The sequence below is a fragment of the Cellvibrio sp. GW822-FHT04B05 genome (genome assembly GCF_058800985.1).
On the sequence record NZ_JBXAMU010000005.1, the window covers coordinates 57672 to 115342 of the forward strand.

55 protein-coding genes and 1 tRNA gene (1 of these 56 only partly in view) are annotated in these 57671 nt (G+C 47.1%); 32 read left to right on the forward strand and 24 right to left on the reverse strand.

All coding sequences use genetic code 11. The features are described 5' to 3' along the window. Positions 1-273: 273 nt before the first annotated feature. Complete coding sequence (locus tag AC1RJL_RS16045; protein ID WP_492915833.1) at positions 274-618, reverse strand: HopJ type III effector protein; 345 nt, start codon at positions 616-618, stop codon at positions 274-276. A 140-nt stretch (positions 619-758) separates the two neighbouring features. On the opposite strand from AC1RJL_RS16045, the gene AC1RJL_RS16050 reads away from it, so the two are divergent. The 8 genes from AC1RJL_RS16050 (at position 759) to AC1RJL_RS16085 (ending at position 9413) form a co-directional block, all read left to right on the forward strand. Then, positions 759-2456 (forward strand): NAD-dependent malic enzyme, encoded by a 1698-nt coding sequence (locus AC1RJL_RS16050; protein WP_492915835.1) that lies wholly within the window; start codon positions 759-761, stop codon positions 2454-2456. Positions 2457-2542: 86 nt separating this feature from the next. After that, positions 2543-2821 carry a hypothetical protein gene (locus tag AC1RJL_RS16055; RefSeq protein WP_492915837.1) on the forward strand — a complete coding sequence of 93 codons (279 nt, stop codon included), beginning with the start codon at positions 2543-2545 and terminating at the stop codon, positions 2819-2821. Positions 2822-3018: 197 nt separating this feature from the next. After that, the gene (locus tag AC1RJL_RS16060) at positions 3019-3381 is read left to right on the forward strand and encodes an MmcQ/YjbR family DNA-binding protein (RefSeq protein ID WP_492915839.1); all 363 of its coding nucleotides are present in this window, start codon (positions 3019-3021) and stop codon (positions 3379-3381) included. A gap of 57 nt (positions 3382-3438) precedes the next feature. Beyond that, positions 3439-4050 (forward strand): helix-turn-helix domain-containing protein, encoded by a 612-nt coding sequence (locus tag AC1RJL_RS16065; protein ID WP_492915841.1) that lies wholly within the window; start codon positions 3439-3441, stop codon positions 4048-4050. Positions 4051-4172: 122 nt separating this feature from the next. Then, entirely contained in the window at positions 4173-6323 is a 2151-nt protein-coding gene (fadB, locus tag AC1RJL_RS16070) for a fatty acid oxidation complex subunit alpha FadB (RefSeq protein WP_492916594.1), read from the forward strand. A gap of 12 nt (positions 6324-6335) precedes the next feature. Then, positions 6336-7514, forward strand: coding sequence for an acetyl-CoA C-acyltransferase FadA (gene fadA, locus AC1RJL_RS16075; protein WP_492915843.1), 1179 nt, complete (start codon positions 6336-6338; stop codon positions 7512-7514). Between the two features lie 152 nt (positions 7515-7666). Further along, entirely contained in the window at positions 7667-9073 is a 1407-nt protein-coding gene (locus tag AC1RJL_RS16080) for a hypothetical protein (RefSeq protein ID WP_492915845.1), read from the forward strand. A gap of 73 nt (positions 9074-9146) precedes the next feature. Next, on the forward strand, positions 9147-9413 hold the full coding sequence (locus AC1RJL_RS16085) for a hypothetical protein (protein ID WP_435784195.1): 267 nt from the start codon (positions 9147-9149) through the stop codon (positions 9411-9413). A 138-nt stretch (positions 9414-9551) separates the two neighbouring features. Here AC1RJL_RS16085 and AC1RJL_RS16090 read toward each other — a convergent pair whose 3' ends face one another. Together AC1RJL_RS16090 and lexA are read right to left on the reverse strand one after the other, a co-directional pair. After that, positions 9552-9962, reverse strand: a complete 411-nt coding sequence (locus AC1RJL_RS16090; protein WP_492915847.1) for a cell division inhibitor SulA — start codon at positions 9960-9962, stop codon at positions 9552-9554. Next, positions 9955-10557, reverse strand: a complete 603-nt coding sequence (gene lexA / locus AC1RJL_RS16095) for a transcriptional repressor LexA (protein WP_492915849.1) — start codon at positions 10555-10557, stop codon at positions 9955-9957. Before lexA ends, AC1RJL_RS16090 begins: the two co-directional genes overlap by 8 nt. 425 nt (positions 10558-10982) lie before the next feature. Between lexA and fliS (AC1RJL_RS16100) the strand changes: the two genes are divergently transcribed. From fliS (AC1RJL_RS16100) to AC1RJL_RS16115, 4 genes are all read left to right on the forward strand, one after another. Beyond that, on the forward strand, positions 10983-11369 hold the full coding sequence (fliS, locus tag AC1RJL_RS16100; RefSeq protein WP_492915851.1) for a flagellar export chaperone FliS: 387 nt from the start codon (positions 10983-10985) through the stop codon (positions 11367-11369). Positions 11370-11380: 11 nt separating this feature from the next. Continuing rightward, positions 11381-11659, forward strand: a complete 279-nt coding sequence (locus AC1RJL_RS16105) for a hypothetical protein (RefSeq protein WP_492915853.1) — start codon at positions 11381-11383, stop codon at positions 11657-11659. A gap of 161 nt (positions 11660-11820) precedes the next feature. Beyond that, positions 11821-12228, forward strand: coding sequence for a flagellar export chaperone FliS (gene fliS / locus AC1RJL_RS16110; RefSeq protein WP_492915855.1), 408 nt, complete (start codon positions 11821-11823; stop codon positions 12226-12228). 251 nt (positions 12229-12479) lie between these two features. Further along, on the forward strand, positions 12480-13940 hold the full coding sequence (locus tag AC1RJL_RS16115; protein WP_492915857.1) for a sigma-54-dependent transcriptional regulator: 1461 nt from the start codon (positions 12480-12482) through the stop codon (positions 13938-13940). Positions 13941-14085: 145 nt separating this feature from the next. Here the strand turns inward: AC1RJL_RS16115 and bioA are convergent, their stop codons facing one another. From bioA to AC1RJL_RS16130, 3 genes are all read right to left on the reverse strand, one after another. Beyond that, positions 14086-15390 (reverse strand): adenosylmethionine--8-amino-7-oxononanoate transaminase, encoded by a 1305-nt coding sequence (bioA, locus tag AC1RJL_RS16120; RefSeq protein WP_492915859.1) that lies wholly within the window; start codon positions 15388-15390, stop codon positions 14086-14088. 103 nt (positions 15391-15493) lie between these two features. Further along, the gene (locus AC1RJL_RS16125) at positions 15494-17065 is read right to left on the reverse strand and encodes a methyl-accepting chemotaxis protein (protein ID WP_492915861.1); all 1572 of its coding nucleotides are present in this window, start codon (positions 17063-17065) and stop codon (positions 15494-15496) included. A 152-nt stretch (positions 17066-17217) separates the two neighbouring features. Next, complete coding sequence (locus AC1RJL_RS16130; protein ID WP_492915863.1) at positions 17218-18042, reverse strand: flagellar brake protein; 825 nt, start codon at positions 18040-18042, stop codon at positions 17218-17220. 286 nt (positions 18043-18328) lie between these two features. On the opposite strand from AC1RJL_RS16130, the gene ttcA reads away from it, so the two are divergent. Next, a complete protein-coding gene (gene ttcA / locus AC1RJL_RS16135; RefSeq protein WP_492915865.1) occupies positions 18329-19234 on the forward strand; it encodes a tRNA 2-thiocytidine(32) synthetase TtcA in 906 nt (301 codons plus the stop codon). Between the two features lie 66 nt (positions 19235-19300). Here ttcA and AC1RJL_RS16140 read toward each other — a convergent pair whose 3' ends face one another. Continuing rightward, positions 19301-19861 carry a hypothetical protein gene (locus AC1RJL_RS16140; RefSeq protein WP_492915867.1) on the reverse strand — a complete coding sequence of 187 codons (561 nt, stop codon included), beginning with the start codon at positions 19859-19861 and terminating at the stop codon, positions 19301-19303. A 196-nt stretch (positions 19862-20057) separates the two neighbouring features. Between AC1RJL_RS16140 and ald the strand changes: the two genes are divergently transcribed. Both ald and AC1RJL_RS16150 read left to right on the forward strand, forming a co-directional pair. Further along, a complete protein-coding gene (ald, locus tag AC1RJL_RS16145) occupies positions 20058-21176 on the forward strand; it encodes an alanine dehydrogenase (RefSeq protein WP_492915869.1) in 1119 nt (372 codons plus the stop codon). Positions 21177-21327: 151 nt separating this feature from the next. Continuing rightward, entirely contained in the window at positions 21328-23775 is a 2448-nt protein-coding gene (locus AC1RJL_RS16150; RefSeq protein WP_492915871.1) for a putative bifunctional diguanylate cyclase/phosphodiesterase, read from the forward strand. A gap of 36 nt (positions 23776-23811) precedes the next feature. Here the strand turns inward: AC1RJL_RS16150 and AC1RJL_RS16155 are convergent, their stop codons facing one another. Continuing rightward, a complete protein-coding gene (locus AC1RJL_RS16155; protein ID WP_492915873.1) occupies positions 23812-24522 on the reverse strand; it encodes a 16S rRNA (uracil(1498)-N(3))-methyltransferase in 711 nt (236 codons plus the stop codon). A 458-nt stretch (positions 24523-24980) separates the two neighbouring features. Between AC1RJL_RS16155 and AC1RJL_RS16160 the strand changes: the two genes are divergently transcribed. Both AC1RJL_RS16160 and AC1RJL_RS16165 read left to right on the forward strand, forming a co-directional pair. Next, positions 24981-25445, forward strand: coding sequence for a VOC family protein (locus AC1RJL_RS16160; RefSeq protein WP_492915875.1), 465 nt, complete (start codon positions 24981-24983; stop codon positions 25443-25445). Positions 25446-25506: 61 nt separating this feature from the next. Continuing rightward, a complete protein-coding gene (locus AC1RJL_RS16165) occupies positions 25507-25965 on the forward strand; it encodes a host attachment protein (protein WP_492915877.1) in 459 nt (152 codons plus the stop codon). A gap of 202 nt (positions 25966-26167) precedes the next feature. On the opposite strand, the gene AC1RJL_RS16170 is transcribed toward AC1RJL_RS16165, so the two are convergent. Further along, entirely contained in the window at positions 26168-26812 is a 645-nt protein-coding gene (locus AC1RJL_RS16170) for a PEP-CTERM sorting domain-containing protein (protein ID WP_492915879.1), read from the reverse strand. A gap of 178 nt (positions 26813-26990) precedes the next feature. Here AC1RJL_RS16170 and AC1RJL_RS16175 point away from each other — a divergent pair, with 178 nt between their 5' ends. The 5 genes from AC1RJL_RS16175 (at position 26991) to AC1RJL_RS16195 (ending at position 34379) form a co-directional block, all read left to right on the forward strand. After that, positions 26991-27542, forward strand: coding sequence for an NUDIX domain-containing protein (locus tag AC1RJL_RS16175; RefSeq protein WP_492915881.1), 552 nt, complete (start codon positions 26991-26993; stop codon positions 27540-27542). Positions 27543-27603: 61 nt separating this feature from the next. Beyond that, complete coding sequence (locus AC1RJL_RS16180) at positions 27604-27888, forward strand: hypothetical protein (RefSeq protein ID WP_492915883.1); 285 nt, start codon at positions 27604-27606, stop codon at positions 27886-27888. 389 nt (positions 27889-28277) lie between these two features. Beyond that, positions 28278-28997: a hypothetical protein gene (locus tag AC1RJL_RS16185; RefSeq protein WP_492915885.1), complete on the forward strand. Its 720-nt coding sequence runs from the start codon at positions 28278-28280 to the stop codon at positions 28995-28997. Between the two features lie 23 nt (positions 28998-29020). Next, positions 29021-33934: an RHS repeat domain-containing protein gene (locus AC1RJL_RS16190; RefSeq protein ID WP_492915887.1), complete on the forward strand. Its 4914-nt coding sequence runs from the start codon at positions 29021-29023 to the stop codon at positions 33932-33934. A 13-nt stretch (positions 33935-33947) separates the two neighbouring features. Beyond that, complete coding sequence (locus AC1RJL_RS16195) at positions 33948-34379, forward strand: hypothetical protein (protein WP_492915889.1); 432 nt, start codon at positions 33948-33950, stop codon at positions 34377-34379. Between the two features lie 85 nt (positions 34380-34464). On the opposite strand, the gene AC1RJL_RS16200 is transcribed toward AC1RJL_RS16195, so the two are convergent. Further along, positions 34465-34647, reverse strand: coding sequence for a SymE family type I addiction module toxin (locus AC1RJL_RS16200; RefSeq protein WP_492916596.1), 183 nt, complete (start codon positions 34645-34647; stop codon positions 34465-34467). Positions 34648-34836: 189 nt separating this feature from the next. On the opposite strand from AC1RJL_RS16200, the gene AC1RJL_RS16205 reads away from it, so the two are divergent. Both AC1RJL_RS16205 and AC1RJL_RS16210 read left to right on the forward strand, forming a co-directional pair. After that, positions 34837-35361 (forward strand): hypothetical protein, encoded by a 525-nt coding sequence (locus tag AC1RJL_RS16205; protein ID WP_492915891.1) that lies wholly within the window; start codon positions 34837-34839, stop codon positions 35359-35361. 92 nt (positions 35362-35453) lie between these two features. Beyond that, complete coding sequence (locus AC1RJL_RS16210; protein ID WP_492915893.1) at positions 35454-35843, forward strand: hypothetical protein; 390 nt, start codon at positions 35454-35456, stop codon at positions 35841-35843. A 98-nt stretch (positions 35844-35941) separates the two neighbouring features. Here the strand turns inward: AC1RJL_RS16210 and AC1RJL_RS16215 are convergent, their stop codons facing one another. From AC1RJL_RS16215 to flgA, 14 genes are all read right to left on the reverse strand, one after another. Continuing rightward, positions 35942-36052: a SymE family type I addiction module toxin gene (locus AC1RJL_RS16215; RefSeq protein ID WP_492915895.1), complete on the reverse strand. Its 111-nt coding sequence runs from the start codon at positions 36050-36052 to the stop codon at positions 35942-35944. 297 nt (positions 36053-36349) lie between these two features. After that, positions 36350-37042, reverse strand: coding sequence for a hypothetical protein (locus AC1RJL_RS16220; protein ID WP_492915896.1), 693 nt, complete (start codon positions 37040-37042; stop codon positions 36350-36352). A 99-nt stretch (positions 37043-37141) separates the two neighbouring features. Further along, positions 37142-38554, reverse strand: coding sequence for an alkaline phosphatase (locus AC1RJL_RS16225; protein WP_492915898.1), 1413 nt, complete (start codon positions 38552-38554; stop codon positions 37142-37144). A gap of 25 nt (positions 38555-38579) precedes the next feature. Further along, positions 38580-40157, reverse strand: coding sequence for an alkaline phosphatase (locus AC1RJL_RS16230; protein ID WP_492915900.1), 1578 nt, complete (start codon positions 40155-40157; stop codon positions 38580-38582). A 481-nt stretch (positions 40158-40638) separates the two neighbouring features. Further along, positions 40639-40714, reverse strand: a tRNA-Arg gene (locus tag AC1RJL_RS16235). Positions 40715-40984: 270 nt separating this feature from the next. Then, on the reverse strand, positions 40985-41149 hold the full coding sequence (locus AC1RJL_RS16240; protein WP_492915901.1) for a hypothetical protein: 165 nt from the start codon (positions 41147-41149) through the stop codon (positions 40985-40987). 34 nt (positions 41150-41183) lie between these two features. Beyond that, positions 41184-41843, reverse strand: coding sequence for a cytochrome b/b6 domain-containing protein (locus tag AC1RJL_RS16245; protein ID WP_492915903.1), 660 nt, complete (start codon positions 41841-41843; stop codon positions 41184-41186). Between the two features lie 6 nt (positions 41844-41849). After that, complete coding sequence (locus AC1RJL_RS16250) at positions 41850-42317, reverse strand: c-type cytochrome (RefSeq protein WP_492915905.1); 468 nt, start codon at positions 42315-42317, stop codon at positions 41850-41852. Then, the gene (locus tag AC1RJL_RS16255; protein ID WP_492915907.1) at positions 42314-43651 is read right to left on the reverse strand and encodes an ankyrin repeat domain-containing protein; all 1338 of its coding nucleotides are present in this window, start codon (positions 43649-43651) and stop codon (positions 42314-42316) included. Before AC1RJL_RS16255 ends, AC1RJL_RS16250 begins: the two co-directional genes overlap by 4 nt. 22 nt (positions 43652-43673) lie before the next feature. Further along, positions 43674-45029 carry a DUF1552 domain-containing protein gene (locus tag AC1RJL_RS16260; protein WP_492915909.1) on the reverse strand — a complete coding sequence of 452 codons (1356 nt, stop codon included), beginning with the start codon at positions 45027-45029 and terminating at the stop codon, positions 43674-43676. Further along, positions 45001-47352, reverse strand: a complete 2352-nt coding sequence (locus AC1RJL_RS16265; RefSeq protein ID WP_492915911.1) for a DUF1592 domain-containing protein — start codon at positions 47350-47352, stop codon at positions 45001-45003. The genes AC1RJL_RS16260 and AC1RJL_RS16265 overlap by 29 nt, the downstream gene beginning before the upstream one ends. A gap of 408 nt (positions 47353-47760) precedes the next feature. Beyond that, entirely contained in the window at positions 47761-48237 is a 477-nt protein-coding gene (locus tag AC1RJL_RS16270; protein ID WP_492915912.1) for a flagella synthesis protein FlgN, read from the reverse strand. Positions 48238-48328: 91 nt separating this feature from the next. Continuing rightward, positions 48329-48649 (reverse strand): flagellar biosynthesis anti-sigma factor FlgM, encoded by a 321-nt coding sequence (gene flgM, locus AC1RJL_RS16275; RefSeq protein ID WP_492915914.1) that lies wholly within the window; start codon positions 48647-48649, stop codon positions 48329-48331. Positions 48650-48871: 222 nt separating this feature from the next. Continuing rightward, complete coding sequence (gene flgA / locus AC1RJL_RS16280; RefSeq protein WP_492915916.1) at positions 48872-49669, reverse strand: flagellar basal body P-ring formation chaperone FlgA; 798 nt, start codon at positions 49667-49669, stop codon at positions 48872-48874. Positions 49670-49873: 204 nt separating this feature from the next. Here flgA and AC1RJL_RS16285 point away from each other — a divergent pair, with 204 nt between their 5' ends. From AC1RJL_RS16285 to flgG, 8 genes are all read left to right on the forward strand, one after another. Further along, on the forward strand, positions 49874-50830 hold the full coding sequence (locus tag AC1RJL_RS16285; protein ID WP_492915918.1) for a chemotaxis protein CheV: 957 nt from the start codon (positions 49874-49876) through the stop codon (positions 50828-50830). A gap of 54 nt (positions 50831-50884) precedes the next feature. Beyond that, positions 50885-51760 carry a CheR family methyltransferase gene (locus AC1RJL_RS16290; RefSeq protein WP_492915920.1) on the forward strand — a complete coding sequence of 292 codons (876 nt, stop codon included), beginning with the start codon at positions 50885-50887 and terminating at the stop codon, positions 51758-51760. A 320-nt stretch (positions 51761-52080) separates the two neighbouring features. Next, on the forward strand, positions 52081-52482 hold the full coding sequence (flgB, locus tag AC1RJL_RS16295; protein ID WP_492915922.1) for a flagellar basal body rod protein FlgB: 402 nt from the start codon (positions 52081-52083) through the stop codon (positions 52480-52482). A gap of 57 nt (positions 52483-52539) precedes the next feature. Continuing rightward, entirely contained in the window at positions 52540-52989 is a 450-nt protein-coding gene (gene flgC / locus AC1RJL_RS16300) for a flagellar basal body rod protein FlgC (RefSeq protein ID WP_492915924.1), read from the forward strand. A gap of 19 nt (positions 52990-53008) precedes the next feature. Then, the gene (locus AC1RJL_RS16305) at positions 53009-53713 is read left to right on the forward strand and encodes a flagellar hook assembly protein FlgD (RefSeq protein ID WP_492915926.1); all 705 of its coding nucleotides are present in this window, start codon (positions 53009-53011) and stop codon (positions 53711-53713) included. A 90-nt stretch (positions 53714-53803) separates the two neighbouring features. Next, the gene (locus AC1RJL_RS16310) at positions 53804-56230 is read left to right on the forward strand and encodes a flagellar hook-basal body complex protein (RefSeq protein WP_492915928.1); all 2427 of its coding nucleotides are present in this window, start codon (positions 53804-53806) and stop codon (positions 56228-56230) included. A 284-nt stretch (positions 56231-56514) separates the two neighbouring features. Then, entirely contained in the window at positions 56515-57258 is a 744-nt protein-coding gene (flgF, locus tag AC1RJL_RS16315; protein WP_492915930.1) for a flagellar basal-body rod protein FlgF, read from the forward strand. A gap of 58 nt (positions 57259-57316) precedes the next feature. Further along, positions 57317-57671, forward strand: partial view of a flagellar basal-body rod protein FlgG gene (gene flgG / locus AC1RJL_RS16320; RefSeq protein WP_492915932.1) — the beginning only. Its footprint extends 431 nt past the window's final position; the window shows 355 of its 786 coding nt (coding positions 1-355); its start codon is at positions 57317-57319; the stop codon falls past the right edge of the window.

Genomic DNA, 57671 nt, shown 5'->3' on the forward strand with positions numbered 1-57671 from the left:
TGTCCACTAACTTTCGCATCCGCACAGGCACCACAGGCATTGCTGTAAGTTTTTTGTTCAGTAGACAGACAGGGAGTTGTTACGCAGCGAACACCTGTGTCTCTTGTCGCACATACCGGGCGATAATCCATAGTGCATACAGTTGGACGCTGCTCGGGGCAATGAGTAAACTCAGGTTTGGCCTTGTTCTCCGCTGGCGTAGCAGCGCAAGCTGTAAGAGTCACTGTGAGTACAATTAATCTGAGTCGCGCTGACATATTCAGCTCCATAAAATTATTTTTTGCGTAAGGCATCGTTTTCAAATGCGATACCGCTCCAACCGAATTGGATAAAATTGCGAATATTTTGATGGTCTTGCGCATCGGGATGCTGAAGCACATCCACGCGATAATAATCACCAAAACAGGCTAGAGTTTGCGTTTCATTTAACCCCTGTAATTTAGCGAATGAAAATAATTTACAGGAGCCGGAATTTTGTCCTGCTTCATTTTTTAATGCGCCATTTTGAAAGGCACTTGGTGTGAATTCATAATGGGCATCAATAACGGCAATGGTGTCGCCAAATTGGATTGAGTCAGGAGTGCTGCTCAGTTTTGTGATAAATGCTTCAATGGTCATAATTAATTACTCTCACGTAAAAATTATTACGTATTTTACTCGTTCAAAGCACAAAATAATAATTGTTCTTCCTTTACTGGTTGTTCTTGTTCAATTGCGCTATGGTTGCGTTATATCTTTAGCCACTGTTAGTGATTGCCATGGCGAAAAAACGTCCTATTTATATCCCATTTGCTGGTCCAGCTTTGCTTGAAGCGCCTCTGTTAAATAAAGGAAGTGCGTTTACGTTGCGAGAACGCCAACAGTTCAATCTTGAAGGCCTTTTACCCTACAACATTGAGACAATTGAAGAGCAGGAGGCCCGCGTTTATCAACAGCTTTGCTCTTTTGAAACGCCTATCGATAAGCATATTTATTTGCGCAATATTCAGGATACCAATGAAACGGCTTATTTTCGTTTGATTACTGATCATTTAGCGGAAATTATGCCCTTGATTTATACCCCGACTGTGGGGTTGGCCTGTCAGCAATTCTCGAAAATTTATCGCCGTAAACGTGGCTTATTTATTTCCTATCCTGATCGTGACCGGATTGAGGATATGCTGCAAAACGCTACCAAGCAAAATGTCAAAGTGATCGTAGTCACCGACGGCGAGCGTATTTTAGGCTTGGGTGACCAGGGAATCGGCGGTATGGGTATCCCTATCGGCAAGCTTGCTCTCTATACGGCCTGTGGCGGTATTAGTCCTGCCTATACACTGCCGGTCACGTTGGATGTGGGGACCAATAATCAAGCACTGTTGGACGACCCTATGTATATGGGGTGGCGTCATCCACGTATTACCGGTGAAGAGTACTATCAATTTGTCGATGAGTTTATCCAGGCAATTAAAGTTCGCTGGCCAAACGTATTACTTCAATTTGAAGATTTTGCGCAAGATCATGCGACACCTTTATTAAATCGTTATCGCGACCAGCTCTGTTGCTTTAACGATGATATCCAGGGCACCGCTGCTGTTGCCGTCGGTACATTAATGGCTGCCTGCAAAGCTAAAGGAGAGCTTTTAAGAGATCAGCGTATTGTATTTGCTGGAGCCGGATCTGCCGGTTGTGGCATAGCAGATCAGATTGTGAAACAAATGAAGGCCGAAGGTGCGAGTGACGCCGAAGCGCGCGGGCGTATTTTTTTAGTGAGCCGCGATGGCTTGCTGCAGAAAGGATTATCGGGATTGTTCGACTTCCATCTTCCTTTCTGCACACCTGATAGTGTAGTGGACAGCTGGGTTTTGACCCATGAGCGTGGTGATGGGCCGATCAATTTGTTGGATGTAGTCACTAATGCCAAACCGACCGTATTGATTGGTGTTTCCGGTCAAGCGGGATTATTTACGAAAACAGTGGTCGAAACCATGCAATCGCACTGCGAACGACCATTGATATTGCCACTGTCAAACCCAACCTCCCAAGCAGAAGCCCAGCCTGTTGATCTTCTCCGCTGGACTTCGGGAAAAGCGATGGTTGCTACTGGCAGTCCATTTGAGCCTGTGGATATGGGCGATCAAGTGTTTGAGATTGCCCAATGTAATAACAGTTATATTTTCCCCGGGGTCGGTTTGGGGGTAATTACGGCGAAGGCAACACGCATCACCGATAATATGATGATGGCCGCAAGCAAAGCACTTGCTGATGCATCGCCCCTTGCCCGAACTGGACAGGGTTCGCTTCTGCCGCCATTGGACAATATTCGCGAGGTGAGTAAGGTAATCGCCAAAATAGTTATTCTGCAAGCAATTGAGGATGGCGTGGCGCTTCCTATACCGCTGGAATTAATTGACGAAAAGATTGAGAAGAATTTTTGGCAACCGGAATACCGAGAATATCGCCGCACGTCGTTTTAGTGATGTGATCCAGGTTGCTCCAATTGCTATTATTTTGTGCAATTTACCCTAACTATTTGTATATGCTAGGCTTCGAGGAGGGAAGTTTGTACTCTGGCAAAATTGTGAAATCAGAGTTAGTACAAATAGTTCGCGAAGAGGGTCGAAATTCGCTGAATAAAAGAGTGACAACTGGTCAGATTGACCATAAAATCGCCGCCCAATTAAAATTTGATGACTTTGACGCCATTGTTGCTATCGTTTCTTTAAAACCTGATGCAGAATACGCAAAGGTGAAGGAACGAGCCCTATTGGTTGGAGGTATTTTTAGCATTGACTGCTTTAGTTTTACCTGTAATCAAGATGGTTTTGGCATTGGAGGGTGAAAGTTTGTCCTATACTAATGTTGTATTTGATGCCAGGATCAGGGCAGTTTGTACGAGACGCGTAGAGGCGGTGTTTCAACTGCTCCTACAGTACAGAAGCAAACAGTACAGAAGCAAAAATTTTGCAAAGTATGCTCAACCTTAACCCAATTTATAGCTTTTTAATCGACCTGAGTTGTTCGATAAAGGACTAAAACATGGATTTTCTTTCTGCACAGAAATACCTTTTAACCAAGCACCAAGCCAAAGAGATGTTTCCCTCTGGCCCCGATATGGCAGTTTACAAAGTTTGCCATAAAATGTTTGCAACCCTGACTGCGGAAGGTGGTGTTCCACGTGTCAGTCTGAAATGCGATCCTGATCTTGCTTTGCAGTTGCGTGAGCAATATCCTGCTGTGCGTCCTGGTTTCCAAATGAACAAGAAGCATTGGAATACCATTATTTTGGATAGTTCTGTTCCTACTGAGCAGATCCAGCGGATGATTGACCACTCCTACCAATTGATTGTGGACAATTTACCGACCGCCGAGCGCGACCAATTAATCGCTTCCAAAAAATAATCCCCTGTTATTGGCACTGGGCATGAGCCCAGTGTTTTTCTCGTTTAGGTACCAAGCATGTCGAATGACTCACCTGGTATAAACTTTCTGTCGACTGCTGGCAAATTCGTAGTTTCCGATGTATCTACTTCTTCACTGGATGCAAGTGAACGACTCAAACTGCTGCGAGAGGCTTTTGGTTTGTCCCAGCGTGAACTTGCCAAGCGGGCGGGGGTAACTAACAGCAGTATCTCGATGATAGAGCAAGGGCAGGTTAGCCCTAGCATCCAATCACTCTCACGTATTCTTGCAGCGTTTCCCATTAGTCTTGCAGACTTTTTTGGCTTTGATCCTTCGGCGGCCTCGCATATATATCGTTCCGGTAATCTGCAACTGATTGCTAATGAAACCGGGTTAAAAATGCAATCTTTTGGCCCTCTTGTTTCACAACTTGATGCTCGAATCGAGAGTCTTCCTCCCAGACAAGGGCTAGGGTTCGGTTTGTCGGCTTCAGATATATGCGGTTTGATACTGGAGGGCGAGGCTCAGCTGGTGCTGCTCAGCGGTATTGAGGATTTACGCGTGGGTGATGGTTTTTATATCCCGACAAAGCAACCTTACCAATTATCCAATGTCTCTGAAACGGAATGCAGATTATTTCGTTGTTCGCTTTTTGTGCATAAGGTGTAATTCGCGCAAAATTTTGTGCGTTATAACCCGGCTGCCTGCACTCCTGTAAGGCAAGTCTGCGCTGGCCTGCTACACTCAAATCCAGATTTTCCCTCCTCGTTCCTTATTAGAAAGAGAGATTAATTATGTTTCAAGGACAAGCCCTAAAGGTTTCTTTGCTGCCTGATGGCATCGCTGAATTAACCTTTGATCTGCAAGGCGAATCGGTGAACAAATTCAGTTTGCTCGTCGTTTCTGAACTCCAGCAAGTACTCGATCTACTCGAAAAAGCAAAAGATGTTCGGGGATTGTTGGTCAAAAGCGCTAAAGATGTCTTTATTGTGGGCGCCGATATTATGGAGTTTGGTGCCGTATTCGCTGCTGGCCCTGAACAGATCACGGGCCATTTAGCCACCAATAATCGCAACTTTTGCCGTCTCGAAGATTTACCCTTTCCTACGGTCGTAGCGATTAACGGATTTGCGCTGGGCGGTGGTTTGGAATTTTGTTTGTCCTGCGATTACCGGATTGCCAGTACTGCGGCCAAAGTTGGCTTGCCAGAAACTAAATTAGGCATTATTCCAGGGTGGGGAGGCACTGTTCGCCTGCCCCGTGTTGCCGGACTTGATACTGCGGTTGAATGGATCGCGGCCGGCAAAGAAAATGATGCAGAAACTGCATTAACTGCCAGAGTAGTTGATGCTGTTGTTGAGCCTGCAAAATTAATTGATGCTGCACTGAATTGTTTACAGCAATGCATCAGTGGCAAGTTTGATTATCAAGCGCGCCGTACGCAGAAAAAATCGCCACTCAAATTAAATTTCATTGAGTCTATGATGGCTTTCGAAACATCAAAAGCATTTGTGGGTGCACAAGCCGGGCGCAATTATCCTGCTCCGGTAACAGCAATTAAATCCATGCAAAAGGCTGCCGACAAAGGCCGCGATGAAGCATTGCAAATCGAAGCGGAAGGGTTTGCAAAAATGGCGCAAACTCCTGTTGCCCAATCCTTGGTTGGTATTTTTATCAACGAGCAAATTCTGGGTAAAAAAGCCAAAGGGTGGGAGAAAAAAGCCGACAAGAAAATCGCGCGTGCTGCAGTATTGGGTGCAGGAATTATGGGCGGTGGTATTGCTTATCAATCGGCGTTGAAAGGTGTGCCGATTAAAATGAAAGACATTGCCCAGCAGGGAATTGATCTTGGTTTATCGGAGGCGAATAAATTATTAAGCAAACGTGTTGAGCGTAAAAAATTAACCGCAACCGAAATGGGCAATGTATTAAACCGTATTGAGCCCGCATTAACTTACGATGGTTTTGAGCAGGTAGATATCGTTGTCGAAGCCGTAGTTGAAAATCCTAAAGTGAAAAAAGCTGTATTAGCAGAGGCAGAAACAAAAGTCAGTAGCGATACGGTACTCGCATCAAATACGTCGACTATTTCCATTACCTATCTTGCCGAAGGTTTGGCGCGCCCGGAAAATTTCTGCGGCATGCACTTTTTTAATCCGGTACACATGATGCCGTTGGTGGAGGTGATTCGTGGAGAAAAGACCTCAGACAACGCTGTCGCTCGCACGGTAGCTTATGCAAATGCGATGGGTAAAAAGCCTATTGTCGTAAGAGATTGTCCCGGGTTTTTAGTGAACCGTGTGTTATTCCCTTATCTGGCTGGTTTTGCGTTACTGGTGCGTGATGGTGTTGATTTCCAGCGTATCGACAAATTAATGGAGACGTGGGGCTGGCCAATGGGGCCTGCTTATTTGTTGGATGTGGTTGGCATTGACACAGCAGTCCACGCAGAAAAAGTGATGGCCAATGGTTTCCCTGATCGTATGCAGCGCGATTTCACATCTTGCACTGATGCATTATTTGCCGCTGGTCGTCTCGGTCAGAAAAATGAAAAAGGTTTTTACAATTACGAGTTGGATAAAAAGGGTAAGCAGGTAAAAGTTGCCGCTGCTGAAGCGGCTGATATTCTCGCGCCTACTGTCCAGGGCTCAATTGAAATCAGCGATGAAGATATTATTGCACGCATGATGATACCCATGGCGACTGAGCTTACTCGCTGCCTTGATGAAGGCATTGTGGAAACTGCTGCGGAAGCTGATATGGCATTGGTTTATGGGACAGGTTTTCCTCCGTTCCGTGGTGGTGTATTCCGTTGGATTGATTTTATCGGCGCACAAACCTTTTGCGATATGGCCGCGAAATTCACTGCCCTCGGCGCGCTTTACCAAGTGCCGGAAAGCCTCAAAGCCAAAGTGGCTAACAACCAAAAATTTTACGGCTAAGGAGTCATAAGAATGAGCTTACAACCACGCGACGCCGTTATAGTTGATTACGCCCGCAGCGCCATGGGGCGCTCTAAAAATGGTTGCTTCCGCCATGTGCGTGCTGATGATATTTCAGCTGCGATTATCAAAGGCCTGTTGGCGCGCAATCCAAAACTTGATCCGAATACCATTGATGATTTGCTCTGGGGTTGTGTAATGCAGCGTGAAGAGCAGGCGTTTAATGTAGCGCGCAATATTTTATTGTTAGCGGGTTTGCCTCATACAATTCCCGCCCAAACTATCAATCGCCTATGTGGCTCCTCAATGTCGGCCTTACATACAGCAACGGTGAATATTCGTGCCGGGCAAGGTGATGTTTATCTGATTGGCGGTGTTGAGCATATGGGGCATTTGCCGATGTATGAATCAATTAATATCAACCCGTTGTTGGGTTTATCTGTCGCTAAGGCGGCGGGTAATATGGGCATGACTGCTGAGTACCTTGCACTCCTCCATGGAATCAATCGCCAGCAGATGGATGAGTTCGGTGCTCGTTCTCATCAGCTCGCTGCAAAGGCTCGTGAATCAGGTAAGTTTGCGCGCGAGATCATTGCGGTTGATGGACATAACAGTGACGGTTTTTTGATCTCTGTTGATCAGGATGAAACCATTCGCCCGGAAACGACGGTTGAAGCGCTGGCCAAATTGCCGCCGGTGTTTGATCCTAAAAATGGCCAGGTAACCGCAGGTACTTCATCGCAGCTAAGTGATGGTGCATCGGTAATGTTGGTGATGTCTGCCGAGCGCGCAAAATCCTTGGGACTAAAACCTATCGCCAAAGTAGTTTCTCTTGGCTTGGCGGGCGTTGATCCTTCGATTATGGGGTATGGCCCGGTGCCTTCTACGGAAAAGGCGTTGAAGGCGGCCAACCTGGCTATTGATGATATTGATGCGGTGGAGCTCAATGAAGCCTTTGCTGCGCAGGCGTTGCCGGTATTGAAAGACCTTAAGCTGTTGGATGTTATGAACGATAAAGTGAATGTTCATGGCGGCGCTATCGCTCTTGGACATCCATTTGGTTGTTCTGGGACGCGTATTACCGGCTCACTGTTGACGGTGATGCAAGACCGCGATTTGAGCTTGGGTGTGTCCACTATGTGTATTGGCCTGGGGCAGGGTATTACAACGATATTGGAGCGTTTGAATTAATCCAGGCTCCAATGCAACTCAATCAATAAAGGGTCAACTTGGGTTGGCCCTTTGTTTTTTTGGGTTACAAAATCATGCAAAAAATCCCGACCAACTTCTCCGGGAGGCTCTGTTAAACTGCGCGTTAATATTGAAAGGCCGGAAAACAAGCATTGATCCATTACTACACTGACAAAACCACTACCGCAGAGCTGCTAATTGAGCAATCAATACAGCATTTACGAGCTGCTACAAATGCTGGTTATCAGGAGCAACAGCTCATTATTCATTTCACCCATACCCAATATTATTTCCCAAGGCAGCCCACATTGGATTTGCTAGGGCTGATCCAGTTACGTCTTGATCATAATTCTGCACCGGTGATTGAAGGTTGTATTGCCATTTGCACACCTGAACTATTGGCGCAGATACAATCACTTACAAATACTGACGGTGCACTTAAAAGATATTCACAGGCTCACTCGCTACCTTGGTTGGTAATGTCAGAACCATGGTTGCTCGCACCTATTTATATTCCGAAGCCGTGGGGGCAAGAGATTTGGTACACGGGAATTGAAAGCCGCGGTCAGGCTGAGGTGGTTGGTGATGCAGGTAATATACCTTTACCTTGGCTATTGGAACTAATGCCTCGCCGACTCGGATTAAAAGATAGTCATCAGCTAATTTTACTTAAGGTGCTTGATCCTCTAGCCGATGAAATTTATGGCGATCTGTACTTCGAGCTACATCAGGAAAAGCAAGAAGTCTATGTTGTAACCCATATCAACCAACAGGCATGGCCCGAAGGGGTTGGTGCTATCCAATTGGGCTTCTCTGGAGCAAAGCGTCAGCTTTTCAACAACGATAAAGAGTTCAGGCAGGCTTACCTGTCAGCGGTTAAAGAATATGAGCAGGTACGGCGTGCGCTGGATAAAAAGCTGGATGACAAAAAAATCGATGCAGGACTTGATCCCAATGAAGCGGTAGGGACTGCTCAATTAATAAGTTGGATTAACGGGTTATCACAATCTATTGAAAATAAAGAACTATTTTGCAAAGAGGGGGTGTTACGTGGAGCAATGGATAGCTTTATTGCGAAATATCCTCTGGTTGTCGGTGATGTTGTGACCGTTCCCAAATTAGTGCCCCACGCATTACAACATGGGGTTAGGGTAGTCGAGTTCCAGACTCCCGTTTATGAGCGGAAAATTCTAAGCTTTGCCCAGAAGGTTTTGACCCAGGAACATTGGGATACTGAGGATGCGCTTGAACTGGTTGATATGGGCTTTTCCATGCTTCAACCATCCGAGACTCTGGATGTAACAGAGCAGATGAGGGTAGAGCGTATAGTCAATTTTGATGACTTTGAAGTTCAGCGCATTCAGTTGGATGGTGACTATCTATTAACCAGTGATGAGTACGCAATTGTGATAGTGGTACAAGGACATCTGGATTTACATGGCGTTGGCACTGCTGGTGGATACCAGGCTGGGCAAGCGTTATTTATACCGCGAACAGAGCAGGGATGGTTAGTCTACGGCTCAGATTCCTGTATCTTTCTTATTGCTTCACCGCATTAATCCCGGAGTGTAGCAAATAGGTTTTAGATTAATTGGGTGTTAGAATACGCGTCCGTTTCACACTGAGGTACCTATGTCATCTTTCTATGAAATTATTGAGCTGTTGAATGGCGACGTTGCGTTGGCGCGTGCTGACGATGAAAGCAATGAGCCTCTGGTGACAATCCGTTTTTCACAAGAATCGCTGGCTTTCCTGGGGGAAGAAAAGTTTCTGGTCGCTAAAGCAATGATTGAGGCAGGAATGGAAGCTGCAGGTGATATTGCGGACCAACAGGCAGAAGCCATGTTGGACGATTTGGTAGAGGAGTTAAGTGATACTGAGAAGTTGATGCTGCACTAATAGGAAAGGGTATACCGCTTCATAACACAATTGATTCTTTGAATCTACAAAAAACCTACAAACGCTTTCTTTGCCTCCCTGCATTATTCCGATCCTCCAAGCAAGCTTGTCCTGCAAAAATCCTGTAACTAAAAACACTCAGCGAACCCGCAACAATAATCCTTGGCAAGAACCGGTCTTGGCTGCCAGTTCAAGTTGAGCTAGTTCTTTATCGGTCAATTTTCCAGGGCTTGATATCACTGTATGGCTATTGCCAGCCGACAATGCTTCCCAGGTAATCCACAGCAATGTTTGCGGATTTTGGCAGTGAATTACCCGAATATAACGCGTATTAACGCCGTAGGATTCAAGTAGCTCACGGCTGATATTGTGTGGTGCTATCCAGGTAATCCAGCGATCGCTACATGCATTGCTGAGGAAGGCAATCATAGGCAAAAGCAATGCGACTTGTTCGGGTGAATCACTGGTTAGTACCAGCTCGGTTACGCCGCTCGCAGGTTGCTGGCGGGCTGTACTGGTTGGCGGTATTACACGGGCAAGATTAGTCACGACGAATCACTCCTACACTAAGACCTTCAATACTGAATTCCTGATCACGCATATCAACCTGAATCACATCGAACTCGGGATTTTCCGGCCAGAGTTCAACTTGTGGTTTGTTGCTGACTCGCTTGAAGCGTTTTACGGTTACTTCTTCGCCTATACGTGCAACAACAATTTGTCCGTTTCTAACCTGGTCAGTTTTATGAACTGCCAGTAAGTCACCATCAAGAATGCCCGCATCTTTCATGCTCATACCGTGTACACGCAGGAAAAAATCGGCACTGGGAGAGAAAAAGCTTTGGGGAATGTTGCAGTAGTCTTCAATATGCTCTTGCGCGAGTATCGGATTGCCAGCGGCAACGCGACCGATAATAGGAATACCTGATTGCACATCGGGCAGTTTTATTCCGCGAGAAGCACCCGGAATAATTTCGATGGCCCCTTTACGTGCAAGTGCTTTGATATGTTCTTCGGCGGCATTGGCTGACTTAAAGCCGAGAATGCGGGCGATCTCAGCACGCGTCGGCGGATAACCGGTTTCTTCCGCATACTGGCGAATAAGTTGTAGTACCTGTTCCTGGCGCGGCGTTAAGTCAGACATGATGCACTCCTGAATCTGTTTATTTGTACAGTGGTTGTGATTATATACAGTAATTCGGGTTGTGCAATAGTTTTTCAATCTGGTGGTTATTTCACCCTGCCATAGTAGATGCCCTGCAATACCGCATTGGATTGAGTCCGAATCCATAAGGTCAATCCGTCATGCATTCCAGTCCCTCATTTTGCAAACGCAAATATCTGCTGTTGTCCGGCAAGAGGCGATGATTCTGTAACTTGCAGTTTTTAATCCATGAGCAATATAAAACCCTATGCCTGTTGAGGTGTCGGTTATAAGGATAGTTTTTTGCATTATTGCCGGATTCTGGTTAAAGGTTTTTGGGTTTATGCCGTTAGCTTATACGGTCACTGATTATTCAGTATGAGCCGTCAACAGCAATGCAAAATTCAAACAATTTGTGGTGATTTATGAATGCTTATTCTGCCGTACAAAATTATTCCAGCGTAAAAGTTCACTCTGGTGTTGAAACTGCGTCACCTCATCGTTTAATTCAAATGTTGTTTGAAGGTGCATTGGAGCGTATTGCCCAAGCTAAAGGCGCCATGGCGCAAAACCAAATCGCCCGCAAAGGGGAATTGATTAGCAAAGCGGTCGCTATTGTCGGCGGATTGCAAGGCAGTTTGAATGACAATGAAGGTGGCGCGCTCGCAGCCAATCTTGATGGGCTTTATGACTACATCATTCGTCGTTTGACTCAAGCCAACTACGAGAATAATCCAGACTATCTTGACGAATGCGGGCGCTTGCTAGGCGAGATAAAAACCGCTTGGGATGCAATCGGCAATCAGGTGTAGAGAGGGTTATCATGGCAATTTATCTGGTACCAGCACCCGACTATCGTGGCGAGGCTGGTGTAATGGCAATGCGCAATTTGCAGCGTGAGTTGAGCAAGGCGCTGCATGTGGAAGACTGGGAACGCGTCCGCCACCTTGATCGTATTTGCGTGCTGTTAATCGATAAGGTAATCACTGCAAATCGCGATGATAAGTCCACCCTGGTCTGCGCCTTGAGTGAATTAAAAGGTGTGTATGCGGGCTTGATCGCACAATGCCAGCGTGAGGTAACCTTTCTTCAGGCGACCTGATATTGAGTGTTTATGGCTTATTTGGCAGGGGACTTGTGAAAAAAAGTGTTAACGGATACTACTTCATAAGGTTTCTAAAACAACTCTCTTATAGCAAAACTCGCAAAAACGACTTAGCCCTGCTAGCCTTAGTAAACATAACTGCTAGCAGGGGATAGTCCGTGTCTAACTACAATCCACAAGAAGCGCTGAAACAATATCGCCAGTTGGGTATTGAGTCAGAAGTCAGCCATGCTTCACCGCATCGTTTAATTCAATTATTGTTTGAAGGTGCATTAGGTCGCTTGGCGGCAGCTCAAGGTGCTATTGAGCGCGGCGATGCTGCGGCTAAAGGTGAATTGTTGGGCAAGGCCATCAGTATTGTCGGTGGTCTACGCAGTTCGTTGGATATGGGAGCTGGCGAATTGTCAGAGCGTCTTGATCAGCTCTATGAATATATCAACCTGCTACTGCTTGATGCATCCAGACACAGCGATCCAGAAAAAGTAAATGAAGCAATTCAATTGCTGAAGACGGTTAAGTCGGGATGGGATGAGATAGCCCCGCAAGTATCTTCAGAGCAGTCGTAAAATATTGTCAAATTCCCGAAAAATATTGTGAGCGCGATTTTTATTCTGAATGTAAAGTTAAGACATTCTTTTGGCGATTAATTATTCGAGTTGATTAATTAATGCTAAAGCGCCAAAAACATTTCGCCATAAATTTGACTAAGAACCCAGCCTCGTCTATTACTTACTCCAATAAGTCATCTCACCGCCTTGAAAGAATATTTCTTATGCGTTTTCAAGGTTTTGGCATGGAATGAAAAAGGTCTTGGGGTATGTGGCGCAACAATAAAGTTCTTGTTATTGACGATAATCAGTCACGCAGACACGATTTAAAAATCCTGCTGGATTTTCTCAGTGAAACAACGCTTACGTCAGCCAGCGAAACCTGGCAGGCGACTGTCGCTGAAGAAAATAATGGTGAAGATTATGTCGCTATTTTTATCGGTGATTATCGTGACAGTGGCCAATCACTCACGCATCTGCTGAAAGAAATCCGTTCCTGGAATGACGAGTTGGCAATTGTACTGATCGGCGATGAAAACCAGAGCGCGGATGAAAGTTTGGATGACCTCTACCGCTACATGGTTATTGCAACACTCTCTTTGCCTCCTACCTACAACAAGCTTGTTGATACGCTCCACCGCGCGCAGTTGTACCGTGAAGCGCAATCCACCAGCAAGCGCCAGCCACAGCGTCGCCCCGTGCATTTGTTCCGCAGCCTTGTCGGCACCAGCCGGGAAATCCAAAACGTGCGCGAGATGATGGCGCAGGTGGCTGATAAAGATGTATCAGTCCTGATTACCGGAGAGTCGGGTACTGGTAAAGAAGTGGTTGCGCGTAATCTGCATTACAATTCGCCGCGTCGTGACAAACCATTTGTCCCGGTTAATTGCGGGGCAATCCCGGCGGAATTATTGGAAAGCGAGTTATTCGGCCATGAGAAAGGTGCTTTTACCGGCGCAATTAATTCACGCGCCGGGCGTTTTGAACTCGCGGAAGGCGGTACGTTATTTTTGGACGAAATCGGCGATATGCCACTGAATATGCAGGTCAAAATTCTGCGTGTGCTGCAGGAACGTTGCTTTGAGCGTGTGGGCAGTAATAAGACGCAGCCTGTTGATGTACGCATCATTGCGGCAACCCATCGCAATCTCGAACAAATGATTCTTGAAAATACATTCCGCGAAGATTTGTTTTATCGCCTGAATGTATTTCCGATTGAATTGCCATCGTTAAAAGAACGCTCGGAAGACATTCCTTTGCTGATGAATGAATTGGTCTCGCGTATGGAAAGCGAGCAGCGCGGTTCTATTCGTTTTAATTCAGCGGCTATTATGTCACTCTGCCAACATGAGTGGAGCGGTAATGTGCGCGAGCTTGCCAATCTTGTAGAGCGCATGGCGATTATGCATCCCTTCGGGGTGATTGGCGTGCAAGATTTGCCATCCAAGTATCGCCACGTTGATGTAACTGATGAAGATTTTGTGCACGCTCCAGCTAAAGCCAATGGCATTGCTGGTTCGGGTAGTACAGGTTACGTGAGCATGAACGACACACCGTTGTTGCCGGAGCAGGGTATCGATTTGCGTGAGTACATTACCAATTTGGAAATGAGCCTTATCCAGCAAGCGCTGAATGATTGCGGTGGTGTCGTCGCGCGTGCAGCAGATAAGCTCTGCGTTCGTCGTACTACACTGGTGGAAAAAATGCGTAAGTACGATATGCAACGCTAGTCTTTAAATTATCCACATAAAAAATCCCCGCGATAAACTGCACCCAAAAGTTGGACATATGTCCGACAGGATAAGGTGCAGTTTATCGCGGGGATTTTTTTATGTAACTGTGTATTACTATTGAACGTAATAGTAATACTGAAAATTATTTTGCAAGCGTAGCGACGACTTTTAACACTGCAGACGTTAATTTGCTCAATTGTTCTTTGGTGATGATAAAGGGTGGCATCAAGTAAATGATGTTGCCAAAGGGACGAACCCATACACCATTTTCTATAAACTGCGGCATCAACTTGCTAACGTTGATAGTGTTTTCCAATTCGACAACACCGATTGCCCCCAGTACACGAACGTCAGTGACAAAAGAAAAATCTTTGCAGGGCGCCAGTTCTTCGCGCATTTGTTGACCGATATTGACAACAGTATTTTGCCAGTCGGAATGAAGCAGCAAATCAATACTGGCATTTGCCACAGCGCAAGCGAGTGGGTTGGCCATATAGGTGGGGCCATGCATAAAAATGCCGTTCTCACCGGTGCAAATACCATTACTTACTTTATCATTGCAAAGTGTTGCCGCGAGCGTTATGTAGCCTGCGGTCAGGGCTTTGCCGATACATAAAATATCCGGGCTTATGCCGGCGTGCTCACAGGCAAACAATTTACCGGTGCGGCCAAAGCCTGTGGCTATCTCATCGACAATTAATAAAATTTCATTTTTATCGCAAAGCTCCCGTACGCGACGCAAATAATCCGGCGAATAAAAACGCATTCCACCTGCACCTTGAACAATAGGTTCAAGAATAACCGCCGCGATTTTCTGGCGATGCTGTTGAATGAGTTGGGCAAACTTGGCGATGTGTGATTCTTGAAATAGCTCATCAAAAGCGCAGGGTGGTGCTTCTGCAAATAAATGGTGGGACAGGGCGTGATGAAACAGATGATGCATACCGGAATGCGGATCGCAGACTGACATAGCACCAAACGTATCGCCATGATAGCCACGCTTCAAGGTTAAAAACATAGTGCGTTGTGCCTGGCCTTGCGAGTGCCAAAATTGAATGGCCATTTTGAGCGCGACTTCTACAGCGACTGAACCGGAATCGGAAAAAAATACCTTGTTCAATCCTTCCGGTGTAATTTTGGCGAGCGTGGTGGCGAGTTTGACTGCGGGTTCATGGGTGATGCCGGCGAACATCACATGGGCCATTTTTCCTACTTGATCAATCACCGCCTGATTTAAAACCGGATGATTGTAGCCGTGCAGTGTACTCCACCAGGAGGACATACCATCAATCAAGATGCGACCGTCAGTTAGATGCAGTTCTACACCTTGCGCGTGACTTACCGGTGTGACCATTCCGGGTTGTGTGAACGAGGTATAGGGATGCCACACATGGGCGCGATCCAGGCGCAATAAATCATGATTGGCAATTTCTTGAGTGTATATCATGGTAATTCCACATCATTCGTACAAATTTAATTACATGCATTGCCCAAGCTTAACGAAATTTACTGCAAAAATCAGAATCAATTTCGCCAGGCAGGCGGGGGTATTAATTAAATCTGACGATCAAATCCAATTGTTTTTGCGAGAGGTTATCCATTTCACTATTCAAGCCATCCGCTACGCGGATTTCGTTTTGGGTTTGGTCCGAAATGTGAGCGATTGACTGGGTGTTGCGTTCAATCTCCAGTGCCATTGAGGATTGTTCTTCAGCGGCTGTCGCAATCTGGTGTGACATTTGGTCAATGGTATTGACCGAGTGGGAAATTGCATCGAGAGCCGAGCGAACATTACTCATTTCGTGCACGCTGCGATCAGCCATATCCAGACAATTTTTCATATTGATACTGGCATCTTGAGTGGCTTTGCCGAGGTTGCCGATAATGTGTTGGATATCGCCAGTAGATTCTTGTGTCCGTTGCGCCAGTGAGCGCACTTCGTCAGCTACAACCGCAAAGCCGCGCCCTTGTTCTCCTGCACGTGCAGCTTCAATTGCGGCGTTGAGCGCGAGTAGGTTGGTTTGCTCGGCAATACCGCGAATTACATCGACTACATTGGCAATTTTGCTGCTGTCCTCACTCAGTTTGTTGAGCACACTGCCGAGGTTACCGACGGTTTGCGATAAATCATCGATAGCGGTACGCGCGCCTTCAATCACCTTGTTGCCCTTATCTACCTCGTCAATAGCGGCTCCGGTAGCAATGGAGGTTTTATTTGCACCGCCTGCTACTTCCTGCACTGCCAACGCCATTTGTTGCATTGCGGTCGCAACACCGGCAGTTTCATGTTGTTGGGCACTCATGCCTTCATAGGTTTTACGCGCGTGATGATGGGCCTCGCCCGCTTTTTGCTGCAGTTCTTTCGCCGATTCGCCGAAGCGGCCCAGTGCCGTGCGCAGCCGTGCTTTTATTGCATGCTGGGCAAATTCAATTTCACCCAGCGCATCGCAACGGCCAGTATAAATGTAAGCGGCAAAGGGATCGTTTATGGTGGAGCGGGCCTCCTGCAAAGCCTGTGAGATACGGCCTTGCTGCAATATTTGGGTAATGCCGCCGACGATAAGCGCGATGACGACTGTTGCTGCGGCTGAAGCTGGCGACAAGGAGGTAAAGACGCTGGTGGCGATGAGCAACAACATCCAGGTTGCTATCGTAGTAATCGCGCTGCTCCCCAACTGGCTCCAATATTTTTCGAAAGCGGAATAGGGAGCCTTACCTTGATTCAAACGTTCATAAACGAGTTCTGCGCGACGTATCACGGTTGCATCAGCTTTAACGCGAACGGATTCGTAACCATAAACCTGGCCGTTTTGGCGCAGCGGGGTGATGTAGGCATCTACCCAGTAATGGTCGCCGTTTTTGCAGCGGTTTTTAACGATTCCCATCCAGGGTTTGCCGGCCCGCAAAGCAGTCCACAGCATGTCAAAAGCGGCTGCGGGCATGTACGGATGACGTAGGATGTTATGCGGTTGATTGAGTAATTCTTCGCGGCTGAAACCTGAAATGCGACGAAAAGTTTCATTGCAGAATTCAATATCGCCGCGCAGATTGGAGGAGGACACAATTTCGTCGTGAGTTGAGAGATGTACTTCTTTTCCAGTGGTGTGACCATTATTACGCATGAGGCAATTCCTGATATAGCGACAAAAACCAGATCCCTTCGCGCAACGTTTTTAGCGTATTGCAAAAAGCTGACGAACAGATCATCTATCTTGGTTTCTCAAGCCTAGTTCAAAATTGGTGAATCTCTAGCTGGCTTATAGCGATTTACACCTCATGCAGCTGCATAGGCATTGGCGGGTTGGGAATTGGCATATTGTGAATGGGTATGGCTGAGTTGCGATTCGCGCAGAAATTGAGCGAGCGCAATGCGGGTTTCCTCATCCAGATCAATAAACTCAACGCTGATTTGGGTATGGCGATAAGGGCTGCGGCCCATACGGAAGGCACAGATACGGGCGCGGCAGCGAATGTGCAGGTCATCGCTGATATCTACTTCGCACAACGGCAGGAGTGCACCGTGGCGAAGGTAGGGAAGCATATTGCCAGCGACCAGCAAGCGCAGGCCACCGGTGGAAATATCTTGCAAGGTGCCGAAGCTTGGCTCTTGTCCAAGCGTGCGAATTTTTACGGACAGCGGGGATTGGTGGCCTATCGCAAAACGCGGCGCATTGCGTCTGGGCATGTAGTAAACAAATTCGGGGAGCAGGATGGCCAAGCCGGAGGCGCCGTAAGTTGAACCCATTGCGACAATCGAGGCGCGGATCACCAATTGCTCACCATTGCGATGGTGACGCAGGGTAATTTCATCGCCTTCATCAAGCACATGTTGTTGCGGAAAGAGGTCATCGAGCCAAAGCAGGCCGCGCTCGATATCAATTGCCAGAATCATGCTTTGGTACACGCGGTTGGCAGCGCCGACTCTAACTTCCAGCAATTGTCGTTGTTTTTGTAGTTCCCAGAGCGGGATGTATTGATCAGGGATACTGCTAGCGAGGGATAAACCGTCTTCACCGCCTACCGACATAATCGGGGCGGATATTGTGGCTGACGCGGGTTTGCGGAAACCTTTTTTGAACAGTTTATCGAGAAACGACATTACTACCTCCTCGCGGCAAATATTCTCCCCTTAAGGCACACTTCAGGGAACTCTATTTGGGTAAGAGCAAGCCCTATGCCAGATGCTTATGACACCGATGTATTCAGGTAGCAAGGAAGGTTTACGGCTCTTTTTCCCTGTTAACCTGTAATACTGCCATTATAGACCGGCAAAGCTTTGCCGCGTTCAGCCGGGCGATTTCAACTTGCGCGCAAAATCCGTACAATGCGCCGCTCGCTGGCCGGGTTGCCGGTGATCCATTTTTTCCGCATGAGTTGTTGAGTCCATGAAAGAGTTACACGAACGCAAAGATCGCCTCGAATTTAACAAGCTGCAAAAGCGCCTGCGCCGCTTGGTAGGCACGGCTATTGTCGATTACAACATGATCGAGAATGGCGATAAGGTGATGGTGTGCCTCTCCGGTGGTAAAGACTCTTACACCATGCTGGATATCTTGATGAGTTTGCAAAAGACGGCGCCCATCTCCTTTGAGCTGGTCGCGGTCAATATGGACCAGAAACAACCGGGGTTTCCCGAGCACATTCTGCCGCAATATCTGGAGCAGTTGGATGTGCCTTACCACATCATCGAGCGCGACACTTACAGCATCGTTAAAGAAGTGATTCCTGAAGGGAAAACGACTTGCGGGCTTTGCTCGCGTTTGCGTCGCGGTACGCTTTATGGCTTTGCGGATGAAATCGGCGCGACCAAGATTGCGCTTGGCCATCACCGCGACGATATTATCGAGACGTTGTTTTTGAATATGTTCTTCGGCGGAAAATTGAAGGCGATGCCGCCTAAACTTCTCGCTGACGACAAGCGCAATATTGTGATTCGCCCGCTCAGCTATTGTGCGGAAGAAGACATAGCCCATTTCGCAGAGTTGAAAGGTTTCCCGATTATTCCGTGTAATCTTTGCGGTTCGCAGGAAAATTTACAACGCCAGGTAGTGAAAGACATGTTGCAACAATGGGAGCGTCAATTCCCCGGTCGCACCGAAACTATTTTTTCGGCGATTCGCAATGTGCAGCCATCGCAGCTGGCGGATTTGAATTTATTCGACTTCGTTAATCTCGCCACTAACAAAGGTACACAAGCCGATGTTGGTGAAACTGATACATGCGGAATAGTGTCGCCAGTCAATCGCAGTGATTCTCCAGTGCAGTATGTTGATGTATTGGATATCCACTAAATGCAATTGCGATAACAAAGAAAAAGGCTGCAATTGCAGCCTTTTTTATCCCAACGCTTCCACGTTTCAGGCAACCAGCTTTTTAGAATCACCCATCACCAGTTTGCGATAGGTTTGAATAAAATCGTCGGCGTTTCTGAATAAGTGAGTGCCATTGTCAAAGTGCGTCGCCCAAAGCTGTGCGAGTGCTGCGCAATCCAATGGTTTACTGATATCTACACCGGCGCGGCGATAAATCATCCATGCCATTCCGGTTGCATACGCCAAATTGGTAGCGAGTTCGCTGTGTGGGTTTTTGAGAAATTGTTGCTGGCTGGCCAAACCGCGCAGGTGCGACGCTAAATCGGGAAATTGCACTAAATATTTATCCCACAACTCCACATGTTTTTCGGCAGTAATGCGATACAACCCCAAGCCTTTTGTTCGCTCACAATAGCAATGTAATCCCATTAACGATTCTTGTGCGGCAGTACCGAGCAATAAGTTTTCGGCAACTTCTGAATATTCTCCGAGTCCATTTAAATAAGGTTTTACAATCAACTCGCGCAAATCACTGGCATAAATACCCATATTTACCTCAATAATTACCCCAAATGTAGCGGCATTGGCGCGCCCCGGTTGTCCCATAAGCAGTTGCCGTAAATTGTCAGCAATAGCTGTAGTCAGGTGGTATATACACTGTTTCTGATCCCGGTTGCGTCAAAAAAACTGTACATAATGTAAACAGCATAAGTCGCGCCAACTTGATAGAACCTGAACAAACGGCCATAAATCCCTTGACTATACTGGTTTTAGCGGAAGCCTATTTGGAGGGAAATAAGCTATGCGTATCGGCATCCCAAAAGAAGTGAAACCAGGCGAAAATCGGGTAGCACTGACACCAGCGGGAGTGATGGAATTACACCAACGTGGCCATACAATCTATGTTATGCGCGGTGCAGGCCGCGCAGTAGGGTTTGCCGATGAGCGCTATCAACAGGCTGGCGCGTTGCTGGTAGATTCCCTCGCGGATGTTTACGCCCGTGCGGATTTGATTGTAAAAGTCAAAGAACCGCAAATCGAAGAATATTCATTGCTCTCGGAGCAACACCTCCTTTTTACTTATTTGCACCTTGCTGCCAACCGCTCATTGACTGATGCTTTGCTGGCGTCGGGAGCGAGTTGTATCGCTTATGAGACCTTGTTGGACTCTTTCGGGCGTTTGCCGTTGCTGGCACCTATGTCGGAAATTGCCGGGCGGATGGCGGTGCAAGCGGGAGCGCATCACCTTGAAATGGCCCAGGGTGGCAAAGGTGTTTTGTTGGGTGGAATCCCCGGCGTTGCCCCGGCTGAGGTGCTGATATTAGGTGGTGGTGTAGTCGGTGCAAATGCAGCTGCTATGGCAGTGGGGTTGGGGGCAAAGGTTCATATTCTGGATAAATCCATCGCGCGTTTGCGGCATCTGGATGATCAATGGCGTGGGCGCGTTATATGTGAATATGCGACGCAAGAGCGGATCGATACCCTGGCGTTGCGTTCGGATTTGATTATCGGCAGCGTGCTGAACGCGGGTGCCAGTGCGCCGCGTTTATTGAGCCGCGAACTCATCGCGCAAATGGAAAAGGGCAGCGTGCTGGTGGATGTCGCTATTGACCAAGGCGGCTGTTTTGCCACTTCAAGGCCCACCAGCCATCAACAACCAATCTATGTCGAGGAGGGTATTGTCCATTACTGCGTCGCTAATATCCCGAGTGCTGTTGCGCGCACTGCGACGCTGGGGCTCACCAATGCCACTTTGGCCTACATCATTCGCTTGGCCAATGAGGGATTGGCAGCCTTGCAGGGGGATGCAGGTTTTCGTGCGGGTTTGAATATTCATCGTGGGCAATTGACTCAAGCTGGCGTTGCCGATTCGTTTTCCATGGCATTCCACGATGCAAAATTACTACTTCCCGACCACTGATTTTCCTATAGGAAATAACGCTATAGATTCAGGCGACAAAGACAATATTGTTCTATACTCAGCCCAGGATAAATGCAGGTTGCATGCTGTGGTGCAATATCTGTCCGCTTTTTTTAATAATTAGATACATTCCCCCGGAAACCCTAGGTCAATGAGAGATAAAGCGCCTTCCTTTTTTAACGGCATCTCTTTTCAGCTCGCCAAAATCGGTATTATCCTGGCGTTTGTCCTGAGCTTTTTATTGAGCTCGGTACAGTTATATCTCGATTTTTTAAATCAGGAAAAAGAACTTAAAACTCTGATCGACCGTGTTATCCAGGTTGCAACACCGCCTGCGGTGCGTTCCGTATCAACACTCGACGATGAACTTTCTTACGAGGTAGTCAACGGATTACTGCGTTACGGTTTCATTTATGAAGTCGTGATTTACGATGATACCGGCAACGTGCTCGCGCAAGGCAGCAGCACGCGACCAGAAGTAAAAACCCGTTGGCTCACCAGCCGGATCACCGAAAACACCCGCGAATACACCGCCAATTTATTGTTGCCCGGTTATAGCGACGGCACCTCGGGCAGTATTCGTTTTTCAGTGGATATGGATTTGGCATTGGAAGGTTTTTATAACCGCTCACAAACAGCGTTGATGACCGGTTTGCTGCGCAATATGTTTTTAGTGTTGCTGCTGTTTGTGGTGTTTTATTACACGCTTACCAAGCCACTGGTGCGCCTCTCTCGTGAAATTAACAACATCAATCCCGATCACCCGGGTGTAAATCGCCTTACCCAATTACCTGCACAACGCAAAGATGAGCTGGCGCAACTGATCGCCAGCTCAAACCAATTGTTGGATGTGGTGGAGTTATCGCTCGCCAAACGCCGCACTGTTGAGTTGGCGTTGCGCAAAAGCGAAGAACATTTGCGGCAGATTATTGATCACCTGCCAGTGATGATCGGTGCGCGGAATATCGCCGGTTATTATTTATTTGCCAACAAGGCACTCGCCAATGAGTTGGGCTACACACCGGAACAGATGCGCAATTTACATGTGCGCCAGCTCTTAAAAAATTCGGTGTTTGATATAGATGCCATGCTGCAAAACGATTACCGCGTAATTCGCGGCAACGAAGAGCTGGATGTTATTGAAGAGCGTTTTGTCACTGCCACCGGCAAGCAATTATTTTTGCAAACCCACATAATGCCGTTGGCGTTCTACGATGAAAAAGTTGCATTAATCGTGTCGGTTGATATTACCGAACGCAAAAACGCGCAAGCCAAAATGGAATTTATGGCGCACCACGATGCACTTACCGGCTTGCCAAATCGCCTGCAATTAGTAGAGCGGCTTGAACATGAATTGCGCCGTGCTGAGCGCCACGGTTATTTCGGCGCGGTTTTATTTATCGATTTGGACCAGTTCAAAACAATCAATGATTCACTCGGTCATCCCGTCGGTGATCGTGTACTGGAAGTGGTTGCTACACGTCTGCAACAATCAGTGCGTGAAGAAGATTTGGTTGCGCGTTTGAGTGGTGATGAGTTTGTCGTAGTGCTCACCGTGCTTGATCAAAATATTGAAACCGCAGCCTTACGGGCAGGGGAAATCAGCGAGAAAATCCGCACTATTATTTCCCAGCCTTATATTTACGACAATATGGAGCTGCGCGTGACCTGCAGCGTAGGCGTCGTGGTTTATCCCGACAAGAATAATTCGGTGCACGAATTATTGCGCTACGCCGATACCGCAATGTATCAGGTGAAAGAAAAAGGCCGCGATTCAATCGAGTTTTTCAACGAAGAAATGGCTGATAAAGTCAGTCGTCAGTTGACGATGGAAGGTGACCTTCATCGCGCCTTGGAAGAGTCACAGTTCGAACTGTTTTATCAACCAAAAATCGATATCCAAACCGGACGTGTTGAGGGAGCGGAAGCGTTATTGCGTTGGAACCATCCGACCAAGGGTATGGTATCGCCGGTTGATTTTATTCCAGTGCTGGAAACGTCCGGCATGATTATCGATGTAGGTCAGTGGGTGTTGGATGCGGCGTGTAAAACGCTCGTGAAATGGGATCAGGATGGTTTGTGGAAGGCGGGTATGAAGATGAGCATTAACATCAGTCCGCGCCAATTCCGTCGTGCGGCGTTTGTGGATGATGTTATTGCGACCCTGGAAAAATATCCGATCCCTGATGCGTCGCTGGATATGGAAATTACCGAGGGCATTGTTATCCAGCGGGTTGATGATGCAATCGATACAATGACAACCTTAAGCGAGCGTGGCATTAGCTTCTCGCTGGATGATTTTGGTACGGGATATTCTTCCATCAGTTATCTCAAACGCTTGCCCGTAAGCACATTGAAAATCGATAAAGGATTTGTGCGCGATATTATCGATGACCGCAATGACCGCGTATTAGTAGAAACCATCATTACGATGGGGCGCTTGCTCGATATGGAACTGGTTGCAGAAGGCGTGGAAGAAGCTGAGCAGCTGGCGATTCTGAAATCTTTCGGGTGCAATTATTATCAGGGTTATCTGTCGAGCCAGGCTGTGCCACTACTTGAGTTTGAAGTTATTTTGAAAAATGAACAAATAAGTTAATAAATAAAATAATTCATTAACTTATTTTTCTGCTGATTAAAATAGACGGCCAAGTAAGTAAGGTACTGCTGTTTCTACCCGCATAATTCGCTCACCCAGATGCACTGCCTCAAACCCGCATTTTCCCAGCAGATCAATTTCGTAGGGAATAAACCCACCTTCAGGTCCAACTGCCAATGTCAGTGAATAATCTATCTGGACAGGACAAGTGACAGGTGTATAAGGGTGGGCAACCAGTGCGCGGCTATCGGCTACGATAGCGGGTAACTCATCTTCAACAAATGGCTTAAAGCGTTTATGCAAATGCACTTCTGGCAAACGGGTGTCGCACCCTTGTTCCAATCCTAAAATCAGTTGATCGCGAATATAATCTGCATTTAAAAAAGGCGTCTGCCAGTAACTTTTTTCTACGCGGTAAGAATTAATTAAATGCAGCTGTTTAACGCCCAATGTGGCAATGGTCTGTAAAATGCGGCGCATCATTTTTGGTCGTGGTAATCCAAGGACTAACGTCAAAGGTAACGCGCTTGGAGGTGTTTGTTGCAGGTCGATATCCAGATAAATGGCATCATCATTAAGTTGGGTAATTATTCCAGTACCCAGATTACCGCCTATTAATCCAACTTTTAATTGATCGCCTAATACGGCACCGTGCACATGCTTAATGTGTTCAAGTTGGCGCGGAGTTTTAATGCAGGCGAGATTGTCTGCGATTAAATCGTGTGGGGATAATAAAATGACGTTCATAGTAAGCGCAGGATAGAAAGTGCAGATGCGTATTAGAGCACGGCCATTACTCTGTGCCTACTGTTTTTCTTGTATTCGCTGGGGTTATAGCAAGCTGACGAGCGGAACGGCGACCGCCAAACCCGAAGCTGCGCGCGTTACCCCGGAGCTGCGCACGTTACATAGTGTAGACGTGCGGAATGCATACGATAAAGCATTTGCGCTCCGCCGGTAGCGTGGCCATTCAGCGCATTGCCGGTAATAGAATCTAAAGTAAATATACTGGGGGCCACCGTTTAAAAAATTGTGGTTATTTTGTTGAGGTTTTTAAATAAGCCAGCGTTTCATCCTCTCCCTTAGTGTCTTTTTAGTTTGTCATCGCACAGATCTATTGCTCAAAAATCTTGATAATCTAATTTTTAGATGACGGAATGGCGCACATAGCGTCTATCTTCAATTTAATTTGTTGAGGTGAGAAAATGACTGTCAATTATATTCCAGAAGGTTATCAGCCCCTTACTCCTTATCTACAAGTTAAAAATGCTAGTGCAGCAATCGAATTCTACAAAGAAGCTTTTGGGGCAAAAGAAATAGGGCGCATCACCATGGGTGAAAATATTATTGGTCATGCAGAAATTGAGTTATTTGATGCCCGAGTATTGCTGGCAGAAGTTAACGAAGAATGGGGTAATAAAAGTCCGCAGGAACTTGGCGGATCTCCGGTAAGTCTGTGTTTGTATGTGAGAGATGTCGATGCGGTTTTTGCGCGGGCACTTGCTGCGGGTGCAACAGTCACCAATGGGATGACGGTAGAGGATCAATTTTATGGCGATCGCTCAGGTAGTCTTACCGATCCTTTTGGGCATCAGTGGACAATATTGACCCATAAAGAAGATATTTCTTTCGAAGAGTTGCAAAAGCGTGCGGAAAATATCTGCAAATAGCCAATTATTAAATCGATGGCCAATTTTTTAAGCAGCAATTATTTTAGTAAGAGAGGTGACTATGAGTACTTTATGGATTGTTACAGCAAATGCTAGCTGCGCACATTTTTTCTCTCAAGAAAACCCTTCTGCTTCTTTGGAAAAAGTAGGGGATCTTGGAAATGATAAGTCGAGTATGCATACATCTGATACCGAGTCAGATAGGCTGGGTCAACATGCAGCATCAAAAAGCGCCCATAGTGTGGGGGCGCCTACGCAACCAAACGGTTACGAACCACATCAAACGCCCTCTGAGCACAATGCAGAATTATTCGCGCGAAATATTTCCCGCTTTTTATTGCATGGATATCAGGATGGTCATTTTCAACGACTGGCATTGATTGCATCACCGGAATTTCTCGGAGTATTGCGCTCGGTGCTTGATCCTCGTTTGGGAGAGGTAGTAATTAATGAAATCAATAAAGATTACACTCGTTGCAGTCCAAATGAATTGTCTGCCCATATGAAGGCTGCTGCATAGTAAAAGAATGGTGTAAAAATTGTGCAGAAGTGGTTTAAATAAAGACTCATAGCTGGGCTATGAGTCTTTTAAATTTTCCATATTTTCCTATCCTGATAAATAAACATAAGATTAATAGTCCATAATCCATTGACCCAAATCTATTTACTAATAATTAGCAACTCATATACCAGGCAACTATTGATACTTTCTATCGGTGTTCTTATCTTGAGCCAGCACCAAAGTCGAAAAAATAGCGAGCCGAGTAGCGGCGCAGCAAAAGCGCTAGTAAACCAAGGGATATAAATGCAATAGACGATGGTTCAGGAACTGAGGTACGGGTAAAAGTGATGTTATCGATAAATGCACCAAGACGCATGTTGTAATGCCCGTAAATGGATACGGATTTAATCCCGACGTCTGAAGTAAATGAAACAAATTCATTGGGTATCGGCGGGCTATAAACGTCATCCATATTGCGCCAGCCAGAAGTAATTATGGTGTGCAGGTAGCCCAGCTCACCGTAAAAATCCAGATAGATGGCATCGCCATAGGCAGAGGTGACGTTCATGCTTAAAAAAGTGGGGAGCTCGCCCAGGAATTCCAATCCACCCCAATTACCCGTCAGCATACTGTTGTTGGGTTTTGCCCCTACAACCCAGGAACCATGGATTAATAAGCCCTTATCGATATATTCGTTGCTTAACGGATTGTCGCACCAGCAGGGAAATTCTTCGTTATAGACGGGATCGAGTTCATCAAAATCGATAACGGTTGCATTAGCTGTACTCGGCAATAATAAAGAAACAACAATTGCGGCCAGAACGCGAATATTTTTAAGCATAATTAACACGGATGCGGTACGCATATCAGTCTCCTTTGGATAAAAGTTTGACGTGTATATGCTTACCTCTACTATCCGTATGTGCGATAGCGAACGGAGTCGAACTAAATTTCTTATTATGCGGACAATTCATTGCAGCAGGGTGGAACCGGGTCTGGTATTACCGCATAATTTCATTCCAACATCAGGAAGGAAAAAGCCCATGAAAGAAATAGAAACGCTGGAAAGTAAATCGGTATACAAAAACAAATGGATGAGTGTACGCGAGGATAAAATTAAAAGAGCTAGCGGTGCAGAAGGTATTTTCGGGGTTGTTGATAAGCCGGACTTCGTGGTTATTTTGCCAATCCATGAAGGACATATTTATATCGTTGAACAATACCGCTATCCGGTAGAAAAAAGATTCTGGGAATTGCCGCAAGGAGCATGGGAGGATAACAAGGATGCCGATCATCTCCTCGTCGCCGCAGGAGAGTTAAAAGAAGAGACCGGTTTGGTTGCAAATCGCATGGCCTATCTTGGTCATCAATTCCTTGCTTACGGATATTCAAGCCAGGGGTATCATATGTATCTTGCTACTGAACTTGAATTGAGTTCGACCCAGCTGGATACAGAGGAAGAGGGGCTTATCTCTAAAAGAGTGAGCATTGAAGAGTTCGAAAATATGATTCTGTCAGGAATGATAAAAGATGCAACGACGGTTAACACTTACGGCATCGCAAAACTGAAAGGCTTAATAAAAGACATCGAATAAAAAGATTGACCAGGCATATAGCTTAAATATTATTTTCTTCCAATCCTTACAGGAATCTCACATGAATTTGGAAAAATCGAAAAAGCGCATCGCGAAAAGGGCAAAGATGGGCTTTCAGGGATATCCCCACATTTCGTTAACCTACTTCGGTAAAACTACCAGTCATGCCGATGAAGTGGTGGTCGAGTTTTTGTTGGAAGAGGGGGCTGAAATCCAGCAAGAAAGATTTTCAAGCAAAATCGATGCACGAGAAGATGAAGTCATTCAATCTGTCCTGGTAAAAATGATTGAGCGCTCAGAGGCAAAAACAGTTTCGCAAGCTGACGGTGTTTCTATTCAGGTGTAAAAATCATTTATTGCGGTACCGCATTAGTGCGTCTTCGTGCAGATTGTTTCTGTAGTGAACGATTCCACCAACAAATTTCATCACGCAATTGCGCGTCGTTATTGCGGATATTCGTAGCTTGGTTGTGTTAAGTCTCTCCATGAAGTACGGGATCATGAAGCTAACTGGACAGGCATACTACCGGACCAAATCGCACCAGCCCACCCACAAGGTAGTTCAGCCAACCGCCATAAGCCTGTCTCTTGGATTTTCGTCTGAGCTACTTTTTTCAAAGCTGTTACCAATAGTAATCATTATCGTGTGGCTAGAGTGTTGTAATTGACGCCACGAAGAAAATCTTGTTTTATTCATCCTCGAAATCGAGTCAGTTAATTTATGGAGTTAATGGATTGAATAAAATGAAACGAAGTTCCATAGGAAAGTTTGTAGCGCAATTCAAATTGACGATTATCTTATTTATCTTTTTTTCTGTTGGCGCCAATGCCCTGTCTGTATCTATCCCCAGTACAAGTGTTACAGGAAACTATCTCATAAGTTGGACAGGCGGACGTACAACTGTCCAGCTATTTGAACAGCAAGGCAGTAGCTATGTATCAAGAGGCACTTTTACAGGGGCTAGTGGATCTTTTAATGTATCAGGCAAGGCGCCGGATACTTACAAATATTATTTGCTGGATTGCCTGGTGAATTATGGCGGCAGCAGTTGTACATCTTCTCCAATTTACAGTGTGGTTGTGACCGCTGGCGGAATGACCAATGTTGCTTCACTGACATATCCATCCACTGATAAAGACGGTGACTTTATCGTCTTATGGTCAGCTGTGACCGGCGCAACCCGTTACGACGTGCAACAGCGCACGGGCACCGGTGCATGGTTAGACGTTCTTTCCGGAGCTGCCCGGGAATACTCCGTGTTAGTCAATCCTGGTACATACAGCTTTCGTGTTAGAGCATGCGATACATCCACATGTTCTGGCTGGACTGAAGGTGCTTCGATGTCCGTTACGGGCAGGACTACACCCACTCATTCTCGTATTGTCTATATCCATACTGATGCATTGGGCTCGCCTGCTGCGGAAACCAACGAACAAGGGAATGAAAACGAATGAGTTTTTTAAGGAAATTAAAACAAATGTCCAAATATCTATTCATCACGATTATTTATTTATTCACAGCTTCCCCTTCATTCGCTTTGGTGGCACCGAAGGAGCTTTCTCATGTATTTGATGTGGTTGATCCTCAGATATCCGATCAATATAAATATATGTATAAGGATGTAGCAACCGGGGAAGTGTTTAATCCCGCCGACGGTAGCATCAATTTTTCGGTAACCGATATTGCCGTTCCGGGAAATTTTGATATCCCCGTTGAACTAACGCGCTGGATTCCCAACATGGATCAGCGTACTAATGGATTATTGATGTGGCAGTGGAATATACCCATGATCAGTGCGGGTTACATGGGTGTTAACACTCCACAAATGGGCGGAGGTGTAACAGTCAGCCAGGGCACAGGCGGGTGGCAAGGAGGAAAAAATTGTAGTGGCAGTATCAGTAGCCAGCCTGTTGTTGCACATAATTCGCACCTCACATATGCCGTTCAATCCATCGTTTACTGGAAGGGAAAAACGTTACACATTCCAGGAAAAACAACCGAAGCATTTCTGGAAAACCCGCAACAGGGGCTGCCTGCAAAACAAGTGACAAAGTCCAATTTTATTGTCACGTCCTGCATACAGAATCAAAACGGAGAGGAAGGATTTGTTGTAAAAGGCCCTGATGGTACGCAATATACCTTCAATCATTTTTTAACATACGATACTCATCGTTGGGCTCCCAATGACTGGACTCCGCTCAGGGTCTACTCGAAATCAATACTGGTCACGGAGATAAGGGACAGATTCGGCAATACAGTGACGTACAATTACAACAGTAATAAATATTTGGAAAGCATCACCGCATCCGACGGCAGGGCGATCAGTATTGTCTATGAGTCGTTTAATGATAACGGACACACCAATTCGCGCCCCAAATATGCCTATTCAAATGGCCGGCAATGGGAGTATCAATACAACAGTGGCGCTAATTTTGGGAGAAATCTCTCTCAAGTCATTTTGCCGGATGGCTCAAAATGGAAATACCAAGGCTTTGAGGTTTTTACAACAATCAATCATCCAAGCAAAGAATATTTATATGGAAATCTTATGCCGGCTTACGGTGCGGTATGGGGCAGTTCTGCCGGAGGATGCGGAATAAATCCCAATGAAAACCGAACGTATTCAATGTCGGTTACTTCTCCCGAGGGATTGACGACCAGTTACACATTGGCACCCACGTATTTTGGCAGGTCTGCTGTTAAACCGAAGATCAAACCCCATCCAGGAAGCGCTCAATATCAGAGTATCATTTATTTAGCAGAAAACCTTGCATGCTCCGTGACTATTGCATTGCAGCAAAAGGTCATTTCAGGATTAATGGTCAATGAAACATGGAGCTATTCTTACTCAGACAATCTCGGCACCTATGATACAGCGGGTGAGCCGCACGCGAGCCAGATGGCCTACCAAACCGGAACAACGACGATTAATCCTGAGGGTGGCCTTCCTTCATCTTTAACCGGTGCAGCCAACTATCGCACGGTTACCATTACCGGTCCTGATAATAAAATAGTGAATTTTGTTGATCGGAAATTCCAATCACCCACCGAAGGTATGGTGGTCGCGCAAGATATTTTCGATCTGTCAGGCAACCTATTCGAACGCAAACAATTTTCTTACAGCCAGGCGAATTTTGTCGGTCATTATTGGTGGACAACCGGGGATCGTGCGAGTGAGGAAACAGCGTTAAATGCAAATCAAATGCAGTATCGCATTAATAAAAGTGTCGACAGAACTGATCGGTATCGTTCAGGTGGTGTTGATACTTTTTATACTAATTACCTCAATTTCGATAGCTATGGAAATACTCTTAAAATAAGCGAAAACAATAACTTTTCTACTGACACAAAATTCACATTACTCGGTTACATCAATGACAGTGCACGCAATATTATCGGAGTGCCGAAATCTGAAAGTATCAGCGCCAGTGATTCATCCTACACCACTGTGGCAGAGATTGTTTATTACGACGAACTCGGCGGCAATATCAGTTATGTCGGTTGGTACTTGCCGTATGAATTTAAAAAATACGGCCAGTGGCAGCAACGCTATACCGCGTTCCATACAGCCGCTACCCAACCAACCGCACTGGGTCAAATAGCCAGGATGGAAGTCGCTGACCCGTTGAAAATCAATATGAATGGAGACTTATCTTTTTGGAATCGTTTTCAAAATTTCAGCAGTTACCATCGAGGAATACCGCAGACGATAACGATGAGCAATCGTTACAACACGGACGGTTTGCTGACATTCTCAAAAACAGTGGACGGAAACGGCTGGGTTTCAAGCATTACGGATTTCAATAACACCACAGTTCATTACGGTTATGACGCAGTAGGTCGCTTGACCAGTGTTGATCGACCGGGAGCATGGTTGGACCATTTTATTCAATGGACAGCTGACACAAATGGTGCATTGACGAGAGCAGCCTATGTGTGCCGTTTAAACGCCTACAGAAACAATTGTGAATCAACACCGTTAAGCAAAACATCGGACCAATATGACGCGAGGCTCAGAATTTATGACTCCCGGCAACTGGATTACGCGACCAATAAAACGCGATATCAGCGCTGGAGTTTTAATTCCTCCCATCAACCGACATTGACGTCTTATCCTGCCTATTCTGCTGGCGAAACTGCCGGCGTTACTATGGAATACAATCCATTGGGTGAGGTTACCAGAGCTATTGATAATGGCCCCTGGACCCTGACGTATTATTTAAATGGCAATCGGGTGAAACATGTCGGCTTTGACTCACAGTCCACCACTACAACCTATCGGGCCTACGGCAGCCCCAGCCACAGTGTGGCGACGAGAGTTGAACTGCCTGAATCGATTACCCGAGTGACTGGTATCAATATCTTTGGTGACGTGACATCAATCATTGAATCTGGTCCCAACAAATCCCTGACGGAATATCGCGCGTACGATGCGCTGCATAATCTCTGTAAAATCAGTCGCAGCGATAATGGCATCAGCGTATACAACTACGATTACATGGGAAAAGTGCTGAGCTATGCGAAAGGAGTAACCCATGGAAGCGGCGGTTCAAACACAAACTGTATTAGTTCAGCTGGGCCGACCACGTTAATTCATAACCGATACGATAACGTTGGCGAATTGACGAGCGTAGACTATCCAGACGCGTCACCCGATTTATATTACGTGCGAGATAATTCCGGCAATATTGTAACGTTAACCGCGGGCAGCGCAGTTCAACAGTATAGTTATGATATTTTCAATAAACTCACCAGTGAAACCCTGACCGTTCCAGGCAAAGCATTTTCTTTACATTACAAATACAATGACGCAGGTCAACTTGAGCGCATTACGTATCCCAACGGAATTGCTATCAACCAAAATCCAAATGGCTTCGGAGAAGCGCAAGCCTTATCCCGACTGTCTGACGGAAAACTCTATGCATCATCAATTAATTATTACGCTAACGGCAGTATTGATTCATTTTCCTATGGCAATGGCCTGAATCACAAAACCGTACTGGATTATCGTAAGCGCCCCCAAACCATTACAGATTCCCGCACCGGTTTTACTGCGTTAAGTTACACCTATAACCGCGACAATAGCGGCCGGGCCGCCAGTATTATTGATAATCGCAACTATGCTTACAGCATCACCAACATCACCTATGACGGCGTGGGAAGGTTGCGTCAAACTATCGGTAACTATGGTATCGGCAACAGCCAGATGGCTTACGATGATATTGGCAATATCACTTCCTACGTGAGTAAAGATGCCGCTCTCAGTTACAACTACAATACCACCACGCAGCGTCTGGACAGTGTTGCCGGTACGGGAGCAAAAGCTAAAAATTATTCGTTCCAATATGATGCGCAAGGAAATGTTACCAATAACGGCACCCGTACATTTACCTACAACCTTGCCGGGCAACTGACGAATAGCGGAAGCTACAGTTATCAATACGATGGTTATAACCGCCGGGTTAAACAAAGTGACGCGCATGGCACCAGCTATAGTTTGTATAACAAAGCCGGCCAGCTTATGTACCGGGAAACGGCCAGCGGCGGCATCAACTATTATTACCTCGGCAAACGTTTGGTTGCGCAGGAAGGTGTAGTAGAAAGTCGGGCAAGACAGCATTACAAACCTTATGGCAGTTCGCTGGAAGGAGAGAAAGAGGATGTGGGTTATACCGGGCATAAGTTTGATCAGGATTTAGGGCTGGTGTATATGCAGGCGCGTTATTACGATCCAATCATTGGGCGTTTTATGAGTCCTGATCCGATTGGATCGGCGGATCAGATGAATGTGTATGCGTATGTAAGTAATAATCCGATAAACAAAACCGATCCAACGGGAATGGCACAATGCGGAAAATCCCTAAGCGGAGAGAATTGTGAAAAAGCGTTAAATGATTCGGACGCTGCGCGGGACAATGCCAAAACTGCAGCAGAAGGATTGAAGGGGGTTGCTGGCAGAATGAAGGACGGCAAATTAACAGATGCGGATAGTGCAGCGCTCAAAGTAGTTGAACAACGCTTTGGTAAAAATTTTACTACTGAGAAGGGCTTAGGGAAATTAGCTAAAGGTCTTGAGGGGGCTGCCAATAAAATTGGTGCTCGTGGTGAAGGGGTTGTTTTAAGGCAGGGCAGTACGTCAACTACAACAACTAGAACTGCTGTTGTAATTCCGTTTACAAATAGCATTTATTTAAACAATTATTATTTTGATGGTGGTTTTTCTAATAGGTATCGAGAAAGAACTATGTTGCATGAAGCAGTTCATGTTAATAATAAATTTGGTGATGATTATATAAGGAACGGAGTTAATGATCGCCATGGGCAGGACAGTGCTTTTAGCAATGCAGATACTTATGCTTGTGCGGCTTATCCAGATACCTGTGGCTTCTAAATTGGGATGCGTTATGAAAAAAATATTATTGCTTATTGTCGTTTTATTTTCGAACCAATCATTTGCATGTAGCTGTGGTGGACCTGACATTTTGCGTATGGATAAGGGAGCTGAATTAGTAGTTCTTGCAAAGTTAAAAGCAAAGAGAAATTTTTATTCGTTTACTAACAATAAATATATCTTTGATGCAGTTAAAACTTTCAAAGGCATAAATACAGATTCTTCTATTGATGTTTGGACACCAAAATTTGAAATGTCCTGCGGTCTGCAACCTGATTATGGCAAGTTGTATATTCTTTTTGTGTACCGCGAAGATAATAAGTTAAGGGTGGATCATTGTTCGTCTTGGCCTCTTACAAAGAGTTATTTTGATTACACCCATAAATTCAATGAATTTTATAAATTAACTGACTCAGAAGCGCTTAAGCCAGATTCAAAAGAGTAGGTTTAGAGGAAATTTATTATTTATTTAAAACCCCGGTCAGTCCTCTGCCCGGGGTTTTGTTTTTATGAACGTTTGAATTTGTTCGTCACTCCGCCGTCAACACCAAACACCCCTGCATCACCCGAATCGTCATCGGCGAATCAATATTGAATCCCGCCTGCTCCAGCCAATGGCCTTTCAGTTGCAACCAGGGCACGGTGGCCTGTGGCGGGTACTGTGTCTTGCAGTGGTAGTCGTAAGTGATGCATCCGGTCTTGATCCTGCGAATGTGACAGGATGGTCGCCTTTATGCTCTGCCTGAATCTGTTAATGAAAAGACGTTCCTGATGGGCCAAAACCGCCTTGGGGTCTGTGTGCAAAAATCAGGGGATTCTGCTAGGTTGTGCCTCGCTGTAAGCCGTGCCGTTGTTGGGCTGTGAGGCATTATCGGTACGATATCCGCGCAGGCGGATGTTATGTGGGGAATGATCCGGTTAATAAAACTGATCCAACTGGAATGGTTATCGAGGTAATTGCCAGCACTGAAAACATGATTGAATATGATAATGCTATTGAGTATTTAAGTGCTGATGCAGGTTTTAGTTCCGATTATGCTCAACTACAGTCATCAGAAGAAACTTATAAAATTTATGTTAAGGAAGGCAATCCTACTGTATACAATTCAGACACCAGAAATACTGGTTGGGACCCAAAAGAGGAAATGAAAACAAAAGAAGGAACGCAGTCGCCAGCAATGGGGTTGCGTCATGAGCTAGATCACGCTGCTCAACATGATAGAACAGGAAAAGCATCAAAGCGTAATGCTGACGGAACGCCAAATAAAAAATCGAGGAAAGAAGAAAATAGAGCCACACAGAATGAAACTCGAACGGCAAGAGCTTTAGGTGAACCAACAAGAAGAACCTATAATGAAGTTACTGCCGTGAAGGTTCCTGACTCTAAATATTCTTGCAAAAATGCAAAAAATATCGTGTGCAACTAAGAAGGTAAATTATGAATATTTGTCTACGATGGATTATATTTCTTTCTACACTCCTAATAAGCTTTTTCGCATTTAGTGAGGATAATAGTAACTTGCAAAAAAATGCGGGTGGCCGCATATCAATTGTTTTTACGGATACAAATGTATATCGAAGGACTCTTGATTCAGCGCCTGCTATTGGTAGTGGTATGGAGGATTATTCTATACAAATGGGTTGTATGGGGCGAAGTGACTGTCTAGCAAAGATAAAGTCGATATATGGTCTCGTATCAGCAAAGGGGCGCATCGTGAGCTCATGTAAAAAACCAATTTATGCTCGCATAACTATTAGTCCAGATTCGATTGCTTATGGAGAAGAAAATCAAATTGATGTGTACGATATTGATCACACAGGAAAATGCGTAAATCACTTAGGCTCATCTTATAAGATTGAAAAATCAGTTTTCGAAATTTTAAATACTAAAGCAATTTTTAAATGGTAGATGGAAATTGTAGCAAGATAATCTCGATAAATTTTCTACAACCTTAAACATTGTTTTCAACCCCGGTCACCTCTCTGGCCGGGGTTTTGTTTTTTATGTCACTCCGCCGTCAACACCAAATACCCTTGCATCACCCGGATCGTCACCGGCGAATCAATATTAAATCCTGCCTGTTCCAGCCAATGCTCTTTCAGTTGCAACCAGGGCACTGATGATTATTAACGTTCTCAAAAGTAGTAGATGGAAAAGGTGTTTCTATTCAGGTGTAAAAATCATTTATTGCGGACCGGATAAGATGGCGCTTTAAAACTGCACAGCGATGAATGACCATGCGAATTAATATTCCTGTTAGACGAACGAAGAAGATCAACTCAATCATGTTGAATACTAATGGTATTGCCATCAACGAACTACTATCATAAAAGTAGAAATAAATTAAAAAGCAGAGTAAAGAAAAAGCCGTAGTAGTTTTTGCGACGGCTTTTTCTTTCTGCAGCGAGAAGGAATTAATCCAATAGATCGGAATAATCGCGTGAAAGGTAATTACCAAGCTGCGTCCAGGGTAAGGTTTTTGGGCCTGTGATTTCGCTTGCTTTAATGGTGCGTCCGGATAAACCTTGTGAGTCTTTGGCGGTAATGGATTGCGCGTATTGTCCTTTAGGATTCCATACCAGTGTTATCTGCTGATTGCCGCGTTGCATTTGGTATGTTTCCAAACCGTTTTCACTCACTTTTGCCGGTGTGAGTTTTTTTAAGGTTTCCGGGTCGGCCAGGCTCCAGGTTTCTACCCAGTGCCCATCAAACCCAACATTGTTGTAATAGGCTTCCGCTATTTCGATCAGGCGTTTTTCGTGGTGATCTACCAGTTTTACATCCAGTTTGCCTTGGGTATCGCGTGCAATCCACAACGGGGCGCCGGTTACATCGGCATGTTTGTGACCTAGTCCGCCGTGATGGTGGTCATCGTGCGAGCGCTTGGCGGCTGCGGGTACTTCGCGTTCGATCCAGAGGGAATTGGGTTGGCGATAGAGTAATTCGGAATAGGACATTTCCTGGCGTATACCATCTTTGCCGAGTTTCCATTGGTGATATTCCACGCGCAACGCATCGGCGGGTGCAGCCCATACGTGGTTTGTAACCATAATCAAAGGCAGTAATACAATACTGCGCAGCAGTAAACTAAAACCTGTTTTCTTCATTTTTTTGAACCTGCGTTAAAACAATATCTGCAAAGATAAAATCTGCGTTAAAACAAAAAAGGTGGCCACGATGTGCCACCTTTGTCAGCAGAGGGAAATTTACAAACCCATCGCTTTTTTGATCAAGCCATGTATGTCGGTGTTGTCCAGCGTACCTTTGAACAACTGGCCACCAGCACCACCGGCAGTCAGACGAACATCGCCACCGCCGTGAGTTTCTGAGCCAGGACTGCCCAGTTTCACGCCCACTTCCTGAAGGTAATCGTCTGCCATTACGTCGGCTTCAAGCAGTTCAGTGCGGGTTGCTTCACGTGGACCACCACCATTACCGAACACCAGAGTGGTGAAAGGTTTGCCTTGTTTATCTTTGGAGGTATTGCCAGTGACATAGTCGCGCATCAGGCCGAGAATCGGGTTACCAATTTTGGAGTAACCATTGAAGGCCATTACGTGGTCGTGGTCGGCGGTAACGATGATCAGGGTATTGTTCAGATCAACCGATTCAACGGCTAATTTAATTGCAGCGTCAAATGCGAGGGTATCTTCCAGCGCACGCTTGGCATTGGTGCCGTGCAATGCGTGATCGATACGGCCGCCTTCTACCATCAGGAAATAACCGTTTTGGTTGCGCGACAGAACTTGAATCGCAGCCTTGGTCATATCGGCCAGGCTTGGTTCATTAATGCTGCTTTTCACGCGATCCAAATCGTAGTTCAGGTCGCTGGCATTAAACAGACCGAGCAATTTATTGGTGCTGGCCAGATTAATCGCGCTCAACTCGGTGCCAGTGCTGACGTATGTGTAACCAGCGGTTTTCATTTCTTCAACCAGGTTACGGTTATCGGTGCGTTGACCACCGCTAACAGTAGTTGGTAAAAAGTGACGGCGACCGCCTCCAAGCACAACATCCATACCATCGGTGCCCAGCTTGGTGTTGTAACCAGCACCGTTAGGAACCATTTGTGCAGCGATGGTATTTTCGGCATTGCGATTACAGACGTGGGCATAAGTAGTAGCTGGTGTAGCGTGAGTGATACGAGTTGTACTCACGATACCGGTGCCGTAGTTTTTAGCCTTCAAGGTCTCCAGCAAAGTTTCTACTGCTTGACCATTGCCAGTGGCGGGGCAAGTGCTATTGCCATTGGTTTGGTAGGCATTGCCTGACGCATCGTTCGGATTGGTGTCCGGCGTCATGGAAATAACTTCGTTTTTGGATTTTTGACCGGTGATGTAGCTCGCCATACCGGGCGCGCTGTCAGTGGTTTGTGCATCTTCCGAGTAGGTTTTGACACGCGCTGCGTAACCCAGTTGTTCCATTGCCAACTTGTGGGTTTCAGGTACTGCCAGTCCGGCTTTTTCACCCGCGTAAATACGCGCAGCTGTTTGGGTTACCGGGCCCATACCATCGCCCAGAAAGAAAATAATGTTTTTTGCTTCAGCAGCGGTAACGATGTTAGCGCTCATAGCGGCAGCACAACTTAAAATGGCGCCACTTAAAAAAGATCGTTTCATAGCATTCTCCTACTTAAGGGGCGGGTTATTCCAGGTTGATGGCTTGTTTGATCAGACCGAAGACTTCGACGTTATCGATCACACCGTGGAAGTTTTCTGCGCCTAACCCTTTTGCACCCAGGAATACATCGCCACCGCCGTGGGTTTCGCTGTCTAACTGGATAACCGCTTCTTGCAGATAGTCTTTACCGCTGGTGGTAGTTTCATCCAGCGCAATGCGAGTAGTCGGACGGTTAGGGCCGTTACCGAAGGCGAGAATGGTATAAGGGTTGCCATTTACATCAGTAGTCGGTTGGCCTTTGCTTGGGCCATTGGCATAGCTTTTTACCAAACCCAATACACCGGCATGGGTATCGGTAGTTTTGCCTGTGCGCTCGGCATAACCGTTAATCACCAGCGTATGGTCATGGTCGGCAGTGACAACTACCAACGTGTTTTTCAAGCCTGGATCTACAGCTTCCATTTTTTCCAATGCCAGTTTGATGGCATTGTCAAACGCGATACCGTCAGTCAAGGCGCGTTTGGCGTTACTGGCGTGCAGTGCGTGATCGATACGGCCACCTTCTACCATCAGGAAGAAGCCTTTATCGCGTTGGGTCAGGATGTCGATCGCTTTACCGGTCATTTCTGACAGGCTTGGCTCCGCTTGCGGATTGCGGTCCAACTCGTAGCTCATGTCACTGCTATGAAAAAGGCCGAGCAGTTTGTTGGTGCTGCTGGCAGCCGCCAGTAATTCAGCGGTGTTAGTCACGTATTGGTAGCCAGCGGTTTTCATTTCCTCAATCAGATTACGGCTGTCAGTGCGACGACCACCGCTAACGGTGCTCGGTAGAAAGTGACGCCAGCCACCACCAAGCACTACATCGATACCATTGCCTAGCGCAGCGTTAAATTCTGTGCCGCCAGGAACCATTTGCGCAGCAATGGTGTTTTCGCCGTTGCGGTTACACACATGGGAATAGGTCGTTGCCGGAGTAGCGTGAGTGATACGGGTAGTGCTCACTACACCAGTGGCATAGCCCTTGGCTTTCATCAGCTCCAGCAGGGTTGGAACGGCCTGGCCATTGCCAGCTTCACAAGTGCTGTTGCCACTGGCATCAACGAATTGTGAACCGTCCGGACGATAGGCATTAGTGCCAGTCGACATGGAAATAACTTCATTTTTCATTTTGACGCCGGTCATATAGGCCGCCATAGAAGGGGCGCTGTCCGTCACCTGGCCGTCTTCAGAATAGGTGCGAACGAATGCGGACTCAGGCAGGGTATCGATAGTGATACTGCCAGCCTCACCCACCTCGTAAATACGCATCGCGGTCAAAGTGGTGATGCCCATACCATCGCCGAGGAAGAACAATACGTTCTTTTTCGCTACCGGCGCTGCACTACTACTACTGGAACTTGGAACACTGCTAGAAGTGGGCGTGCTGCTGGATGCTGGAGTACTACTGGCAGTTGGAGTGCTGCTAGATGTTGGAGTACTGCTTGCAGCAGGAACGTTGCTGGAACTGCTACTGGATCTGCTTGAGCTGTTTTTGTTGTCGTCGCCACCACAACCAGTCAAGGCTATGGCCAGCGTCAGTCCTGTCACTGTTAATCGTTTCATGAGGGAATCCTGTTTCTTGGGTTTTTGCTCCCGGCTTCAAAGGGGAAGCCGAACAAGATCGCTAGTATCAGACGCGATTGTTACGATTAGATTAATTTCAACCAACTACTGATCTAAATTGATTTACGGCAGAAAATATCGAAAACTGTTATGCAATAACATAATTGAATGATTTTTATCATGGAAATAATTTGTGAATGTAAATAGCAATGAAAAACCAGTGCTTTTCTCGTGAGGAATCTTGATGGAAAAAGCCGCAGAAAAAATACAAATAAAAGAACTTTATTCTTGGATGATTTTTGTAACCTTAACTTGAGCGTGAAGTTGGCAAATAAGCCAGAACATTTTAATTTGGAATTGGGACCTTCTTGAAAGTTAGATGTAATTTGCGAGGGGGGAAAACGAATATTTTTCGATGAGAGCAGCGGAATATTCGCACTATATTTATTATTTTTTGCGATCTGTACGAATATTAATCTAATGGCGTCTCCGCCGGGGTTCGAACCCGGATTGCACGCTTAGGAGGCATGCGTTCTATCCAATTAAACTACAGAGACACTGGGCATTGTAAAGCCGCACGTAAAAAACCGGCGGGTGCGGATTATTTACATAAGTTCGTGCCTATGCAAGTGCGTAACTGCAAAAATATACTCTAAGGCTGTTTTAAAACGCTAATAAACGATTCCAGGCGTATTCTGCCAATAAGCGAGTCCAATGGGCACCCGGCCATGCAGGATGCAGGCCGTGAATATCGGGCGAGGAAATGACAGCTGGATGTTCTCAGTTAGTCGGATGAACAAAATAACAGTCGGCACTACCATCGGGTGTTATACCGAGACGTATGATTTGCTCACGCCAAGCGCATTGGTGCTGATGGGCAAATATATCGCCAGGCTAATGCCGACCATTCCGGCTACAAATTGACATCGATTAAGTTGTTCAGGTGTTTGCGCGTAGAGTCCATTATCTTCTGCTGTCAATTCATCGCACATGGTTCAATCCTTATTCTTATTACGGGAAACGTAATTAAGCAATCAGCCAGATTATAGCAGTGGAAATTGCGATGCCGATTGCAAGGTGCAAAATACTGCCGGATTTAATCGGAGTAGCAATTTCAGCTTTACCGTGCAACATTGCTGCAGTTAAATTTTGGCGACGCCATAAAAGATAATAGAGTATCGCTGCAATGTGAAACGCGATAAAACCCAATAGCACATTGAATGTCACCTCATGCCAACCCGTTATCATGCGGCTGGTTTTAAAGCTGAGGTAATCTGCAAAAGGGCCACCGTCGAAGCCATCAATATCAATGGCAAATAAACCCAACACGATTTGCAGTAATAACAACAATAGCAATGCTAGCGCGCTGTAACCACCAATAGGATTATGCCCGGTGGATACAGGAGAATTGCGTTGCGTAATATTTTTTAAGTAGCGCCACGCCACAGCAGGTTTTTGTAAGAAATAACTGAAGCGCGCGCTGTTACTGCCGAAAAAGCCCCAATAAAAACGAAAAATTACTATCGCCAGCAGCGCGTAAGCGCAGTAGCTGTGATAGACAATTTCATGATTTTCAGCTGTCCACCAACAGGCGATAACCAATAACACAGTTGACCAGTGGCAAATGCGCACCGGCAAATCCCACAGCAAATTTTTTTTAGCAACATCAGTAACAGACTCACTCATGGACACTTAATCCACGCGGAAGCTGTCATGGCAGGACGAGCAATTATCGCGGATAACGCCGAGTTTTTTCTGTAAGGCAGAAGTGTCTGCACTTTTTGCGAGTGGCACCAGCGCTTTGCTTTCCAGGATTAATTCTTTACTGATTGCATCAAATTTTGGTTTGTTCTCCCAGATGTAATCGCGCGCATCGGTTTTTAAACCGGATGAGGGGCCAGTGCCAGCCGGAAACCATGTGGGAACTTTATCGGCCAGTTGTGATAGTTGTTCTGCGGCTGCAGTTATAGATACTGCATTAGGCTTGCCACTTTTGAGTTGATCGCGCAGGGTTTTCATTGCTGCGCCCATCTCTTTAAAGCCTTGTTGGCGCGCATCGATCACATCTTGTTGTGCACTTGCCGGGAGTTGCAGCAGCAACAAGCTGCTTAACAATAATGCACGGGTTGAAATTAATTTTTTGCCGGGTCTGCGGATCATAATTTTACCTCTGACGATAAGTGGAAGGCCTTGGCAAATTCAGCCTTGGCTTTGAAATCTTCACGCTTGGCGATATCCAGTGGCGTTTGGCCTTTGCTGTCAGCAAGGTTGATATTCGCTCCATGGTTGGCGAGCACATCAAACATGGCAGCGATTTGCTCAATCGTGAACGGCATGTAAAAACTGTAATCCAATAAAACATGCAGCGCCGTTTTGCCGCTGTTATTGGTGATGTTGATATCGGGTGTAAATGACAACGCGAGCGATAACGCCTCTGCATTACTGCTCACTGCCGCTAACACCAACGTAGTGCCGTCATCCGCACGAAAATTCACGTTCGCACCGCCTGCAACCAGCGCGCGCATAATATCGGTCGCGCCGAGTTCTGCCGCTAATAGCAAAGGTGATTTAGGATAGGTGACATAGGGACGGCTGGTGAAATTCACCTCGTAACGCCAGACCACCGCAGAAGTGCCGGTTAATGAATTGGGATTTGCGCCTTGTGCGAGCAGCGTCTCCACCAATGGCAGTTGTTTGTTGCGCACGGCGGCGTGGAGCAATTGGTTGCCGTTGTGATCATAAGCACTGAGATCAACCCCGCGTTTTATCAGTGCCTCGGCTACCGAAAATTGCTTTTGGTAAATCGCCATTTGAACCGCGCTGGTGCCATCGGGTGCGACATAACCTGCATCAGCGCCTGCATTGAGCAACAATATCGGCGCTTGCGGATTTCCGCTGGTGAGCGCAAAAAATAGCGGAGTGAAACCTTTCGGCGTAACGCGATTGATATCGGCGCTTTTGTCGAGCAATAGCTGCATCGTATCCAATTGACCTTTGGCTGCTGCCCACATCAATGGGGTTTGGCCTGTCTTATCGGCAGTATCGACTTTGGCGCCCATCTCAAGCAAACGTTTTACGATGGCTGTGCTGGAATATCCTGCACACAACGCCAGGGGAGAAATACCGGTGTTGGTTGTGCGATTAACGTCAGCATTGGCATCCAGAAGTGCAGTGACAATCGCCGGTTCGCCGCGCTGGCAGGCAACAATCAATGGGCTGAAATTTTGCGACTGCTTTCTATCAACATCGGGCTTTGCACCTTTATCCAACAGCAATTTTACCAATGCGGGATTTTGGCTTTCCGCCGCCCATGCCAGTGGCAAGGAACCATCCGGGCGCTGCGTATTTAATTTCGCTCCGGCCTTTAATGCATGGGAAACTTTAGCGGTATTGCCTGCATTGATCGCACGCATCAATGCGTCATCTGCCGGTGCTGCGACGGCCATCATCGACATTAACAAGACGGCCGAGGCCATGATTGGGAGTAACTTCATAAGGTCCGGTTCACCTTCTCGACTATGCGTACAGGGCTGTTAACGGCCCATTACTATCGCCAAAGCTTTCAGCAGGTACACCCATTTCATGCATCAGCGACAGCATTAAATTCGCCATGGGTGTGTGTTTGCGTTCGACAATATGGCGATTGCCGCGCAGGCCACCACCGGCAACTAATGTGGGTAAATTCATATTGTCGTGATCATTTGGTTCGCCCAGACTCGCGCCGCCCATCACCAGGGTAGAGTCGAGCAAGCTGCGTTCACCGTCGGCCGTTGCGCTTAAGCGGTCGAGCAGATAACCAAACTGCGCTATGTGATATTGATTAATTTTTACCAGTTTTTCGATTTTCACTTCATCACCGCCGTGATGGCTAAGGCTGTGATGTGCATCGGGCACATCAATTTCGGTATAGGCACGATTACTCAATTCGCGCCCTAGCATGAAAGTGCTCACGCGGGTCATATCACTTTGCAGCGCCAGCACTTGCAGGTCGATCATAATGCGTACGTGCTCTTCAAATGATTGCGGAATTCCGGCGGGCAACACCAATTGGCTGGTGTCCACTTCGCTGGTTTGTTGACTGGCCTTTTGGATACGCAATTCAACGGTGCGAATTGAATCGAGGTATTCTTCTAGTTTGCGGCGGTCATTCATGCCCAGGCGCGGTGATAAACGCGAGGCATCTTCCAGCACAAAATCGAGAATGCTGGCTTTGGTGGCGAGCTGTGCTTTGCGGCTTTTTTCATCGAGCGCGCGGGTATCGCCAAACAGGCGTTCGAACACATCACCCGGTTTTACCGCCACCGGCAAAGGTGCGGTGGCGTTGCGCCAGGACAAGGTATTGGTATAGGTGCAGCTGTAACCGACATCGCAACTGCCGAGCAAGCTGGGTGGTTCGATGCCCAATTCAAGTGAGGCCAGTTGAGTGTGTTGGCCGATGTGATTGGCAATCACCTGATCCATCGAGATGCCACACAAAATATCGGCACCCTCGGTGCGTTTTGGGTGGGCACCGGTGAGGTAAGCGCCGCAACTGCGGCCGTGGCTGCCGGGGCCATCGCCCAACGCATTCGCGTTGTAATGGGCAAGGCCGGAGATAACAGCGAATTTATCGCGATGGCGAGCGATAGGTTCCAGAATCGGCGTCAACTCGTAATTGCTGCCAGCAAGTGCGGGAGTGAACTTCGGCATACGCAGGCCGTTAGGAATGTAAAATACGCTCAATTTTTTCGGGCGATTTTCCATCGCCGTAGTCGCCATCGCCGATGGAATCAGCGATTCCATTACTGGCAAAGTGATAGCGGCACCGAGACCTCGCAGCAAGGTTCTGCGGGATAGATGCATATCACGGAAGGGCAGCGGTGGTTTTTTCATGTTGTGGCACCATTCTGTAGTTGAAAGGTTCGCTGGTTAAAATCCCCAAAATAATGTCGTGCATGGGGTAATTGTTTGCTTTTGCTGCGCGGATAATCTGGCGCACTTTCGGCTGATCGTTTGCTTCCAAGCCGCGCCCCAAGGCGTAAATCATCAAGCGTTCGGTGAAGGCAGCGGCAAATTGGTCGCGGCTTTCCATCAGCACATCCTGCAAGCCGTATAAACCTTCAAATTTGCGGCCATTCGGCATAGCGGTAGTTACGTCGATAGGGCGACCGGCATCCAGTGCGCGCAAGCGACCGATTGCATCGTATTTCTCCAGTGATAAACCAATCGGGTCCATGCGCACATGGCAGGAATGGCAAGCCGGATCTTTGCTGTGCTGCGCCAATTGTTCGCGCGCGTTCAACACTTTTCCGTTAGAGGATTGCGCTTTCAGTGCAGGGACATCCGGCGGCGCTGGCGGTGGAGGCGCAGCTAATAAATTGGCAAGTACCCACTGGCCGCGGCGAACGACCGAGGTATGGTTGGCATAGGAGGTGACGGTGAGGACACTGGCTTGGCCGAGCAAGCCACCGCGCATGGAATCGGGCGCGAGCGCAACGCGACGCAACTCCGGGCCGGTTATGCCGGTGATGCCGTAATGTTCGGCCAAGCGTTCGTTCAGGAAGGTGTAATCGCTTTTGATAAAGTCGAGGATGCTGGCGTTGTTGCGCACAATCGATGAAAAAAACAATTCACTTTCGCGCTTCATTGCATCGCGCAAAGGCACATCGAATTCGGGAAATTCTTTTACGTCAGGGCGATGGAATTCCAGGTTGCGCAAGTACAGCCATTGACCGGCAAAGTTTTGTTCGAGCGCAAGCGCGCGGTCATCAGCCAGCATGCGCGCAACTTGCTGGTGTAACACATCCGGCTTGCGTAATTTTTCATCTTCGGCCAGCTGCAACAATTCTTCATCCGGCAAGCTGCTCCATAAAAAGAGTGCGAGACGGGAGGCGTATTCCAGGTCGCTAATGCGATGTACAAAACCGGGCGCGGCATCTTGCGGGTCGCTCTCGTACAAAAATAAAAAGCTCGGCGAAACCAAAATTGCCTGCACTGCAGCGGCTATGCCTTGCGCAAAACCTGCGGCGTCTTTTGTCTGGTTATACACTTTCATCAAGCGGGTAATATCGCTCTCGTTTACCGGGCGACGATAGGCTTGTCGCGCGAGCGAGCTGATAATTTTTTCCGCACAATATTTTTCATTGAATGGCCAGAATCCGGGGGTACAACTAAAGATTTTTTTGCGGCTCGCAGTATCGCCGGGGCCGGTTACGTCGTAAGGACCGGCGACATTAATCTCCAATACATCGCGCGGAAAATTTTGCTGCGCATAGCGCGGTGACATGAAATAGGAAGGCACTTGCGCATTGCCAACGCGCGCGCCATCTACCACAAAATCCAATGTCAGTGATGTTGGCGGCGCGGTGGGTAGTGGCACCTCCTCGGTGGTATTGCGCAGGATTTGCACGCGCTCATCCAACGCAAGCTCTTTGCGGAAGGACAGGCCGATTGCGTGGGAACCGGCAGTGAGCGGCACGCGCAGGCTTACACGATTTTCTTCGAGGCGATCAACTTCATTGTTGGTGTTGGAGTTGAGGTAACCGCTGATTTCGTACACACCATCGTGCGGCGCATAGTAATTGAATACACCGCCACCACGGGAATCCAGCGGCAAATTATTGCTCATGCGTTCGTCGTAAGAGGGCACGCCCTGGTTGAGTATGGAGCCGTCTTTGGGGAGCGGATAAGTGGTGGTGTAAGGTTGATCGGAACCCAACCCCACAGCGAGGCGGCTCACTTTGCCGGCGACCGCAAGATAGCGGTCCATCAACACCGGGGATACTGAAAGTACATCGGCGATATTGTCGAAACCGTAGCCCGAATCATCGGCAGGTAGCGCATCACTGAGATCGAGATTCATATCCAGCAAGTCGCGCACCGCGTTGCTGTATTCGTTGCGATTCAACCGGCGCAAAGTGGCGCGGCCAGGATTAGGATTGGCAACGGCATATTGATCAAGCGAGCCTTGCAGCCAATCGATAAAACCAGTCAATTCTTCATGGCTGGGCTGCGGCCGACTTGTTGGTGGCATTTCGCCGCGCTGTGTCACGCGCAGCACGCTTTCCCAATCAGTTAAATTCATTCCTTGGGCAACATCGTCCATGCTGACATCAGACAGGGTCCAATTGCCCGCCATGCGTTCGTCGTTGTGGCAGCGGGCGCAATGTTTTTCGAGGAACTCTTCTGCTTTACTCGAGGGATTGGCTAATGTCATGCTCCCCATCATGCAGGCAAGTGAAAACAGCAGGGCACGCGTTGGGTGAATCTGGCTCGGTTTCATATTGTTTTTGGCTAACGTGGTTGAGTGCTTCGATATAAGTTGGCCGAAGCTAATGTAATTTGGAGCGACAAGCGCACAGGCTAGTGAATAGCAAAACCCAGTCCAATTACATGACCATATGGTCAATTATTATTGTTAATTTTTATTTAGTTTTTATAAATCAAATGGATATGAATTATTATTTGCTGCCCAAGAAAACAGCTTTACATCAAAATACATGAAATCTTGCACAGGTGGGGTGCATGAATGGTGGTATTGAACCAAGTGCGGGCGTAATGGAATTGGCAAGAATAAAAAAGGGCGCAACTTTGCGGTCGCGCCCTTTTGATTGGATTTGCAGTATTACGCTTTAGCGACGGTGTAAGACGATGTCTGTTGGGCCTTGGTGCCGTTTGCAGTGTAGAGCGATGGGGCGGCAACTTTGCCACGCAATAAGCCAAGTAGATGGTTTAATGTTTGTTGTGAGCGGGCGATCATTTTGCCATTGATATCGTTCATCTTCTGGCATTCTTCAAATTCGCCGACCAACTGCTTCCATTCGTCACGCAGGGGCAGGGTAGCAGTGTTGCGCTGTAAAAATATATCCCAACCTGCCGCGTTGGCGGGTAGACCAAGAGTGGTAAGGATATGTTGGCGTTGCTTGGCGCTGACATTCAATTGGTCAACAAGCACTGATTTTTTTTCCACGATCCTGGAGAGTTCATCTTGTTTGCGCTGCTCCAATTGCTCTCGCTCATAGGTGAGGAGCTGTTTAAGTTGGGCAAGTGCAGCGGAATCCTGCGTAATCATGTCGCGCAGCGAACTAATATCGAGAGACATAGCAACCTCTTCATTTTGGGTGGTACAACTAAAACGGGTGGCGAACCAACAAAACCCCGGGGGAGGGCTGCGTTAATCCTGAAAGCGATTTCTAGCCCAGAAGTTCATTCTGGTTGAGCATATTTTCGGCAATACGCTCGGGGTTAATCTCAAAGCGGCCTTCAGCGATTGCGCGTTTGATTTCCGCTACTTTTTCCAGATCAACATCGGGTGAAGTATTGATTTTGGCTTGCAAGCGCCCCAAGGTTTGGGCCTCCTGGCTCAATACCACTTGATCGCTAGCGCCTTTGCTGACGGGTGCGGCATCAGGAGCGGCTGGTGCTTTTGCTTCTGGTGCATTAGGTACGGCAGGCTTGGTGCGAGCACCTTTAGCGCTGACAGAGTCCAATGTATTGTTGGTGTTGAAGTTCATGTTTTTCCCCTATTTGCCTCAGTGGCGATTGACCTCATTCGGCGATTAACTTTACTAAAGATGTCGCGGTTGCTATGGCGTGACAATAGAGCCTCTTCCTAAAACCAATTTAACAACACGTTTGATAACCAGTTAAAACGTGCTTGATAAAAAGAGTCCCTGGCAGTCTTATCGGCCGGCGGCCGCTTAACTTTAGCAATAATTTAAAAAAACTTTCCTCTATCACAAGGTTTGTACTACGCCCTGGCTCACAACAATCCCGCTGATGATCCGTTCGGACGAATTATTGCGTACGCGAATCTTCTGGCCGACCCGACCATCCACCATTGCCGTGCCTGCGCTGCTCACTTTAATACTGCCCGCAAGGGATTCCAGCATTACGATTTCACCGCGTTTAACGACGGTGGGAGCATCTAACATGGCGGTTTTAAACGGTTCGCCTTTGCTGATATTACGCTTGGCCTCTTTGCCGAAAATGGCACGCGCTTCGGGTAAAAACTCCTGGCGAATACTGCTGATGTTTACAAGGCTGACGGTCATCTGTGCCTGGCTAATCACTTCACCACGTGCGATGTCGCGAATGGCGACGGGAATTTCCCGATAAATAGTCACTTGCGCCGGAACGTGTACTGCCCAAGGCTGGCTACCGCTACATTGGGCCTTGACGCTGATATTGCCGCCGAAGCCTGTTGGATCCTGGCTGGTGAAAACCGGCGCGTGATCACAGGTGGCAAGACGAAGGCGATTATCCAGGTTACCGACGCTGATATCGATGCGTTGGTGGTCAACCTGTTTGTACTCAGTCGCCAAAAAACTGGCGATATCTTGTTTTAGCTGGTTTGACGGATAAATCTGGGCCGAGGCTAAAGGGGCGAGCCCACACAATAGGAAAACCAATCCCGTTTGACCAGGGATTGCCGCTTTAACAGGGGCTAGTTGCTGTTCAGCTATAGCTTTCCCGCTTTTGCTGTGGCGCAAAAATTTCCGCAAGAAAGTGCTATAAAAACTAGGAAGTTCCATATTTTGTCCTATCCTCAAGGGTAAGAACTGAGTGCCGGTCTGGATCATGAATGACTAAAGTCTGGCAGTTTTTTGCCGCTAAGCTGCTTTAGTTAGCATCAAAGCAAATACTGTGCCGTATGGTGGTAATCGAATCATCGATAGCCTTGGTCCTATTGTTGAGATTAATGTGGCCCTAATGTTGAGAATAAATGAGGTAATTACATGGCTGGTGTAATGGATAGTGTCAATCAGCGCACACAGCTGGTTGGGCAGAACCGTCTTGAGCTCCTGTTGTTTCGGCTCGGCGGTCAACAGCTGTATGGCATCAACGTCTTTAAAGTGAAAGAGGTATTGCAGTGCCCGCAGCTAAACGCGATCCCCGGCCGTAGCTCAGTGGTACGGGGTGTTGCCCATATCCGCGGCGGCACTTTGCCGATCATGGATATGAACCTGGCCATTGGCCGCCGCGAGTTACCGGATATTGAAAGTTGCTTCGTGATCATCACTGAATACAATCGCACTGCCCAAGGTTTCCTGGTCCGTTCGGTTGAGCGCATTGTCAATATGAACTGGGGCGATATCCATCCACCGCCCAAGGGAGCAGGTAGAGAGCATTACCTGACCGCCGTTACCCAGGTGGACGGCCAGTTGGTTGAGATTATCGATGTTGAGAAAATCCTCGCGGAAGTGTCGCCTGCGCGTGAAGACGTGAGCGCCGGTGTGATTGAGGATGGCATTGCCGATCGCGTGGTGCAAAAACACGTACTGATTATTGATGACTCGACTATTGCACGTAAGCAAATTCAGCGTGTGGTTGAGAGCATGGGAATCAAAACCACACTCAAGAAGGACGGGGCAGAGGGCTTCAGGTATCTGCAGGACATCTTGAAAGAAGGCAAGGACCCGTATTCTGAACTGATTATGATTATCTGCGACATCGAAATGCCGGAGATGGATGGCTACACCTTTACCGCAGAAGTGCGTAATCATCCTGACCTGAAAAAACTGCATATTGTCCTCCACACCTCGCTCAGTGGCGTTTTTAATGAGGCCATGGTGCGCAAGGTGGGAGCGGACGACTTCCTGGCGAAATTCCATCCGGATGAACTGGCAAAACGTGTGAATGACCGTGTGTTGGCGATTACCGGTGAAAGCTTGTTACCGCCAGAAGAAGCGTGATCCTGTATTGCTGTGGTGAATTGACGCGCGGCAATTGTTTTACATTGGAAATTTATGATTAATAAAGAGTCGTCCTTTGCCAAACCGTCGGGTCGCGACAGCATCGACCAGACCGAGTTTGATCAATTTCGCCAATTCCTCGAAGACGCCTGCGGCATTTCGCTGGGCGATAACAAACAATATCTAGTGACTAACCGCATTCGCCGCATTCTGGAGGAGAACAATATCGCCTCGTTCGGTGAACTGGTGCGAGTATTAAAGCTGGGAGTCAACCGTAAGCTGAAAGATCAGGTTGTGGATTCGATGACTACCAATGAAACCTTCTGGTTTCGCGATAATTATCCTTACGATCACCTTAAAAATACGCTGTTGCCGCAGTTAATGGCAGGCAATAACCGGATGTTTGGGCCAGTGCGTATCTGGTCGGCGGCCTGTTCTTCGGGACAGGAGCCGTATTCCATCAGCATGGTGGTGGAAGAATACAAGCGCCAGGCGATGGGCAATTTAGCGCGACAAGTGCAGATTGTGGCGACTGACTTGTCATCGACTGTGTTGGAGCAAGCCAAGCGCGGTGAGTATGACAAGCTGTCGGTATTGCGTGGCTTATCCGCCGAACGGTTAGAGCGCTATTTTGATAATCCTGAACCGGCAATCTGGCGTGTTAAAAGCGTTGCGAAAGAACGTATCGATTTTCGCTCGCTCAACTTGATGGATTCTTACGCCGCTTTGGGCAAATTCGATATCGTCTTTTGCCGCAATGTACTGATTTACTTCAATGCCGAGCTAAAACGGCAGATCCTGCAAAAAATCCATGCTTCCCTGAAACCGCAAGGCATTCTCTTCCTGGGATCATCAGAAGGATTGGCGGGCGCTGCTGATTTGTTTGAAATGGTTCGATGCGAACCGGGCATTCTCTATCGGGCAATTTGACGCCTTTTCTAGACCCAATCCATCAGGCGATACGCTTTTATCGAGAGCCGGACTCAACATCCGGCTTTTCTTCTTGCGCGCGTATTTACCGCAATTCCCCTTTGCCGCTCAGGTGATTTTCCTGTACTTACAGGCGGAAAGCCTTTGCCGCTTGTTGTTTGCCGCTTTTCTATTGGCCTTCGTTATTATTGTTTTTATCCTTTAAAAACAATAGGTTGTGGTTTATGTTGGGCGTTGGCACAGCCGTTGCTTTGTTATCAGTAACAAAAGGTAGCAGACCCTTCCGGTTGCCACCCCTGATGAATACAAGGCGAACTGAAATGTCTATCTCTTTCGAAAAAGCTCTCGGTATCCACGAATCGGCGCTGCACTTTCGCTCCGAGCGTGCCAGTGTCCTTGCGAACAACCTGGCCAACATCGATACGCCGAACTATAAAGCGAAAGACCTGGATTTCAAGCAAGCCTTGAGCCAGAAAATGAACGGCTCCAGCGGTTTTGGCTTGTCCACTACACAGTCTCGCCATATTGATGGCAGCGGTTTTTCTACTAACGAGGGTGATGTCCTGTATCGCACCCCGCAACAGCCTTCAATTGATGGCAATACCGTAGAAGACCAAATTGAGCATGCCGAATACATGAAAAACGCCTTGGCGTTCCAGGCGAGCTTCCAGTTTTTAAATAGCAAATTTACCGGTCTTCGCACCGCTATCCGCGGCGAATAATCGCGCCTCGGATTGTTGTTAACGCATTTTCCAGAAACATCTTGCAGGTAATAAATCATGGCACTTGGAAATATTTTTGATATCGCTGGCACCGGTATGAACGCACAAAGCCTGCGTTTGAACACTACCGCCAGTAACCTGGCGAATGCGCAATCCGCCAGTTCCAGTGTGAATGAAGTGTATCGCAGCCGCCAGCCGGTGTTTGCTGCAATCCAACAAGATGCCATGCGTGCAAGTGTGACCGAAGGCACCTACAGCAATAACGAAGTTGATGCAGCTGCCGGCGTGCAAGTGCTTGGAATTGTTGAAAGCGATGCGCCACTGCAACGGCGTTACGAACCAAGCCATCCCAAAGCTGATGAGCAAGGTTATGTGTTTTATCCGAACGTAAATCCGGTAGAAGAAATGGCAAATATGATTGCTGCATCGCGTTCATTCCAAATGAACGTTGAAGTGATGAATTCAGCCAAGCAAATGGTTCAACGTGTATTGACTCTTGGCCAGTAATTAACGAGGGAGAAAAGTTATGTCAACTGTAGGCAGCACCAATAGCAGCTCCAGCGTTACCGACAACCTGAGCATTACCAAAAAAACAGAAACGAAAAAAAATACCAATGAGTTGGGTCAAGCTGCGTTTCTTGAATTAATGATTACGCAAATGAACAACCAGAATCCGCTAAGCCCACAAGATAACAGTGCGTTCGTTGCACAATTGGCACAATTCAGTTCGGTGGAAGGATTGGAACGTTTAAATACCAGCTTTAATAATTTTGCATCGAACAATGCATTGCAGGCATCGTCTCTGGTAGGCCGCAGCGTCACAGTGGCATCAGAGAAAAGTACCTTGGTTAAAGGTGGAATTGTTGCGGGTAGTGCAGAGTTGGCTTATTCGACCAGGAATTTATCGATCAGTATTTATGACGAGAAAGGCGCATTGGTACAGAAAATTCCAGTGGGCGAAGTGCCTAAAGGTGACATGGTATTCCGCTGGGATGGTCAAAATATTGAAATTAACGGCGAGTTATTAAATTGGGAGGCGGGTGAAGCGGCGGCTGCAGCCGGTGAATATAAGTTTGAAATTACCGCCGATCAGAATGGTAAAACCGAAGCATTGAAAACGTCGCTAAGTGCCAATGTAAATAGTGTGACCATTGGTGAGAATGGATCATTGATTTTGAATTTGGCTGGTATAGGCGCGGTTGAAGCAAGCAAAGTAAAACAATTTAATTAGTTTATCTAATTAAATACGATTGAAAATATTTGCACTCAAGTGCAAGCAACAGAAATTTTAAGCCATTAATCGTTATGGTCGAGGTGTAATATGTCTTTCAATACAGCGTTAAGCGGAATTCGTGCGGCAAATACCGATCTGCAGGTGACCGGTCATAATATCGCGAATGCCAGTACCATTGGATTTAAATCGTCGCGCGCTGAATTTGGTGATGTATACACCAGTACTTTATTAGGTGGCGGATCAAATACTGCAGGTAGCGGTGTGACTATCCAGAATATTCGCCAGCAATTTACTCAAGGCAATTTGAAATTCACGCAAAACGAATTGGATTTGTCAGTGAATGGCGAAGGCTTTTTTGTGGTGGAAAAAAACGGTGAGCGTCTGTATACCCGTGCGGGAACTTTTGGTCTGGATAAAAACGGTTATATCGTCAATGGCACCGGTGCATTACTGCAAGGTTTCGCGGCAGATGCCAATGGCAATGTAAGTGGTGTGTTGGGTAAGTTGCGCGTGGATGTAAGCTCACAAGATCCACGTCAAACCACGGGTGTTTATGCATCTTACAACCTTAACTCCAATGAGGTTGTTCTTGAGACAACGGGTTCGCGTTTTGCAACCAATGGAACCGGGGTTGGTGTTGCTAAACCCGGTTTGCTTTCCGCTACCACTTCCACAATCGATTTGGGTAGTGTGACTTTACCGGTAACTATCGCGGGCGCTCCAACTACCCCGACAACATTTACCATATCGCGCACTGTCCCCGGTGGCACCGTTGAAAACGTAACGCTCACTCTGGCAGAGGGTGTTTATAACAACTTGACGGATTTGGCTAACGAAATTAACAACCGTAATTTCAGTACTCCAACTCCGTTAAACGTACAAGCCTATTACGATTCGGCTGATAACCGCTTGAAAGTTCGGGATTTGGCGACCGGTGTTGCATCGACTCTGTCTATTACCGCAGGCACAGGGGCGAACGGCCTTACTACTGCATTTCCAGGCACCTTTACGCAAGGTATTCCAAAAGTTACCAATGATTATGGTTCGCACACCTTGGTAATTCAGGGGCCCAATAATGCCAGGCCTATAACCTACATCAGCAAATATGGTGCTAGTGCTGATGAAACTGCATCCGAATTAAATTCCCTGGCTGGCGTATCCGCAACGGCGACTACCAGGGCAAGTATTCTAAGTACAATTCCGGCAGAGGTCGGTCCACCAGCAATTCCCGCACGACCATTTACTAACAACGGTACATTGAAACTAAATGGCGTAACACTCACATCAACCGGCAGTCCTGACATGACGGCGCTGGCAGACGAAATCAATAAATTAAGTAAATCAACTCTGTTTGGTATCACGGCGAGCGTCAACAGCACAACGGGTAATTTGGAAGTGGTCTCTGCCACGGGTCGCGATCTGGACTTTTCGTTTGGTGCAACTGGCGGCATTGTTGGCATACTGGGCGCTAGCGGTTTGCAGCAAGTACTGGATACCAACCTTGATCCGACGTTAGTCAATAACGGTATAAAAGTGGGTGGTCAGATTACTGTCACCATGCAAGAGGGCTATTCGATTGCATCCAGCCAACCAACAGTGCCAGTGAGCGGCGGTAGTCTATTTAATTCCATTAATGTTCCAGGGTTTTTTACTCCGGTGCCCATTAATGCGTTTGATCCTAACGATCAAAAAACGTTTAACCACGCCACAACAACACCTGTGTATGACAGCTTGGGTAACGTGCATTCAATGCGTCAGTATTTTGTAAAGCAGGCCTATGATCCAGCGGATCCAACTACATCGCCGAACCATTGGAAAATGTACGTGCAAATCGATGGTCAGAATGTGGGTGATCCCGATCCGAGTTTGCCATCACCACAAAATATCATGGCTACTATGGCGTCTTTCGATGTGCATTTCACACCTGAAGGAACCATTGATCGTACAATGACCGACGCTATTTTGATTTCCAACTGGACGCCGATTGGGTCAGACGGCGCACCTATTGGAGCACTGGGTCCGTTGAATGTGTTGCAAGGTGGAACCATCCCGGTTGCCGAGCCACCAGCAAGCTCGAACTTCTTGATTGACCTTGCGGGTAGTACCCAGTTTGGCAGTGTCTTCTCGGTAGAAGAGTTGGATCAGAATGGTTATGCGACAGGCCGTTTGGCGGGTCTGGATATCAGCAGCACCGGTATTGTATTTGCCCGTTTCACCAACGGTGAAGCGCAAGTGTTAGGGCAAGTTGCGTTGGCCAACTTCAGTAGTGTTGAGGGCTTGAAACCAACTGGCGATACCATGTGGGCACAGACGTTTGAGTCAGGCGAGGCGATCATCGGCGCTCCGGGTTCTGCACAACTGGGTAATATCACTGCCGGTGCGGTTGAGGAATCCAACGTGGATTTGTCGGAGCAGTTGGTGAATCTGATTATTGCGCAGCGTAACTATCAGGCAAATGCCAAAACCATTGAAACGGCTAACGCCACTACGCAGACCATTATTAACCTGAGATAAAGTAGGGGCACGATTTATCGCGCCCTAAAATTACCGCGCCTCTAAAAAAACAAGGCCAATAAATTACACCACTACAGCGGCAAAGGGCGGAAGCTCTTTGCCGCTTCTTTGTTCGCCGGTATTGTTACGATTTTGCCGCTTTTCTCTCTTTTATGTTTTCTCCTTTAATTTCATGTGCTTACGGATTTTTTTCGGGTTGGCACTGCTCTTGCAAAACTCCAGATAACGGCAAATCTGCCAAAAAACTAGCGCTCTGGTATGCGTTAGAAATCTGGAGAAACACTGTGGACAAAGCTCTTTTTATCGCGATGACCGGAGCCAAGCACAATATGCTGGCGCAGGCCAATCGCGCCAATAATCTGGCTAACCTGAGCACGACCGGCTTTCGCGCTGATTTTGAGCAATCACGCAGCATGGGTGTTTACTACGGCGATGGCCAGCCAACCCGCGCCTATGCGCTGACAGAGTCACCGCGTTCCGAGTTCAGTTCCGGACCGATGATTACGACCAACAACCCACTTGATGTTGCCATCCAGGGCGACGGCTTCTTTGCCGTGCAAGCTGGTGATGGCACTGAGGCCTATACCCGCGCCGGCAACTTTACAGTCGATGCACAGGGCATGCTGCGCACCCTGAATGGTCTTCCGGTGCTGGGTGATGGCGGCCCGATCAATATTCCTGAAAACAAAAAAGTGCAGGTCGGCTCCGACGGCATTATTTCTATTGTCGGGCAAGACCAGGGCCCTGAAGCCATGGTGGAAGTGGGGCGCCTTAAGTTGGTTAATCCGGCGGTTGCGGCAATCGAAAAAGGTGATGACGGTTTATTTCGCCAGCGCGATGGTTTGAATGCCCAGCCCGCTGCAGAAGTGAAAGTCCGCAGCGGCATGCTCGAAGGCAGTAACGTAAATGCTGTCGACGAATTTACCCAGATTCTCAGTCTCGCACGCCAATATGAAATGCAAGTAAAAGTGATGAAGTCTGCAGAAGAAAATTCGGCTGCATCGGCACAACTTTTACAAATATCGTAAGTGAATTAAATATTTTTTAATGCTTGTGCAGACAAGTAGTTAACCCGAGGAATACACCATGCATGCCGCCCTCTATGTCAGTAAAACCGGTTTGTCGGCGCAAGATCGCCAGCTAACGACTATCTCAAATAACCTGGCTAATACCAGCACCATCGGTTTTAAACGCGACCGTGCGATATTTGAAGATTTGTTGTATCAAAACCAGCGTCAACCCGGTTCGCAGCAAACCCAGGAAACGCAATTGCCTTCCGGCTTGCAATTGGGTGTGGGCGCGCGCGTTGTGGCAACACAAAAAGAATTTACCCAGGGCACTTTGCAAGTGACAGAGCAATCACTTGATGTTGCGATTGACGGTCATGGTTTCCTGCAAGTGTTGCAACCTGACGGCACTATTGCCTACACCCGTAACGGCC

Bases quoted from the DNA above. Each gene is read 5' to 3' on its own strand.
- AC1RJL_RS16045 (WP_492915833.1), bottom strand. From the start codon at position 618: ATGACCATTGAAGCATTTATCACAAAACTGAGCAGCACTCCTGACTCA.
- AC1RJL_RS16050 (WP_492915835.1), top strand. From the start codon at position 759: ATGGCGAAAAAACGTCCTATTTATATCCCATTTGCTGGTCCAGCTTTG.
- AC1RJL_RS16060 (WP_492915839.1), top strand. From the start codon at position 3,019: ATGGATTTTCTTTCTGCACAGAAATACCTTTTAACCAAGCACCAAGCC.
- AC1RJL_RS16065 (WP_492915841.1), top strand. From the start codon at position 3,439: ATGTCGAATGACTCACCTGGTATAAACTTTCTGTCGACTGCTGGCAAA.
- fadA (WP_492915843.1), top strand. From the start codon at position 6,336: ATGAGCTTACAACCACGCGACGCCGTTATAGTTGATTACGCCCGCAGC.
- AC1RJL_RS16085 (WP_435784195.1), top strand. From the start codon at position 9,147: ATGTCATCTTTCTATGAAATTATTGAGCTGTTGAATGGCGACGTTGCG.
- lexA (WP_492915849.1), bottom strand. From the start codon at position 10,557: ATGTCTGACTTAACGCCGCGCCAGGAACAGGTACTACAACTTATTCGC.
- fliS (WP_492915851.1), top strand. From the start codon at position 10,983: ATGAATGCTTATTCTGCCGTACAAAATTATTCCAGCGTAAAAGTTCAC.
- AC1RJL_RS16105 (WP_492915853.1), top strand. From the start codon at position 11,381: ATGGCAATTTATCTGGTACCAGCACCCGACTATCGTGGCGAGGCTGGT.
- AC1RJL_RS16115 (WP_492915857.1), top strand. From the start codon at position 12,480: ATGTGGCGCAACAATAAAGTTCTTGTTATTGACGATAATCAGTCACGC.
- bioA (WP_492915859.1), bottom strand. From the start codon at position 15,390: ATGATATACACTCAAGAAATTGCCAATCATGATTTATTGCGCCTGGAT.
- AC1RJL_RS16125 (WP_492915861.1), bottom strand. From the start codon at position 17,065: ATGCGTAATAATGGTCACACCACTGGAAAAGAAGTACATCTCTCAACT.
- AC1RJL_RS16130 (WP_492915863.1), bottom strand. From the start codon at position 18,042: ATGTCGTTTCTCGATAAACTGTTCAAAAAAGGTTTCCGCAAACCCGCG.
- ttcA (WP_492915865.1), top strand. From the start codon at position 18,329: ATGAAAGAGTTACACGAACGCAAAGATCGCCTCGAATTTAACAAGCTG.
- AC1RJL_RS16140 (WP_492915867.1), bottom strand. From the start codon at position 19,861: ATGGGACAACCGGGGCGCGCCAATGCCGCTACATTTGGGGTAATTATT.
- ald (WP_492915869.1), top strand. From the start codon at position 20,058: ATGCGTATCGGCATCCCAAAAGAAGTGAAACCAGGCGAAAATCGGGTA.
- AC1RJL_RS16150 (WP_492915871.1), top strand. From the start codon at position 21,328: ATGAGAGATAAAGCGCCTTCCTTTTTTAACGGCATCTCTTTTCAGCTC.
- AC1RJL_RS16155 (WP_492915873.1), bottom strand. From the start codon at position 24,522: ATGAACGTCATTTTATTATCCCCACACGATTTAATCGCAGACAATCTC.
- AC1RJL_RS16160 (WP_492915875.1), top strand. From the start codon at position 24,981: ATGACTGTCAATTATATTCCAGAAGGTTATCAGCCCCTTACTCCTTAT.
- AC1RJL_RS16165 (WP_492915877.1), top strand. From the start codon at position 25,507: ATGAGTACTTTATGGATTGTTACAGCAAATGCTAGCTGCGCACATTTT.
- AC1RJL_RS16170 (WP_492915879.1), bottom strand. From the start codon at position 26,812: ATGCGTACCGCATCCGTGTTAATTATGCTTAAAAATATTCGCGTTCTG.
- AC1RJL_RS16175 (WP_492915881.1), top strand. From the start codon at position 26,991: ATGAAAGAAATAGAAACGCTGGAAAGTAAATCGGTATACAAAAACAAA.
- AC1RJL_RS16180 (WP_492915883.1), top strand. From the start codon at position 27,604: ATGAATTTGGAAAAATCGAAAAAGCGCATCGCGAAAAGGGCAAAGATG.
- AC1RJL_RS16190 (WP_492915887.1), top strand. From the start codon at position 29,021: ATGTCCAAATATCTATTCATCACGATTATTTATTTATTCACAGCTTCC.
- AC1RJL_RS16195 (WP_492915889.1), top strand. From the start codon at position 33,948: ATGAAAAAAATATTATTGCTTATTGTCGTTTTATTTTCGAACCAATCA.
- AC1RJL_RS16220 (WP_492915896.1), bottom strand. From the start codon at position 37,042: ATGAAGAAAACAGGTTTTAGTTTACTGCTGCGCAGTATTGTATTACTG.
- AC1RJL_RS16225 (WP_492915898.1), bottom strand. From the start codon at position 38,554: ATGAAACGATCTTTTTTAAGTGGCGCCATTTTAAGTTGTGCTGCCGCT.
- AC1RJL_RS16230 (WP_492915900.1), bottom strand. From the start codon at position 40,157: ATGAAACGATTAACAGTGACAGGACTGACGCTGGCCATAGCCTTGACT.
- AC1RJL_RS16240 (WP_492915901.1), bottom strand. From the start codon at position 41,149: ATGTGCGATGAATTGACAGCAGAAGATAATGGACTCTACGCGCAAACA.
- AC1RJL_RS16245 (WP_492915903.1), bottom strand. From the start codon at position 41,843: ATGAGTGAGTCTGTTACTGATGTTGCTAAAAAAAATTTGCTGTGGGAT.
- AC1RJL_RS16250 (WP_492915905.1), bottom strand. From the start codon at position 42,317: ATGATCCGCAGACCCGGCAAAAAATTAATTTCAACCCGTGCATTATTG.
- AC1RJL_RS16255 (WP_492915907.1), bottom strand. From the start codon at position 43,651: ATGAAGTTACTCCCAATCATGGCCTCGGCCGTCTTGTTAATGTCGATG.
- AC1RJL_RS16260 (WP_492915909.1), bottom strand. From the start codon at position 45,029: ATGAAAAAACCACCGCTGCCCTTCCGTGATATGCATCTATCCCGCAGA.
- AC1RJL_RS16265 (WP_492915911.1), bottom strand. From the start codon at position 47,352: ATGACATTAGCCAATCCCTCGAGTAAAGCAGAAGAGTTCCTCGAAAAA.
- AC1RJL_RS16270 (WP_492915912.1), bottom strand. From the start codon at position 48,237: ATGTCTCTCGATATTAGTTCGCTGCGCGACATGATTACGCAGGATTCC.
- flgM (WP_492915914.1), bottom strand. From the start codon at position 48,649: ATGAACTTCAACACCAACAATACATTGGACTCTGTCAGCGCTAAAGGT.
- flgA (WP_492915916.1), bottom strand. From the start codon at position 49,669: ATGGAACTTCCTAGTTTTTATAGCACTTTCTTGCGGAAATTTTTGCGC.
- AC1RJL_RS16285 (WP_492915918.1), top strand. From the start codon at position 49,874: ATGGCTGGTGTAATGGATAGTGTCAATCAGCGCACACAGCTGGTTGGG.
- AC1RJL_RS16290 (WP_492915920.1), top strand. From the start codon at position 50,885: ATGATTAATAAAGAGTCGTCCTTTGCCAAACCGTCGGGTCGCGACAGC.
- flgB (WP_492915922.1), top strand. From the start codon at position 52,081: ATGTCTATCTCTTTCGAAAAAGCTCTCGGTATCCACGAATCGGCGCTG.
- flgC (WP_492915924.1), top strand. From the start codon at position 52,540: ATGGCACTTGGAAATATTTTTGATATCGCTGGCACCGGTATGAACGCA.
- AC1RJL_RS16305 (WP_492915926.1), top strand. From the start codon at position 53,009: ATGTCAACTGTAGGCAGCACCAATAGCAGCTCCAGCGTTACCGACAAC.
- AC1RJL_RS16310 (WP_492915928.1), top strand. From the start codon at position 53,804: ATGTCTTTCAATACAGCGTTAAGCGGAATTCGTGCGGCAAATACCGAT.